58 protein-coding genes (1 of these 58 cut by a window edge) are annotated in these 55,737 nt (G+C 37.5%); 31 read left to right on the forward strand and 27 right to left on the reverse strand.

What is annotated here, in order from left to right; all coding sequences use genetic code 11:
• The 8 genes in view from lysA to dxs are tightly spaced (at most 22 nt apart) and all read left to right on the forward strand, a layout consistent with a single transcriptional unit that may run on beyond the window.
• Positions 1–381, forward strand: partial view of a diaminopimelate decarboxylase gene (gene lysA / locus ES948_RS05575; protein WP_188109456.1) — the 3' end only. Its footprint begins 831 nt before the window's first position; 381 of the gene's 1,212 nt are visible here — the last part of the coding sequence; its start codon lies beyond the left edge, outside the window; its stop codon occupies positions 379–381.
• Between the two features lies 1 nt (position 382).
• Complete coding sequence (locus ES948_RS05580) at positions 383–1,174, forward strand: HAD-IIA family hydrolase (RefSeq protein WP_152183961.1); 792 nt, start codon at positions 383–385, stop codon at positions 1,172–1,174.
• Complete coding sequence (gene pheA, locus ES948_RS05585) at positions 1,171–2,253, forward strand: prephenate dehydratase (RefSeq protein WP_152183962.1); 1,083 nt, start codon at positions 1,171–1,173, stop codon at positions 2,251–2,253. The genes ES948_RS05580 and pheA overlap by 4 nt, the downstream gene beginning before the upstream one ends.
• Positions 2,250–3,344, forward strand: coding sequence for a histidinol-phosphate transaminase (gene hisC / locus ES948_RS05590; protein ID WP_152183963.1), 1,095 nt, complete (start codon positions 2,250–2,252; stop codon positions 3,342–3,344). The genes pheA and hisC overlap by 4 nt, the downstream gene beginning before the upstream one ends.
• 22 nt (positions 3,345–3,366) lie before the next feature.
• Complete coding sequence (fliF, locus tag ES948_RS05595) at positions 3,367–5,076, forward strand: flagellar basal-body MS-ring/collar protein FliF (protein ID WP_152183964.1); 1,710 nt, start codon at positions 3,367–3,369, stop codon at positions 5,074–5,076.
• Positions 5,077–5,079: 3 nt separating this feature from the next.
• Positions 5,080–6,108 carry a flagellar motor switch protein FliG gene (fliG, locus tag ES948_RS05600; protein WP_152183965.1) on the forward strand — a complete coding sequence of 343 codons (1,029 nt, stop codon included), beginning with the start codon at positions 5,080–5,082 and terminating at the stop codon, positions 6,106–6,108.
• A 4-nt stretch (positions 6,109–6,112) separates the two neighbouring features.
• Entirely contained in the window at positions 6,113–6,898 is a 786-nt protein-coding gene (gene fliH, locus ES948_RS05605; protein WP_152183966.1) for a flagellar assembly protein FliH, read from the forward strand.
• Between the two features lies 1 nt (position 6,899).
• Positions 6,900–8,720: a 1-deoxy-D-xylulose-5-phosphate synthase gene (gene dxs / locus ES948_RS05610; RefSeq protein WP_152184017.1), complete on the forward strand. Its 1,821-nt coding sequence runs from the start codon at positions 6,900–6,902 to the stop codon at positions 8,718–8,720.
• A gap of 69 nt (positions 8,721–8,789) precedes the next feature.
• On the opposite strand, the gene ES948_RS05615 is transcribed toward dxs, so the two are convergent.
• Both ES948_RS05615 and pgeF read right to left on the reverse strand, forming a co-directional pair.
• Positions 8,790–9,239, reverse strand: a complete 450-nt coding sequence (locus tag ES948_RS05615; RefSeq protein ID WP_152183967.1) for a hemerythrin domain-containing protein — start codon at positions 9,237–9,239, stop codon at positions 8,790–8,792.
• A 56-nt stretch (positions 9,240–9,295) separates the two neighbouring features.
• Entirely contained in the window at positions 9,296–10,021 is a 726-nt protein-coding gene (gene pgeF, locus ES948_RS05620; RefSeq protein ID WP_152183968.1) for a peptidoglycan editing factor PgeF, read from the reverse strand.
• Positions 10,022–10,182: 161 nt separating this feature from the next.
• Here pgeF and ovoA point away from each other — a divergent pair, with 161 nt between their 5' ends.
• The 6 genes from ovoA (at position 10,183) to ES948_RS05655 (ending at position 15,576) form a co-directional block, all read left to right on the forward strand.
• Complete coding sequence (ovoA, locus tag ES948_RS05625; RefSeq protein WP_152183969.1) at positions 10,183–12,279, forward strand: 5-histidylcysteine sulfoxide synthase; 2,097 nt, start codon at positions 10,183–10,185, stop codon at positions 12,277–12,279.
• On the forward strand, positions 12,279–13,460 hold the full coding sequence (locus tag ES948_RS05630; protein WP_246153827.1) for a PatB family C-S lyase: 1,182 nt from the start codon (positions 12,279–12,281) through the stop codon (positions 13,458–13,460). The genes ovoA and ES948_RS05630 overlap by 1 nt, the downstream gene beginning before the upstream one ends.
• A complete protein-coding gene (locus ES948_RS05635; protein ID WP_152183971.1) occupies positions 13,447–13,668 on the forward strand; it encodes a hypothetical protein in 222 nt (73 codons plus the stop codon). Before ES948_RS05630 ends, ES948_RS05635 begins: the two co-directional genes overlap by 14 nt.
• Positions 13,668–14,093, forward strand: coding sequence for a PNPOx family protein (locus ES948_RS05640; protein WP_152183972.1), 426 nt, complete (start codon positions 13,668–13,670; stop codon positions 14,091–14,093). The genes ES948_RS05635 and ES948_RS05640 overlap by 1 nt, the downstream gene beginning before the upstream one ends.
• A gap of 211 nt (positions 14,094–14,304) precedes the next feature.
• Positions 14,305–15,006: a dUTP diphosphatase gene (locus ES948_RS05650; RefSeq protein ID WP_152183974.1), complete on the forward strand. Its 702-nt coding sequence runs from the start codon at positions 14,305–14,307 to the stop codon at positions 15,004–15,006.
• On the forward strand, positions 15,007–15,576 hold the full coding sequence (locus ES948_RS05655) for an ATP-binding cassette domain-containing protein (RefSeq protein ID WP_152183975.1): 570 nt from the start codon (positions 15,007–15,009) through the stop codon (positions 15,574–15,576).
• On the opposite strand, the gene crcB is transcribed toward ES948_RS05655, so the two are convergent.
• The 8 genes from crcB to ES948_RS05695 form a co-directional block, all read right to left on the reverse strand.
• Positions 15,566–15,955 (reverse strand): fluoride efflux transporter CrcB, encoded by a 390-nt coding sequence (crcB, locus tag ES948_RS05660; RefSeq protein WP_152184018.1) that lies wholly within the window; start codon positions 15,953–15,955, stop codon positions 15,566–15,568. The two genes, ES948_RS05655 and crcB, sit on opposite strands and share 11 nt — an antisense overlap.
• Complete coding sequence (locus tag ES948_RS05665) at positions 15,924–16,622, reverse strand: lysophospholipid acyltransferase family protein (RefSeq protein ID WP_152183976.1); 699 nt, start codon at positions 16,620–16,622, stop codon at positions 15,924–15,926. Before ES948_RS05665 ends, crcB begins: the two co-directional genes overlap by 32 nt.
• Positions 16,600–17,646, reverse strand: a complete 1,047-nt coding sequence (locus ES948_RS05670; RefSeq protein WP_152183977.1) for a hypothetical protein — start codon at positions 17,644–17,646, stop codon at positions 16,600–16,602. Before ES948_RS05670 ends, ES948_RS05665 begins: the two co-directional genes overlap by 23 nt.
• Positions 17,643–18,317: a phosphoribosylformylglycinamidine synthase I gene (purQ, locus tag ES948_RS05675; protein WP_152183978.1), complete on the reverse strand. Its 675-nt coding sequence runs from the start codon at positions 18,315–18,317 to the stop codon at positions 17,643–17,645. The genes ES948_RS05670 and purQ overlap by 4 nt, the downstream gene beginning before the upstream one ends.
• Complete coding sequence (gene purS / locus ES948_RS05680) at positions 18,317–18,556, reverse strand: phosphoribosylformylglycinamidine synthase subunit PurS (protein WP_188109457.1); 240 nt, start codon at positions 18,554–18,556, stop codon at positions 18,317–18,319. Before purS ends, purQ begins: the two co-directional genes overlap by 1 nt.
• Before the next feature lie 17 nt (positions 18,557–18,573).
• On the reverse strand, positions 18,574–19,287 hold the full coding sequence (purC, locus tag ES948_RS05685) for a phosphoribosylaminoimidazolesuccinocarboxamide synthase (RefSeq protein ID WP_152183980.1): 714 nt from the start codon (positions 19,285–19,287) through the stop codon (positions 18,574–18,576).
• A gap of 7 nt (positions 19,288–19,294) precedes the next feature.
• Positions 19,295–20,614, reverse strand: coding sequence for a S41 family peptidase (locus tag ES948_RS05690; protein WP_152183981.1), 1,320 nt, complete (start codon positions 20,612–20,614; stop codon positions 19,295–19,297).
• A 79-nt stretch (positions 20,615–20,693) separates the two neighbouring features.
• Positions 20,694–21,536 (reverse strand): DUF6166 domain-containing protein, encoded by an 843-nt coding sequence (locus tag ES948_RS05695; RefSeq protein WP_152183982.1) that lies wholly within the window; start codon positions 21,534–21,536, stop codon positions 20,694–20,696.
• Positions 21,537–21,672: 136 nt separating this feature from the next.
• On the opposite strand from ES948_RS05695, the gene ES948_RS05700 reads away from it, so the two are divergent.
• The 10 genes from ES948_RS05700 to ES948_RS05745 all read left to right on the forward strand — a co-directional run bounded on the left by ES948_RS05700 (position 21,673) and on the right by ES948_RS05745 (position 31,953).
• Entirely contained in the window at positions 21,673–22,113 is a 441-nt protein-coding gene (locus ES948_RS05700) for a hemerythrin domain-containing protein (RefSeq protein WP_152183983.1), read from the forward strand.
• A 9-nt stretch (positions 22,114–22,122) separates the two neighbouring features.
• Positions 22,123–23,412 carry a hypothetical protein gene (locus tag ES948_RS05705; RefSeq protein WP_152183984.1) on the forward strand — a complete coding sequence of 430 codons (1,290 nt, stop codon included), beginning with the start codon at positions 22,123–22,125 and terminating at the stop codon, positions 23,410–23,412.
• A gap of 10 nt (positions 23,413–23,422) precedes the next feature.
• Positions 23,423–23,938, forward strand: coding sequence for a shikimate kinase (locus ES948_RS05710; RefSeq protein ID WP_152183985.1), 516 nt, complete (start codon positions 23,423–23,425; stop codon positions 23,936–23,938).
• Entirely contained in the window at positions 23,931–24,362 is a 432-nt protein-coding gene (locus ES948_RS05715; RefSeq protein ID WP_152183986.1) for a thioredoxin family protein, read from the forward strand. Before ES948_RS05710 ends, ES948_RS05715 begins: the two co-directional genes overlap by 8 nt.
• On the forward strand, positions 24,362–25,651 hold the full coding sequence (hisD, locus tag ES948_RS05720; RefSeq protein WP_152183987.1) for a histidinol dehydrogenase: 1,290 nt from the start codon (positions 24,362–24,364) through the stop codon (positions 25,649–25,651). Before ES948_RS05715 ends, hisD begins: the two co-directional genes overlap by 1 nt.
• Positions 25,652–25,907: 256 nt before the next feature.
• Positions 25,908–26,543 (forward strand): 4Fe-4S dicluster domain-containing protein, encoded by a 636-nt coding sequence (locus ES948_RS05725; RefSeq protein ID WP_152183988.1) that lies wholly within the window; start codon positions 25,908–25,910, stop codon positions 26,541–26,543.
• Positions 26,543–27,445, forward strand: a complete 903-nt coding sequence (gene nrfD / locus ES948_RS05730) for an NrfD/PsrC family molybdoenzyme membrane anchor subunit (RefSeq protein WP_152183989.1) — start codon at positions 26,543–26,545, stop codon at positions 27,443–27,445. Before ES948_RS05725 ends, nrfD begins: the two co-directional genes overlap by 1 nt.
• 13 nt (positions 27,446–27,458) lie before the next feature.
• Entirely contained in the window at positions 27,459–30,746 is a 3,288-nt protein-coding gene (locus tag ES948_RS05735; RefSeq protein WP_152183990.1) for a molybdopterin-dependent oxidoreductase, read from the forward strand.
• Between the two features lie 80 nt (positions 30,747–30,826).
• The gene (locus ES948_RS05740) at positions 30,827–31,492 is read left to right on the forward strand and encodes a TorD/DmsD family molecular chaperone (RefSeq protein ID WP_188109458.1); all 666 of its coding nucleotides are present in this window, start codon (positions 30,827–30,829) and stop codon (positions 31,490–31,492) included.
• Positions 31,492–31,953, forward strand: coding sequence for a hypothetical protein (locus tag ES948_RS05745; protein ID WP_152183991.1), 462 nt, complete (start codon positions 31,492–31,494; stop codon positions 31,951–31,953). Before ES948_RS05740 ends, ES948_RS05745 begins: the two co-directional genes overlap by 1 nt.
• Here ES948_RS05745 and ES948_RS05750 read toward each other — a convergent pair.
• The 5 genes from ES948_RS05750 to ES948_RS05770 are packed head-to-tail and all read right to left on the reverse strand — an operon-like array spanning position 31,950 to position 36,422.
• Positions 31,950–32,303, reverse strand: a complete 354-nt coding sequence (locus ES948_RS05750; RefSeq protein WP_152183992.1) for a c-type cytochrome — start codon at positions 32,301–32,303, stop codon at positions 31,950–31,952. The two genes, ES948_RS05745 and ES948_RS05750, sit on opposite strands and share 4 nt — an antisense overlap.
• Positions 32,303–33,448 (reverse strand): BatD family protein, encoded by a 1,146-nt coding sequence (locus ES948_RS05755; RefSeq protein WP_188109459.1) that lies wholly within the window; start codon positions 33,446–33,448, stop codon positions 32,303–32,305. Before ES948_RS05755 ends, ES948_RS05750 begins: the two co-directional genes overlap by 1 nt.
• Positions 33,429–35,003: a VWA domain-containing protein gene (locus ES948_RS05760; protein ID WP_152183994.1), complete on the reverse strand. Its 1,575-nt coding sequence runs from the start codon at positions 35,001–35,003 to the stop codon at positions 33,429–33,431. Before ES948_RS05760 ends, ES948_RS05755 begins: the two co-directional genes overlap by 20 nt.
• Positions 35,000–35,911 carry a vWA domain-containing protein gene (locus ES948_RS05765; RefSeq protein WP_152183995.1) on the reverse strand — a complete coding sequence of 304 codons (912 nt, stop codon included), beginning with the start codon at positions 35,909–35,911 and terminating at the stop codon, positions 35,000–35,002. Before ES948_RS05765 ends, ES948_RS05760 begins: the two co-directional genes overlap by 4 nt.
• Positions 35,912–35,915: 4 nt before the next feature.
• Positions 35,916–36,422 (reverse strand): protein disulfide oxidoreductase, encoded by a 507-nt coding sequence (locus ES948_RS05770; RefSeq protein WP_152183996.1) that lies wholly within the window; start codon positions 36,420–36,422, stop codon positions 35,916–35,918.
• A 103-nt stretch (positions 36,423–36,525) separates the two neighbouring features.
• On the opposite strand from ES948_RS05770, the gene ES948_RS05775 reads away from it, so the two are divergent.
• Positions 36,526–37,098, forward strand: coding sequence for a nitrous oxide reductase accessory protein NosL (locus tag ES948_RS05775; RefSeq protein ID WP_152183997.1), 573 nt, complete (start codon positions 36,526–36,528; stop codon positions 37,096–37,098).
• 68 nt (positions 37,099–37,166) lie between these two features.
• On the opposite strand, the gene dnaK is transcribed toward ES948_RS05775, so the two are convergent.
• Together dnaK and grpE are read right to left on the reverse strand one after the other, a co-directional pair.
• Complete coding sequence (dnaK, locus tag ES948_RS05780; protein ID WP_152183998.1) at positions 37,167–39,053, reverse strand: molecular chaperone DnaK; 1,887 nt, start codon at positions 39,051–39,053, stop codon at positions 37,167–37,169.
• A 283-nt stretch (positions 39,054–39,336) separates the two neighbouring features.
• On the reverse strand, positions 39,337–39,882 hold the full coding sequence (gene grpE / locus ES948_RS05785) for a nucleotide exchange factor GrpE (RefSeq protein WP_152183999.1): 546 nt from the start codon (positions 39,880–39,882) through the stop codon (positions 39,337–39,339).
• Positions 39,883–40,073: 191 nt separating this feature from the next.
• Here grpE and ES948_RS05790 point away from each other — a divergent pair, with 191 nt between their 5' ends.
• A complete protein-coding gene (locus tag ES948_RS05790) occupies positions 40,074–42,095 on the forward strand; it encodes a hypothetical protein (protein ID WP_152184000.1) in 2,022 nt (673 codons plus the stop codon).
• Positions 42,096–42,098: 3 nt separating this feature from the next.
• Here the strand turns inward: ES948_RS05790 and ES948_RS05795 are convergent, their stop codons facing one another.
• The 7 genes from ES948_RS05795 to ES948_RS05825 all read right to left on the reverse strand — a co-directional run bounded on the left by ES948_RS05795 (position 42,099) and on the right by ES948_RS05825 (position 49,667).
• The gene (locus ES948_RS05795) at positions 42,099–42,677 is read right to left on the reverse strand and encodes a ComF family protein (protein ID WP_152184001.1); all 579 of its coding nucleotides are present in this window, start codon (positions 42,675–42,677) and stop codon (positions 42,099–42,101) included.
• A gap of 8 nt (positions 42,678–42,685) precedes the next feature.
• Complete coding sequence (lepA, locus tag ES948_RS05800; protein WP_152184002.1) at positions 42,686–44,476, reverse strand: translation elongation factor 4; 1,791 nt, start codon at positions 44,474–44,476, stop codon at positions 42,686–42,688.
• 13 nt (positions 44,477–44,489) lie between these two features.
• On the reverse strand, positions 44,490–45,416 hold the full coding sequence (locus ES948_RS05805; protein ID WP_152184003.1) for a ribose-phosphate pyrophosphokinase: 927 nt from the start codon (positions 45,414–45,416) through the stop codon (positions 44,490–44,492).
• A 78-nt stretch (positions 45,417–45,494) separates the two neighbouring features.
• Positions 45,495–45,896: a Fur family transcriptional regulator gene (locus ES948_RS05810; protein WP_152184004.1), complete on the reverse strand. Its 402-nt coding sequence runs from the start codon at positions 45,894–45,896 to the stop codon at positions 45,495–45,497.
• Between the two features lie 61 nt (positions 45,897–45,957).
• A complete protein-coding gene (holA, locus tag ES948_RS05815) occupies positions 45,958–46,926 on the reverse strand; it encodes a DNA polymerase III subunit delta (RefSeq protein ID WP_152184005.1) in 969 nt (322 codons plus the stop codon).
• Positions 46,919–48,865, reverse strand: coding sequence for an RNB domain-containing ribonuclease (locus ES948_RS05820; RefSeq protein WP_246153828.1), 1,947 nt, complete (start codon positions 48,863–48,865; stop codon positions 46,919–46,921). Before ES948_RS05820 ends, holA begins: the two co-directional genes overlap by 8 nt.
• Position 48,866: 1 nt before the next feature.
• The gene (locus ES948_RS05825) at positions 48,867–49,667 is read right to left on the reverse strand and encodes an HDOD domain-containing protein (protein WP_152184006.1); all 801 of its coding nucleotides are present in this window, start codon (positions 49,665–49,667) and stop codon (positions 48,867–48,869) included.
• 148 nt (positions 49,668–49,815) lie between these two features.
• Between ES948_RS05825 and ES948_RS05830 the strand changes: the two genes are divergently transcribed.
• The 5 genes from ES948_RS05830 to ES948_RS05850 all read left to right on the forward strand — a co-directional run bounded on the left by ES948_RS05830 (position 49,816) and on the right by ES948_RS05850 (position 54,193).
• Positions 49,816–50,142 (forward strand): hypothetical protein, encoded by a 327-nt coding sequence (locus ES948_RS05830; RefSeq protein WP_152184007.1) that lies wholly within the window; start codon positions 49,816–49,818, stop codon positions 50,140–50,142.
• 8 nt (positions 50,143–50,150) lie between these two features.
• Positions 50,151–50,675: a transcription elongation factor GreA gene (gene greA / locus ES948_RS05835; protein ID WP_152184008.1), complete on the forward strand. Its 525-nt coding sequence runs from the start codon at positions 50,151–50,153 to the stop codon at positions 50,673–50,675.
• 18 nt (positions 50,676–50,693) lie between these two features.
• On the forward strand, positions 50,694–51,140 hold the full coding sequence (locus ES948_RS05840; RefSeq protein WP_188109460.1) for a DsrE family protein: 447 nt from the start codon (positions 50,694–50,696) through the stop codon (positions 51,138–51,140).
• Positions 51,141–51,208: 68 nt separating this feature from the next.
• Complete coding sequence (gene purL / locus ES948_RS05845; protein ID WP_152184009.1) at positions 51,209–53,422, forward strand: phosphoribosylformylglycinamidine synthase subunit PurL; 2,214 nt, start codon at positions 51,209–51,211, stop codon at positions 53,420–53,422.
• Positions 53,423–53,605: 183 nt separating this feature from the next.
• A complete protein-coding gene (locus tag ES948_RS05850; protein WP_152184010.1) occupies positions 53,606–54,193 on the forward strand; it encodes a DUF302 domain-containing protein in 588 nt (195 codons plus the stop codon).
• On the opposite strand, the gene ES948_RS05855 is transcribed toward ES948_RS05850, so the two are convergent.
• From ES948_RS05855 to ES948_RS05865, 3 genes are all read right to left on the reverse strand, one after another.
• Positions 54,190–54,501, reverse strand: coding sequence for a YqfO family protein (locus tag ES948_RS05855; protein WP_152184011.1), 312 nt, complete (start codon positions 54,499–54,501; stop codon positions 54,190–54,192). The genes ES948_RS05850 and ES948_RS05855 overlap by 4 nt on opposite strands.
• Positions 54,494–55,462, reverse strand: a complete 969-nt coding sequence (locus ES948_RS05860) for a 6-phosphofructokinase (RefSeq protein WP_152184012.1) — start codon at positions 55,460–55,462, stop codon at positions 54,494–54,496. The genes ES948_RS05855 and ES948_RS05860 overlap by 8 nt, the downstream gene beginning before the upstream one ends.
• Positions 55,463–55,520: 58 nt before the next feature.
• A partial coding sequence (locus tag ES948_RS05865) for a hypothetical protein (RefSeq protein ID WP_223176041.1) occupies positions 55,521–55,737 on the reverse strand: 217 nt, incomplete at its 5' end.

The raw sequence follows: 55,737 nt of genomic DNA on the forward strand, positions 1-55,737 counted from the left end.
GAAAAACAAAATGGTGAGAAAAGATTTGTAGTCGTTGATGGTGCGATGAATGACTTGCTGCGTCCATCACTTTACAATGCCTATCATGAGATAGAGGTCCTTACAGAGAGTAAAGCTGAGAAGCGCGCAGTTGATATCGTCGGACCGGTATGTGAAAGCGGTGACTTTTTTGCAAAGGATTATCCTTTGCCACCACTAGAGCATAATGACCTGCTTGTTATTAAGAGTGCAGGAGCTTATGGCTTTGGTATGGGAAGTAACTATAATACGCGTGGAAGAAGTGCTGAAGTTGCTGTTGAAAACGGTAAAGCAAGACTCATTCGCAAACGTGAAAGTTTTGAAGATTTGATTGCATTAGAGCAAGAATTTTTAGAGGATTAAGATGTACTTCATAGATGTTCAGGGTACGCTTATCAGTGATGCAGATAAATCTCCTATCAGAGGTTCACGAGAGTTTATAGAGTATTTAAACAGTGAGAATCTCCCATATATGGTGATTACGAACAATACAAAAAAAGCATCATCTGATTTTTATAACTACCTGACATCTATCGGTTTTGAATTCTCTTTTGAGAAATATTTAGATCCTTTAATGCTTTTAGAGTCTCGTGTAAGTAAAGATGCTGTAGCAGCCTATGGAGCAGAGGAGTTTTTAAATACTTTGCAAAATATGGGTTATACGCTTGATTATAAAACTCCAAAAACTGTTTTGATTGCCATCAAAGAAGATTTTAGTGCAGATGAATATGCACAGATGATTGACTTTTTACTCTCGGGTGCAAAACTTGTTGGTATGCATGAAACATCCATCTATGCAAAAAACAACAAACGCTATCCTGGTGTGGGAGCTATTCTAAAAATGTTACAGTTTGCAACAAGTACGTCGTATGAGGTTGTTGGCAAACCAAGCAGTGCTTTTTATGATGAGGCTTTGCAAAGATTGCAAGCTCAAGATAAAAGTGCAAGTTTTGATCAGGTGACAATTATCAGTGATGATGTAAAAGGGGACCTTGGTGGTGCAAAAGAGCTTGGAATGCATACAGTTTTTGTGACAAGCGGAAAGTACAAATCAGCCCAGGAGATAGTACCATTTTTAGAAGAGCATCTAAAGCCGAACAGCATCAAAAAGGATATGCAAGAGGTGTTAGAGAGTGTAAAGGGAGAGGGATTATGAAAACATTAGATGAGTGCAGGGTTGCGATTGACAGTATAGATAATGAGATATTGACCCTTCTGAACAAACGAATGAAAGTAGTTGAGAGAGTTGGAGAGATTAAGCAAAACACAGGTGGTGCAATCTACCGTCCTGAACGTGAAAAAGCAATTATTGAGAGACTCTCCAAATTCAATGAAGAACAAGATGGACTTTTAAATAAAAGTGCCATTGAAGCTATCTTTTTAGAGATATTTGCAGTCTCACGCAATCTTGAACTCCCTGAAAAAATCGCCTATCTCGGACCGGAAGGCACCTTTACGCACCAAGCTGCAGAAAGCCGTTTTGGTGCTATGAGTAACTACCTTTCACTCAACTCCATTGAGTCTGTCTTTAAAGAGCTTGAAGCAAAGCGTGCGAAGTTTGGTGTTGTGCCGATTGAGAACTCACGTGACGGTGTTGTCGGTGAGACACTTGACCTGCTTTCAAAGAGCTCTGTAAAGATTGTAGCAGAACTTTATATGCCGATTCATATTTCTTTTGCAACGAAGGCTGATTCACTGAAAAAGATAAAAAAAATATACTCAAAAGACAAAGGTTTTGGCGAGTGCCGTGAATTTTTAAATGAGTATGATTTAAGCAATGTTGAACATATTCCTGTAGAATCAACTGCAAAGGCAGCAATTCTTGCAAGTGAAGATGAAGAATCGGCTGCAATCTGTTCGCACATTGCAGCAAAACTTTATGGAGTACCTGTAATGTTTGAGAACATTGAAGATGTTCATGACAATGCAACACGCTTTGTAATACTCAGTGATTTTAAAAACGCTATAAGCGGTGATGATAAGACAAGTATCTTGGCGAAATTAAAAGATGCAAATGAAGCTGGTTCTTTGGTACATTTCTTAAGTGATTTTGATGAAGCTAAGATCAATCTCTCTAAAATCGAGTCCCGTCCATCAAAAGAGAGTGGTGGTTTTGGATACTGGTTCTACATCGACTTTTATGGACACATTGATGAAGAGCGTGTACAAAAGGTTATTGAAAAACACAAAGATGAAGTAACGTGGCTTGGAAGTTATGTAAAGGGTGAAGATTGAAATTTAATAAAAAACTAGAAAATATCTCTACTTATGAGGCGGGAAAACCAATAGAATTGGTTGTGCGTGAGTTTGGTATTGAGCCAAAAGATATTGTGAAGTTGGCATCGAATGAGAATCCTTACGGATGTTCTATCAATGTGCAGCATGCAGTAAATGAAATTTTGCCACATATGGCAATGTATCCTGATGATTCAATGATGAAACTCAAAAATGGACTGATAAAGCGATTTGACATTGCAGAGGAAAATGTGATTATCGGAAGTGGAAGTGACCAGATAATTGAGTTTTTGATGCATGCAAAAGCAGATGAAAACTCTAAAATTCTCATAAACTCTGTAACATTTGCAATGTATGAGATCTATGCAAAACATGTAGGTGCAGAGATTATCAGAACAAGTTCACAAGAACATGATTTGGATGAATTCTATCAACTCTATAAAGAACAAAATCCAGATATTATTTTTCTCTGTACACCAAACAATCCAACAGGTGATGCTATTGATACAAAAGAAATAATGAAGTTTATTGCACGTATTGACAGTGAAACCTTAGTCGTTGTTGATGGTGCGTATATGGAGTATGCACAGTTTAAAGATGCAAGTAAAAAAGTAACCCCAAAAGAGTTAATCGAGAGGTTTGAAAATGTAATTTATCTTGGTACATTTTCAAAAGCATATGGACTTGGTGGTATGCGTGTTGGATATGGAATCTCACATGCAGATATCATCAAAGAACTTTACAAATTAAGACCACCTTTTAATATCACAACACTTTCACTTGAAGCTGCTTCTGTAGCACTTGAAGATGCAGAATTTGTGAATGAATGTATCGCTTTGAATTTTGAGGAGATGAAACGCTACGAAGAGTTTGCAAAAGAGAAAAAAATCGATATAATAGAGAGTTATACAAACTTTGTTACTTTATGCTTTGACGGCAACAGAAATTCAACAGAGATTTCCGATGCATTACTGCGACGTGGAATGATTGTAAGAAACTTGAGTGGGTACGGGATGAACGCTATTCGTGTAACAGTTGGAACAAAAGAACAAAACGATCGTTTTTTTGAACTAATATCTGAGCTATTATAAAAATTTTTAAGATGAGAGATTAATGGATTTTAAGGCGCTTTTTTCGCAGTTGTCAGTTTTGTATGCAAAGCTGAATAAAGAACAAAAAATGATTATCGCAGCAGCGGTTGTAGGGATTGTTGCATTTTTAATTTTTCTTGTTGTCTATACTGCAAACAAAAGTGCAAAAGAGTCCTATGTCGTTCTTTTTGAAACACTCAGTGACAGTGATGCAGCAAAAGTTATCACACAGCTTGATAAAGATGGTATCAAGTATGAGATAGAAGCAAATAATGTCATAAAAGTACCTCGTGATGTTGTTTACAAAGAGAGAATTGCCATTGCCGCACAGGGAATTCCAAAAAACAGTGGTGTTGGGTTTGAACTTTTTGACAAGCAGGAGTTTGGAGCAACGAACTTTGACCAGCAAATCAAACATCTCCGTGCACTTGAAGGTGAACTTTCTCGAACGATTACAGCACTCTCTCCGGTTGAGAGAGCAACTGTGAGTCTTGCACTTCCAAAAGAGACACTTTTTGTCTCCAAACAGGTGGACCCGACAGCTTCAGTGATGGTCGAGCTTGTTGAAGGACGTGCGCTTTCATCAAAACAGATCCGAGGTATTAAAAACCTTGTAGCTGCTGCAGTACCGCGTTTGAAACCTTCAAATGTAATGCTAGTAAGTAGTGACGGTGTTACTCTTGGAGATGATGAAGAGGGTGCACAGATGAGTGAACTCTCACTTGTGCAACAGCGCTATAAACTTAAAGAAGAGAGAAAGCTCCAAAATAAAATCGTAGATGTGATCGCTCCTTTTGTTGGTGGTGATGATAAAGTTGTCGCACAGGTTAGCGTTGAGTTTGATTTTTCCCAAAAGAGTTCAACTTCTGAAGTGTATAATCCTGAAAATGTTGTACGAAGTGAACAGGTGAGTGAAGAGAAACGTGAAGGCGTAGCACCTGAACAGGTTGGTGGTGTTCCGGGAACTGTAAGCAATATCGGTCCGGTAAAAGGGCTTAAATCTCAAAAAACAGTTGAGAAGTATACAAAAAACACAGGAACAACCAACTATGAAGTTGGTAAGACTGTCAGTACGACAAAGAGTCAGTTCGCACGTATCAAAAGAATTACTGCCGCTGTTGTCGTCGATGGAAAGTATAAGCACAAGCTCGATAAAGATGGTAATCCTACGGATGAGTTGGAGTATGTAGCTTTAGATGCAGCGGATCTGAATGCATTAACATCACTTGCTAGTCGTTCTATTGGTATTGACAATGCAAGAGGTGATCAGATAAGTGTACAGAATTTACAGTTTGAAAGAGCTGTAAGCAATGGTCCTGATGGTGTAAGCCAAGCTCTGACATTTACACAGACATATATTGTACCATTTGCAGACTTGTTTAAGTATATTTTTGTACTTATTCTTTTACTTATTCTGTACAAAAAAGTTATTGCGCCGTTTGCAGGAAAAATGCTTGAAGTCTCACGTGAGGATGAGGAGCTCGAAGCTCCTAAACTTGAACTCGAAGATGATGAGGGCGAAGATTTGGTAGAAAAAGTACAGCAGATGCGTAAAAAAGTTGAAGAGCAGCTTGGAATGACTAGTAACTTCAATGAAGATGAACTCAAATATGAGGTAATACTAGAAAAAGTACGTACAATGGCAGATGATGCCCCTGAGGAAGTTGCATCACTCCTTCAAGCTCTGCTTTCTGAAGAGGCCGAGATGCCAAAACAACAAGAGAAAGGGTAAAATATGTCAAATATGACACAACAGCAACAAGCCGTTTTTGATGAAATGAGTATGGCTGAAAAGATTGCTATTTTACTACTGCAACTTGGTGAAGATGCAACGGCTGAAATATTTTCTAATATGAATGTTGAGGCGATAACTGAAATATCAAAATATATTGCAACAAACACGACAATAGACAGAGCGATCGCAACAGCAGTTCTTGAAGAGTTCCATGCCATTTTCCAGTCAGGTCAGTATCTTACTTCGGGTGGTATGGAGTACGCAAGAGAACTTCTTTATAGAACACTTGGACCGGAAGAGGCAAAAAAAGTTCTTGACAAGCTCTCCAAAAGTATGCAAAATACACAGAATTTTGCCTATCTCTCAAAAATCAAACCACAGCAGCTATCAGACTTTATTATCAATGAACATCCACAGACAATTGCCCTGATTTTAGCACATATGGATCCAACGGAAGCAGCAGATACATTGCAGTTCTTTCCAGATGACCTACGTAGTGAAGTCGCAATGCGTATGGCAAAACTAGGAGATATCTCACCTTCAGTTATCAAGCGAGTATCTGCTGTGTTAGAGTCTAAACTTGAATCACTTGCATCTTACAAAGTAGAGGTGGGTGGAACACGCGCTGTGGCAGACATCTTTAATCGTCTTGGTGCAAAAAGTGCTAAAGCAACACTTTCTACTATTGAACAGGTTGATGAGGAGTTGGCTACACGCATTAAAGAGATGATGTTTACTTTCGAAGATATGGTAACATTAGATAAAATGGCAATTACAGAAGTACTTAAAGCTGTAGACAAGGCAGAGCTGATGCTTGCACTGAAATCTTCACCAGAAGAGCTTAAAGAGAAGTTCTTTTCGGCAATGAGTGAGAGAGCCCGTGAAGCATTCGAAGAAGAAATGCAGTTCCTTGGTGCCGTTAAGATGAAAGATGTTGAAGCGGCACAAAGAAAAATTGTCGAGGTTGTAAATCAGTTGGCTGAAGCCGGAACAATTCAGATGGGCTCATCTGAAGAGATGGTAGAGTAGGGTAATGGCAACAGTAATATCAAGTGATAGTATTGAAAAACATCATGTAGATAAGTACAATTTTAAAGTTATAGCTTTTGGTGGAAGTTCTTCAAACAATGAAGAGGCACAAGAGCATAAGAGTAGTCTTGAAGAGACACCTCTACAACAGGCAAAAGAGATAGATTCAAGCGCCTTAGATACAAAATCCAAAGAGTCACTCATAGAGTCTTTGATGAAAAAAACAGATGAGATGAGTTCAAACTTCATTAAACTGCAGATGAAGCTTGAAGCAAAAGAAGAGGAGTTCAAAGAGGGACTCCAAAAGGCAAAAGAGGAGGCTTTTGCTGAGGGTATGAAAGCCGGCAAGGCACAGGCTCTTGAAGAGATAGATAAAGAGATCAATGAAAAACTCTCCCTTTTTACAAGTTCGATTGCAAAGTTAGAGTCAAGTGCAGCAGAGTTTGAGCACTCTTTAGAGAGCTTAAAAAATGAGCTTGTAAATGCCGCACTTGATATTGCACAAGAAGTTATTAAGATAGAATTAGATACTAATTCATCAAAAGTTGCAAAGGTTTTGGCAGATGAGTTGATAAATGACCTCCAGGGTGCATCGAAAGTGACACTCAAAGTAAATCCAAATAACCATACAGCAATCAGTGAACATTTAGGTCAATTAGACCATATAACAGTTTTAGCAGACAGTGCAGTAAATGAAGGTGGTGTTATCGTGATAAGTGATGCCGGAAATATAGATGCACAGATATCAAAAAGATTTGAGAGAGTAAAGAAAGCAGCCTTAAGTGAGTAAAATGGATTTGCAAAATAAAAGCATTGCAGAGTTAGAGACACTCTGCAGTGATATACGAAAAAGAATTTTAGAAGTAGTAAGTAAGAATGGTGGGCATTTAAGTTCAACACTTGGTGCAACAGAGCTGATTGTCGCTATGCATAAAGTTTTTGACTCAAGTAAAGATCCTTTTATCTTTGATGTGAGTCATCAATCGTATGCGCACAAACTCTTAACTGGTAGATGGGAAGCATTTGATACTTTACGCCAATTTGGTGGAATTTGTGGTTATACCAAGCCGAGTGAGAGTGCAGATGACTACTTTGTTGCAGGACACAGTTCAACCTCCATCTCTTTGGGAGTAGGTGTTGCAAAAGCCATTGCACTCAAAGGAGAACAGGATGAGCGTATTCCGGTTGTGATGATCGGGGATGGTTCTATGACTGCCGGGATGGTATATGAAGCACTCAACGAGCTAGGTGATAGAAAATATCCGATGGTTATCATCTTAAATGATAATGAGATGAGTATTGCAAAGCCAATAGGTGCCATCAGCCGTATGCTCTCATCTGCCATGGCTTCACCATTTTATCAGCGTTTTAAAAAGACAACAGAGAATTTTGTTGATAATTTTGGCGAGGGCGCACGCTACATCGCTAAAAGAATGGAAGAGTCTTTAAAACTTGTAACACCGGGAATTTTATTTGAAGAGATGGGAATAGATTATATCGGTCCGGTTGACGGACATAATCTCTCCCAGCTCATTGAGATATTTGAGACAGCAAAAAAGCTCAAAAAACCTGTCATTATTCATGCACAAACGCTCAAAGGCAAGGGCTATGAGATAGCAGAAGGCAAAGAGGAGAAATGGCACGGAGTTGGACCGTTTGACATCAGTAGTGGTTCTTCTTCGAAAAAATCTTCGGCAAAGAGTGCAACGCAGATTTATACAGAATCACTCCTGCATCTTTGTAAGAACAATGACAAGATTGTAGGTGCAACAGCAGCGATGCCTAGCGGCACTGGTTTAAGTGAGCTCATGGAGAAATATCCTGATAGGTTTTGGGATGTTGCCATTGCTGAGCAGCATGCTGTGACTTCTATGGCTGCTTTGGCAAAAGAGGGGTTCAAACCTTTTTGTACGATTTATTCAACCTTTTTACAACGTGCTTATGATCAGGTGATTCATGATACCTGCTTGATGGACCTGCCTGTGGTTTTTGCACTTGACCGTGCAGGAATTGTTGGAGAAGATGGAGAAACACATCAGGGTGTATTTGATATTAGTTTTTTACGAACTATCCCAAATATGACACTTTTCGCTCCACGTGATGAAAAGAGCTTTCATCAGGCCATGGCATTTGCAGCAAATTATGAACATCCATGTTCTTTGCGTTATCCACGAGGTGCTTTTATCGATACAGAAGCGCTTCCTGCATCACAGCCTTTTGAATTGGCAAAATCACAGTTACTTGAATCAGCAGAGAGTGACATACTTTTTATCGGATATGGAAATGGAGTAGGGCGTGCTTATCAGACTTCAAAACTTTTGGATGAAGATGTCAGTATACTTGATTTGCGCTTTGTAAAACCATTAGATGAAGAGATGTTGCGTGAGATGGCAAAAAAACATAAAAAATGGTTTGTCTTTTCTGATACATCAAAGATGGGCGGTGTCGGTTCGGCACTCTTGGAGTTTTTGGCTAAAGAGAAGATAGAAGATGTAGTGCTAGAGAGTTTTGAGTATGAGGATGCATTTATCACACATGGCAATACAAAAGTTGTAGAAGAGTCACTCGGAATTTTACCTGAGCAGTTAGCATCTAAAATTCAACGTAGTTGAGGGAGTGAGACAAGAACGTATAGAGTTTGAAGAGACACATCTTTATGCGACTCTTCTCGTAAGCTAGTATTATTTTATATAAAGTGTATAAAGGTTGTTTTCTTCTGTCTTGATCCTTGTTCCAAGTTCATCGACAATAGCATAGAACTTTGTTTCAAAAGCTTTATCTAAAGGTTTGTTTTCTTGTGTATAGGTATCAAGGAATTTAATGACATCTTTTTGAATTGTTTTTATTGACCCTTCGAACTGTTGTACAAGCTCCATTGTTTCAGAAGAGTTTGTATAATATTTTTTCAAGTATCTGTAAAGTTTTATATCTTCTTCCATAAAATGTCCAAGAATCTCAGTTTTGAATTGTTTTAAAAAGGTTTTTGCTTTTTTCTCTTCATTTTTTTCAAGAGCTTTTGAAATTTTAGTGATGGCTTTTATAAGTTTTTCATGGTCTTTATGAAATTTTTTTATCAGTTTATTATCATAATTGAGAGCTCTTGGATCTTTTTTTGAAAGAAAGTTAAACATATCTTTTCACCTTTAAGTTTATTAGTTGAAATAATAAATCAAATAAGCTTAAAAAATTAATATTTTTGGTATAAAAGGCCGCAAAATCGCCCACAATGTGTATTTTGGCGATATGAGTAGTAGTTTTTATTACATTGTGAGCATATTTGTGAAATTTCGATATTTTTATCTAAAATATTGGTTTCTTTAAGTTGTTGGTGTAAAATTTTTCGTATATTAAGATAGAATTTGTCACTCTTTTTTTCAAAGGCATAAGTAAGGTCTAAATTTTTTGCTTCTTCATAAATCTCACTGCCTACTTCATAACAGTTTTGACATATTGCAGGACCGATAATGCAGATAATATCATCTGCTTTAGAGTTGAAGTGATTTTTAAAAATCTTTATAACATTATGAATGATGTTGTTGAAGGCTCCTGCCCGACCTGCGTGAGCTACAGCGATGACTTCTTGTTTTGGATCATAAAAGAGAATGGGAGAACAATCAGCGATCATTACCATAAGAGGAATGTTTTTTTTATTTGTGATAAGTGCATCACAGGTAGGTGGATTTGTAAAGTTGTCGTTTTCTTCTACAATTTTTACAAGGTTAGAGTGAATCTGTTTCATATGAACAAGCGTTTCTATTTTATAGTTACACTTTTTTGCTAAGATTTCATGGTTTTTTTCTACATTCTCTTTTTTGTCACCGACATGAAAAGCGATGTTGCCATCTTCTTTAGTAGTAAAGGTGTAAAAAATATTTGGATAATTGTTTAATAATTTACTTTGAAAAATTTGCATATAATGATTATAGCATATCAACTTCTGATAAAAGTATTACGTCTTTTTATAAACATTACTCCGAGGACAAATCCTCCTGATGGTCTGAGCCTCTGCGTAATATTTATAAAAAGACTTTCGTCAGGACGATATACTGTAAAATTAGAGATGGAGCGTGTTGTGTGAGTAGAATAAGTATGTATCCAATTACACTAGATGGTAAAAGTGTTGAAGAAAAAAGAGCAGAGATAAAAACTTATTTTAACAATACTTTTGATTTGTTCGAAAAGGTCTTTGAACTTCTGCGTGAGGATAGCGTCTTTTATAAAAAAAGTGAGCCCACACGCCATCCTATGATATTTTATTTTGGTCATACGGCTACTTTCTTTATCAACAAGCTAATCAATATGAAAATCATACAAGAGAGAATCAATCCTCATTTTGAGTCGGTTTTTGCCGTAGGCGTTGATGAGATGGACTGGGATGATATAGAGGAGTCGCGTTATACGTGGCCTGCTGTTGATGAGGTACGCAGTTACAGAAACAGAGTGCGTGAGCTTGTCAATGGTCTTATCGATACATTGGAGTTCTCTCTACCTATACGGGATGATTCAGCTATGTGGATAATTTTGATGGGTATCGAGCATGAACGTATTCACATTGAGACTTCTCTTGTACTGCATCGCCAAATGCCTATAGAAGATGTAAAAGTAGTAGATGATTTTGTACTTTGTTCTCACGCAGGTAGAGCTTCTGAGAATGAGATGATAGCAGTTAAAGGTGGAGAAATTCTTCTTGGGAAAAGTAAAGAGCATCATCTTTATGGCTGGGATAATGAGTATGGAGAGTACAGAGAGACGATAGCAGATTTTCAAGCTTCGAAGTATCTTGTCAGTAATGGTGAGTTTATGGAGTTTGTCAAAGATGGTGGTTATGAGAGAAAAGAGTTTTGGGATGAAGAGGGCTTGGAATTTTTAGAGAGAAGCGGGGCTAAGTATCCACATTTTTGGCTAAAAGATGGCAATGGTTTCAAATATCGAGCACTCTATAAAATCATAGATATACCATTAAACTGGCCTGTTGATGTCAATGCTCTTGAAGCTGAAGCATATTGTCGTTACAAGAGCGCAAAAGAGGGCAAGGAGTATAGACTGCCAAGTGAAGCAGAGTATGCGGCAATCTATAAACAGTCTGGTTTGCGAGATATTCCAGAATTACATGAGAGCCGTGCAAATATCAACTTCTACCATTATGCTTCATCATGTCCTGTGGATGAGTTTGGATTTAACGGTATTTATGATGTCATCGGTAATGTCTGGCAGTGGAGCAGGACACCGATTCGCGGATTTAAGGGTTTTGAAGTGCATCCTGCTTATGATGACTTCTCAACACCGACTTTTGATGATAAACATGCACTTATCTTAGGAGCTTCATGGGCAAGTAACGGTAATCTTATTATGCAGCACTCTCGTTATGCATTCCGTCGTCACTTCTTTCAAAATGCAGGTTTTCGCTATGTTCTCTCAAAAAATGAAGATTCCAGTGAAGATATTTATGAGAGTGATGCTCTGGTTTCTCAATATTGTGAATTTCAGTATGGTGATGAGTATTTTGGTGTGGAGAACTTTGCCATTAAGTGTGTTCGAACTGCTAGCTCATTTGTAACAAACAAAACAAAAGCACTTGATTTAGGTTGTGCAACGGGACGTGCCACATTTCAGCTTGCCAAAGAGTTTGACAAAGTGGAAGGTATTGACTTCTCCGTACGCTTTGTCGGTGTTGGCTCAAAGTTGAAGAATGAAGGTTATGTTGCTTTTCATGTCAAAGAAGAGGGTGTTATAACAGAGGAGAAAAAAGTTACACTACATGAACTTGGGTATGAAGACATAAAAGAAAAAGTGCAGTTTTGGCAGGGTGATGCCTGTAACTTAAAACCGAATTTCAAAGGCTATGATCTGGTTATGGCAACAAATCTCATTGACAGACTCTATAATCCATATCTTTTTTTAGAAACTATACACGAACGTATAAATGATGCAGGTATCTTGGTTCTTACTTCTCCATATACATGGCAGGAAGAGTCAACTCCAAAAGAGCTCTGGGTTGGTGGCTATTATGATGAAAATGGTCAAGAAATCCGAACTTTTGAGCGTCTCAAAGAGATACTTGAAAAACATTTCGAGTTTGTTCATAGAGAAGATGTGGAGTTTGTTATCAAAGAGACAGCAAGAAAGTATCAGCATACACTCTCAGAGCTGAGTGTCTGGAGAAAAAGATAGTGTTTGATTTTAGTGCTGCAGCCTCACGTGAGCATATGAATGCAGAAAAATATACTTTGCGAAAAGAGCTTTTTGGCACAGAAGATCTGCTGCCTGCATGGGTGGCAGATATGGATATAAATACACCACCGTTTGTTCTCGATGCAGTAAAAAAGCGGCTTGAACATCCGATAGTCGGTTATGAAGAGGTACCTGAGTCTGTATATTTGGCACAAATCGCATGGATGAAAGAGCAGCATAATGTTGCATTCTCTTTAGAAGATATGTTTTACTCGCACTCTGTTGTTGCTTCCATGGCAGTGGCAATAGAAGCTTTTACACAAGAGGGTGAGGGAGTCATTGTGCAAACACCTGTCTATCCGCCTTTTTTTCATACAGTGCAAAAACTTGGTCGAAAGTTAGTGAAAAACCCACTTGCTCTGCGTGAGGATGGGGCATATGGTTTTGATTTTGAAGATCTCAAAAGTAAAATCACCAAAGATACAAAACTGCTGCTGCTTTGTTCCCCGCATAATCCAGTTGGGCGTGTTTGGAGGCGTGAAGAGTTAGAAGAGATAGCTCAAATATGTTATGAGAATGGTGTAGTGGTTTTTGCTGATGAGATTCATTGTGATTTGGTATATACGCCAAACAGGCATATACCTTTTGCTTCATTGAACGCTCATGCTAGAGATATCTCCTTGACCGCCATCGGTGTCGGTAAAACATTTAATATGGCAGGTTTTGCGATGAGTAGTGTAGCTGTACCGAATAAAACGTTGCGTGAGCAGTTTTATAAAGCCTATGAAAAGGTACATTTTGCACAAGGATCAGTGCTGAGTCATGTCGCTTTTGAATCTGCTTACACAGAAGGTAAGGAGTGGCTGCGTGAGCTAAAAGGTCATCTCTATAGAAATTATCAAGAGTTAGAGAAAATGTTACAACAGTATGAAGGTCTGATAAAAATCACTCCTATTGAAGGTACTTATCTTGCCTGGCTAGATTGTCATGGTATGTGGCTTCGAGACAAAGAGCTACGTGAGTGGTTTATACAAGAGGCTAAGTTAGGTTTAAATGCGGGTCTTGGTTTTGGACGTGAGGGAAGTGGTTTTATGCGCTTGAATTTTGCCGTACCATCTGATACAATGCAAGAGATAATTACAAGATTACAAAAGGCTTTAGAGAGATATGATAAAGATTAACTGGGATGAGTATAAAGAGCATAAAAAGTACAGTGTACGCAAAGATAACTTTGAGATACTTCTGGAGTTTATGAAGAGCTTTTACAATATGAACTCACCTATTGATATGTTTGATATATTTGTAGAAGATGATATTGCATCGATGATGTTAGAAAAACGTAATATCAAAGATGCCGAAGATTTGGAAAACTTTCTCTTTAAACTCTGATGAATGAAAATTTAGAAAAAATCACCGCTTTCATAGAAGAACATCATGTCCTCACACTTGCAACGGCAGTGGAGAATGAGGTGAGTGCCTGTTCTCTTTTTTACGCTTTCGATGCCAAAAGCAACTCTTTTATAGTGGCAAGTAGTGAAGATACACTCCACATAGAGCACATTCATCAAAATTCAAAAGTAGCCGGAAATATTTTGCTTGAGACCAAAGAGGTTGGCAAGATCCAAGGCTTGCAGTTTCGTGGAGTTTTCACTGTTTTGGAAGATGCAAAACTAAAAGCGCTCTATTTTAAAACATTTCCATATGCTTTGGCACTGGCTCCTAAGTTATGGCAAATCAAGGTAGATTTTTTTAAACTGACAGACAATCGGCTTGGATTTGGAAAAAAGCTTATTTACAAGAGTGCTTCTGTTTAAATAAAGAGCACTCTATCCCACTGCTTTTAAAAACTACCATTGAGGGAATCTGCGTGGATTTAAATCCATATGCCTTGCAACCATGAGGCTGTCTGGGCTCCCAAGTGACATAGTAATACTCACAACGTCTACAGTTAATTCGTTTTTTCATAGCTGAAGTTTATCATATTTAGATAAAATACAAATATATAAGAAGAAAAGGTAGCAAAGAATGAATAGTAAAGTTTTACTTATGTTACAACTGCAAAATCAACTCAATGATGCAACAAATGGCGAAGAGTGGGTAAAGGGTATAACAAAAAATAAAAAAGTCATCAATTGGAGACGCTGTATCTATATGGAGTGTGCGGAGATGATAGACTCATTCCCATGGAAGCATTGGAAAAACATAGAAGTTGAGCCTGATTGGAATAATCTGCAGATAGAAGTTGTTGATGTATGGCACTTTATTATGAGTTTGGCTATTGAAAACTATTCACAAACACTTCGTGGTGTTGTTGAAGATGTGGCAAATGACATTTCAGAATTGGCATCATTTGCTCAAATTGAGACACTTGCTACAGAGTTTGCAGATCAAAACAGTGTGATAGAAAAAGTAGAAAATATCATGCGTATTGCTCTTGCAAAAGAGAAGCTTGATTTAGAAGGGCTTGTTTCAGAGTTTTTTGACCTTGTTGTGATGAGTGGGCTTAATCTTGATACACTCTATCGCCTTTATGTCGGTAAAAACATTTTAAATCAATTCCGTCAAGACCATGGGTATAAAGATGGTTCGTACATCAAAGTATGGGACGGAGAAGAGGATAATGTCGTTATGAAACGTATCTGGGAAGAAGGTGGAGAACTTACACCCGAAAAACTCTATCATGAACTTACAAAACAGTATCTGGCATTGACAAAAAAGAGTGAGTAGTTGCAAGAAGTTTTAAAGATAAAAGATCTTACTTTTGGCTATTCAAAAGAAAAAGTGCTTTTTAAAGATCTCTCCTTATCATTAAAAAAAAGGGAGTTAAAAGCGATAGTTGGAGAGAGTGGAGCAGGGAAGAGTACAATTTTTGAGCTTATTCTTGGTAATCTCAAACCACAGCATGGCAGTATAAAAGCTATGCGTGCTTCAGAGGTTTTTCAAGACCCTTACAGCTCTTTTCATCCAAGCTATACACTTATTAATCAAATATCAGATGTTGCTTCTTTGGATGAACTTAAAATCTATCTTCAAAACATAGACCTTGAAGAAGATCTACTTCATAAGCTTCCACATGAACTCTCTGGAGGACAGCTGCAACGTGCTTCAATTCTGCGTGCAATGTTAATGAAACCAGAACTGCTTTTACTTGATGAACCGACTTCCGCACTTGACAATGTGACTCAGTTGGATGTTATGAAGATGTTAATGGGACATTTGGAGAATATGGGGATGCTACTCATCACCCATGATATGGACTTGGCAGAGTGGTGTGCTGATGAGGTTATCAGGATCTAAAGAGAGTGTTAACCAGGTAGTAACCACCCCCAGCCATGATAACCGTACCAAAAACATTCAGAGACATATTGAGAAGGGCAAGTCCGATACTGCCACCTTCAAAGAGTAAAAAACTCTCAATAGCAAACGTAGAATAGGTCGTCAGTGCTCCAAGGATTCCTGTGGATAAAAAAGATTTCATATGGACAGAGAAGAGGGTTGAGTACATAAAGTAGGCAACCAAACAGCCCATAATAAAGCTACCGATTAAGTTGACGCCCAATGTTCCAAATGGCAGCTCATGAGGGACTCTGTGAGAGATAAGTCCGTTGAGATAAGCCCGAGATACTGCTCCTATAAAACCGCCACTACCGATGGCTAGAATCGTTTGCCAACTCATCATCGTAAACCTTTTGCATTTTTTTTCTTAACTCATTTAGCCAATTAGGATCATCTTTATCTGCGATAAAACTCTCCATAAATATCACTGTAATAGTACCCGGAGAGTAATAAAATCGTTTAATGTCATAATATTTTGCTGTTTGTATCAAAACAACAGGCTGGACGCGCAGTTGAAACTTGTCTGCAACAACCTTTGCACCACTTTTAAAAGGAAGCATTCTGCCATCACGTGAACGCGTACCCTCAGGGAACATAGTAATAACACGACCCTTATTGAGTCTGTCCTTTGCATTTTTTAAAAGTTTTACAAGTGAGGTCTTACTTTGTCTCTCTATGGGAATATCTTCGGGCATACTCATGGCAAGTCCAAAAAAAGGAACATCAAAGAGCTCCTTTTTCGCTACCCATGCCAAATCTTTTTTTGATACTGTCTCCATAACACCAATGTCCAAATCACTTTGATGGTTGATAAGAAACATCTGTGTTGCAGGGTCCTCTTTTCCTTTGACATTTGTAGAGAAAAAGGTTGTTAAACGCACATACCACGCAGCAATTTTTCGTGCATAGGGACGAGGAAGAATAGGATAGAGAATTATCATCAATATCAATGATAAGAAGATATTAACAGTGGCAAAAAACCAGTTAATATGAGCAAGTATCTTCATTCTTTACCCATCCTATCTTGTCATTTTGAAGTTTTACTTTTGTGAAGTTTGTTACACTTCCTTCTTTTGGTAGATGATACTCTCGAGGCGTTGTCTCGAATATTGTGCCATTTTCAACCGGTAAAAGGTATATATTTGAGCCTTTTTTTATACAAACCTCTTTTTGTGGCATACTCAAATAGAGCGTATATCCAAGTGGCAAGACGATAAAAATCAAGTAGATATACTTCTGTTTAAAGAAAATGATAATAAGTCCAATGATTGATATCGTAAGGGCAATATACATTTTTATAGTATCATGAGACTGATCACGTGGTTTTAAATCACTCTGTGTCGCTACACTGTCATCATCAACAATAATAGGTACACTTACTAATTCATAACTGTTCTTTAAAAGATTAAAATATGAAAATGTAAAGTATTCCAAGTGTTTATCTATGACAACATAATAGGTTATTCTTGAAGTTTCATAAGAGTTTTCAACGGATTCCATTCCCTGTTTGTAAACATTCTCAAAATGCATCGCTTCTATATCTGCATTTGTTGCTGTAGCTACAAAAACAACAATATTATGATTTGTATCATAGCTTGTTGTTTTATACTCTTGTAATTCAAATGAGTTCGCGATGATGTTTGAGAAGTCTTTTTTAGGATTGAGTGTAATAACATTGAGCTCTGGACCATTGACAAGGGTGGAGTTATACTCCTGTGCAGCAATGAGTGTTGTATTGACATCAGGAAGTTTTGCTCTATCAGCAGTAACAAGCATATGAAAAGTATCATAAAAGAACTTTCCTTTATGCTCTCTACTTGGAGTTGTATCTAAGATTTTTAAACCAGAATGATTGGAAAAGTCATATTCGACATCATCAAAATCTCTTACTGTGGAGAGTGTTTTTAATGTTACTGTAAATATCTCACCTTTAATTACTCTTTTTGGTACCTCGTCATAGTTGACATAGAGTACCTTATTCGCAAAAAGCGATGTTATAAAAATAAAAGTAAGAAAAAGTAGTTTTATCACGACTCTAAAAATCCTTTTAGCATCGCAATACCATCAGCACTACCTAAAACAGCTTCCATCGCACGCTCAGGGTGTGGCATAAGTCCAAATACGTTTTTTTCTTTGTTACAAACACCTGCAATTGACTCTACAGAACCATTAGGGTTTTTGATGTTCCCGTCTTCATCTGTATAGCGAAGAAGAATCTGACCATTTGCCTCAAGCTCTTTGAGCCCCTCTTCGTTAATGTAATAGTTACCATCATGATGGGCTATCGGGATATTGACAACATCACCATTGTTTAATTTTTTCAAAAAGATATTGTCATTGTTTTCTACACGAAGGTGATGGTGTTTTGAGATAAAGTGAAGTCCTTCGTTGCGTTTGAGCGCACCCGGTAAGAGTCTTGCTTCCGTTAAAACCTGAAAACCGTTACAGATTCCTAGAACCTTTCCACCACTCTTTGCATACTCTGCTACTGCTTTCATAACAGGTGAGAATTTTGCAATAGCACCGCTTCTAAGGTAGTCTCCGTAAGAAAATCCTCCCGCTACGACTAAAAGATCGGTATCAGACGGAAGTGACTCTGCTTTATGCCATACTATTTCAGTATTACATCCAAGCTTTTCAAATGCATACTGCGTGTCAAACTCACAGTTTGTACCTGGAAATTGAAGAATTGAGACTTTCATTATACTAGCTCTATATTGTAATCTTCAATAACCGTGTTTGCTAAAAGCTCTTCACACATTTTTGTTACATCAGCCATTGCTTTTTCTTTGTCATTCTCATCAAGCTGTAGTACAATCTGCTTACCAACACGAACATCTTTTACCCCGTCAAAATGAAGAGAATCAAGAGCATGATGAACGGCTTTTCCTTGCGAATCCAAAACACCCGCTTTTAAAAATACATTTACGATAGCTTTCATTATAATTTGTCCTTTATCTATTTGTTTAAAATACGTTCTAAAACTTGTTCATAAGCCACTTTGAGTCCACCAAGTCCTTGACGGAATCTGTCTTTATCCATCTTCTCTCCACTTTCAATATCCCAAAAACGACAGTTGTCAGGAGAGATTTCATCGATAAGGATGATATTTCCCTCTTTATCTTTTCCAAACTCAAGTTTAAAGTCAACAAGGTTTAAACCCTTTTCTGCAAAGTAAGGTTTTAAGATGTCATTTATCTGGCGAGCCATTCTGCGAAGTTTGTCTAACTCATCTTGAAAATCAACAAGACCTAAGATAAGTGCATGCTGGTCGTTGAGTTTTGGGTCGCCCAAGTCATCATTTTTATAGTCAAACTCAACAAGTGTGAATGGAAGCACTTTTCCATCTTCGATACCTAAGTTGCGAGATAGTGAACCTGTAGCGATATTTCTCACAATTACTTCAATAAGAATAACGTCTGCTTTTTTATGGAGCATATGATTGTCATCAAGCATCTCTACAAAGTGTGTAGGAATACCATTTTCATCCAGTAGTTTAAACAGCTCTGTAGAGATTTTATTGTTTAGTGCACCTTTTCCTGCTTCAGAAGATTTCTTCTCACCGTTAAATGCAGTTAAATCATCTTTAAACTCTGAGATTACTAAGTTTTCATCATCCGTTGACCAAATCTTTTTTGCCTTACCTTCGTAGAGTAACTCTCTTTTTTCCATTGATTTTCTATCCTTTTGTAATGATAAGTGCTTTGATGATATCAGCACCCTCTTTCAGTTGCAAATCTTTTTCCAACATTTTTGGCGTAATTATATCTTTTTTATCTTTTTTATCTTCTTTAGTCTGCGATTTTTTTCCATCAACTTTTTCAAGTTCTTTTTCAAGGTGCTTTTTAAGGTCAGCTTCTTTAATAGCAAACTCATTTTTAAATGTTTTTAGTTCACCTGGAAGTACTTCAATATCCGGTGTTACACCAAGTGCCTGAATTGTTCTTCCACTTGGCAGGTAATAACGTGCAATCGTCAGTTTAATTGCTTCTGTTTCTGTAATTGGCAGAACAACCTGAACACTTCCTTTTCCAAAAGTCTTCTCTCCAATGAGTACTGCGCGTTTGTGGTCTTGAAGAGCTCCACTTACGATTTCGCTCGCACTTGCACTTCCTCCGTTGATAAGAACAACAACAGGAACATCTGTGATAGTGTTGCCTATATGCGCAGAGTACTCTTTCGTCTCGATTTTTCTTCTTCCTTTTTGTGAAACGATTACACCACTGTCTACAAAAAGATCAACAAGTCCTACTGCCTGATCAAGTAGACCACCCGGATTGTTTCTAAGGTCTAAGATAATACCTTTTGTTACAGATTTTTTCTTCTTGACAGCTTTTGTTACATCATCTACTACTTTTTTATCAAAGCTCGAAACACGAATGTAGAGAATATCTTTACCAATCATTTTGGCATGTACAGACTCTATTTTGATGATATCACGAACGATGTGAATCGAGAGCGGTTTGCTTTCACCCTCACGTACAATAGTCAAATCAATCGGGTCTCCGACTTTTCCACGCATCAGTGAAACAGCCTCGTCAATTGTCATGCCAAGTGTTGATTTATTATCAATTTTTAAGATAATATCGCCTGATTTGAGTCCCGCTTTGTCTGCAGGAGTATCATCAATAGGTGAGATGACAGTAAGTGCTCCATCTTTCATACCTACGGTAATACCAAGGCCGCCAAACTCTCCGTTTGTCTGTACCTGTAGACGTTTATAATCTTTTTGTGTAAGATAGTTAGAATGTGCATCAAGATTTTCCATCAAACCTTTGAGTGCTTTGTCTATCAGTTCTTCGATGGTTATCTGATCAACATCATACTCTTCGACAATGCTAATTACCTTTGTGAATTTTGAAAGTGCTTCAAGTCTTGAAGCTTCAGTACTCTCTTTTTTCGCTGTTGTCTCTTTTGCAAAGAGTGTAGAGCTTAGAATAAAACTCAGAGATAATGCTACTGAGACGAATCCCAACGTAATGAATTTTTTGTTTTTCATGGAGTAAACCTGTATATTGAAATGATTGTATATTTAAAGAAAGAATTATACCTTTTGTTATTAAATGCTTCTATATATTTTAGAGCTCTTTGAATTTTTTATAGAGAGCAGGTATGTCTAAAGCATTGATAAATTTTCTGTAACGGTTCAGTTTAGCTTCTGCCAAATCGATTTCTGTCTGTTTTTGCAGGAGTTGCTCTTGAAATTTTTTTAATTCGATTTTTAGTTTAGAGTTTTTCTCTTTAAAAGTAACACCGGCTTTATAAAACTCTATAGCTTTGCGTGCGAGTTTTGGCATTTCATTTTCTAAACGCCAGTTGTTTATAGTATCCATAGGAACATCCAAAATCTTTGCCAAAGTTTCGCGTTTTATCTCAAGTTCACCACAAAGAGTGTCAACAACATTGTTGATTGCGATTTCTACGTTTTGTTTTTTCTGCGCTTCATTTTTTGAACGTTTTTTGAGCTTCTCTTGTATCTGTTTTTGGAACTCTTCTTCTCGTTTGATTCTTCTTTTTTCTTTCTCTATCTCTTCTTGTTTTCGTTTTGCCTCTTCCTCTTCGGCTTTTTTTTCACTCTCTTCATCGAGTTCTATTGTATAGTCAGTATTGTTGTTTATCCATCGTGCTACCTCGATTGCTTCCATCTTCCACTCATCTTCTCTGAGGTTTTGGATAACATTTTGGGTGTACTTATTTGCATAAACTCTGGCAACTGTAGGAGAGGCTATAGTGTTTAAAATGGCTGAAGCTAAGAGGTTTGCACCCTTTTTTGTGTTTCCCCAGTCAAAACTGGTAACCGGGTTTGCATAATCGTGATTATATTTTGTAACTTCGATTTCTATATTTTGATATTTTACTGAGTTGGTGCCATAAAAACCGCGTGAACCAACAAAATATTTTCCTTTGAGATTTTCAGCCATGGCTAACTCCATTTCAGTCGTTTATATTATAAAATTGTAACATTTCTACATTAACAGCTATGAAATGACTATTCTCAATAATGCTTTTACTTTATTGTAATATAATGCTGAAAATTTTTTATTTTAGGATGTAATTTTGAGTAGTATAAAAGAGTATTTGACAAATGACCACAGACGATGTGATGATGTTTTTGCAAAGATGGAAGAACAAGCACATAATTCTCTTCTAGATGCCAAAGAACTCACGCAGGAGTTTGTTGCCGATATGGAAAGACACTTTCAGATGGAAGAGCGTGTTATGTTTCCGGAGTTTGAAACAAAAACGGGTATGACAATGGGACCAACAGAGATGATGCGTCAAGAACATTCCCAAATGAGAAATCTTATGAGTCAACTGCTTGAAGCAATTGAGAATGATGACAAAGATAAATTTTTTGGTCTCTCTGAAACGTTGATGATTTTACTGCAACAACATAATATGAAAGAGGAGCAGATGCTCTATACAATGGCGCAACAGCATTTAAGTGCAGAAGCTGATCGTATCGTAGAGATGATGGACTCTCTTATCGTAGAGTAGGGAAAAGCTTTGGATTTTAATGGCTTATCTATAGATCAAGCACCTCCCATTTTAGCACCACTTCGTTTTTTTATAACGGCACCTATTTTTGGTATCTTAGCAGGTGTTTTACTACTTTTTAGTGATTCTGCTACCTTAATGAGCCGTTACTCTATTGATGCTATTGTAGTTGCGCATCTTATAACTATAGGTGTTTTTGGTTCCATTATGCTAGGGGCACTCACGCAGATGCTACCGGTCCTTGCAAGTGCCAATATCCCAAAAGTAAAAACAGTTGCTACCTTTTCACATGCAGCATTACTGTTGGGACTTTTCAGTATGGCATTTGGTTTAGAGATGAGTAACACGCTTTTATTGTGGCTTGCATCTCTTCTTCTTGGGAGTGGATTTCTTGTGATCATTGGGAGTATGCTTTATGCCATCAAAGGTGTCCAGCATTTTACTGCAAGTATCAAAGGGATGCTGGTCAGTCTTATATTTGCGTTTATGATTGTTCTGATGGGTGTTTATCTACTTTATGGATATGGTGAGAACGATGTGACAGAGTTGCATTATATCGTGGCAAATATCCACAGTGTCTGGGCTGTTTTTGGTTTTGCCGGTATTTTAATAATCGGTGTGGCCTTTCAAGTACTGCCGATGTTTTATGTAGCTCCGCGTTTTAAGCAGTTTTGTAAAAGAAGAGTCGTTTTACTTATCTCTACGGGGCTTTTGATATGGATGGTGCTGAGTATTTTCGCAGAAGAGTACGCTCTGTATGCAAAACTCTGGATAGCTACATTTTTTTGGGCATTTGCAACAACGGTGTGGATAAAGTTCAACAAAAGAAAGAGACCGGTCTCAGATGTAACGGTATGGTACTGGAGAGCTGCGAGTCTCTTTTTGACACTTGGTTCGTTTCTCTGGATATATGACGAGTTTTTCAAACATGAGTATATTGTAATGGTAGGGATTCTTATCGGTGGCGGGTTTATTCTCTCCATTATGCTTGGGATGCTCTATAAGATTGTGCCGTTTTTGGTCTGGTTCCATCTGAATGCTCTTGGATATATGACGATTCCGACAATGAATGAGATGATAAACAAAAATCTCTCACGTCTGCAGTTTGTTCTCTTTATACTCTCTCTTGTAGGTTTTGTCTTCTCTTTTTATATGCCAGGATTTCTTATGCCGTCATCACTCTCTTTTATCGTGAGTATGGCAATACTAGAGTATAATATCTTAGCACCGGTTTGGATATATCGTGCAACAAGAAAGAAAAAACCAGATTTTGATATGAGTGCTTTTAGCATGACATAAAGTGAGAAAGATGAAAAATATAGTACTGATTGGATTTATGGGAGTTGGTAAAGGAAGTGTTGCCCGTGAGGTTGTCAAACATTCTGATTATATTGCAATTGACACAGATGATTTGATAGAGAGCATGGAAAACAGAAAAATAAAAACCATTTTTGAAGAGGAAGGTGAAAAATATTTCCGAAAGTTAGAGAACAATATAGCGAAATGGTTGGAGTCAAGTGTGAAAAATACGCTCATTTCAACGGGTGGTGGATTCTATAAACAAGAAAATTTAAAAAAAATAGGTACAATTGTACTTCTAGATTCTCCATTTGATGCTATCATCAAAAGAATAAAAGAACATCCAAATGCAGCTAAAAAACTGAAAAAAAGACCACTGCTTTCTGATCTTAAGGCTGCACAAAAGCTGTATGAACAGAGACGACCAGAATATTTAAAACTAGCAGACATAGTTATAGATGTGACAGACAAGAGTGCAAAAGAGTGCTCAAAAGAACTTTTAAAAAAGGTAAAAAAAGATGTTTAAAAAGATTATATTAGGCGTACTTCTCAGTGCTACTCTTTTTGGAGCAGAAGTAGATTGGTCCAAAGATTATCAAAGTGGTATCGCAGCTGCAGTAAAGCAAAACAGACCGGTTTTGTTTATTATCTCACGTGATACATGTAAATATTGTATCTTATTGGATAATACAACACTTAAAGATGCGAAAGTCGTCAAAGAGTTAAATAAAAACTTTATAGCAATCCGTTCGTGGACAAATGAGGGAGATTATATCCCAATGGATATTCGTCAAAGCACACCGGGGTTACCGGGAATCTGGTTTCTTTACTCTGATGGAACACCGATGTATCAGCCACTGCTTGGATACATCAAAAAAGATGCTTTTTTAGAAGCACTCTATATTGTAAAAGAAGAGTTTGATAAAAATAAAAAGAGAGTACAAAAATAATGATATTTGTAAAATCAACAGATAATGATTTTGATAAAAAGTTTGAAGAACTTCTTGGACGTGGGAAAATGGACATCGCCCATGTTTCAGGAATAGTCGGCGGTATTATCGATGAGATAAAAAAAGATAAGAACAGAGCACTTTTCTCTCACATAGCAAAGTTTGATAACTGGACTCCGCAAAGTGATGAAGATTTGAAAATTTCTCAGGAATCTATGAGCAAAGCATATGATAACTTGGATGAAAAATTAAAAGCATCGTTGCATCTTGCCTATGACAGAATCAAAGTCTATCATGAAAAACAAAAACCACAATCATGGTTTGACACTGAAGCAAATGGAACAATCCTTGGACAAAAAGTAACTCCGGTTGATTCTGCAGGACTTTACATCCCTGGTGGAAAAGCTGCATATCCATCATCGCTTTTGATGAATGTTATCCCTGCGCAGGTTGCAGGTGTGGAAAATATCGTTGTATGTACACCGACACCGGATAATGAACCTAATGAGCTTCTTTTAGCAGCATGCCACCTCTGTGGAGTTGAGCAGGTCTATAAAGTAGGTGGTGCATCAGCAATCGCTGCCATGGCATACGGAACAGAGAGTATTCCTAAAGTTGATGTCATTACCGGCCCTGGAAATATCTTTGTAGCAACTGCGAAGAAGATGGTTTTTGGGGATGTAAATATCGATATGATTGCAGGTCCAAGTGAGATAGGGATCTTAGCAGATGAGAGCGCAAACCCGAATCATATGGCAATTGATATGCTCTCTCAGGCGGAGCATGATGAGATGGCAAGTTCGATTTTAATTACTCCATCACAGACATTGGCTGATGCAGTTCAAGTGGAGATTGAAAACTGGCTGCAAAAACTTCCACGTGAGGATATAGCTAGAAAGTCGATAGAGGAGCGTGGAGCAATCATAGTAACACAAGATATGGATGAAGCTGTTAAACTGATGAATGAGATAGCACCGGAGCACCTAGAAGTTGCAACGCAGAGTCCGTTTGAACTGCTTCCATACATTAAGCATGCTGGAGCCATTTTCTTAGGACATAATACTCCAGAAGCGATAGGTGATTATATTGCAGGACCAAATCATACACTCCCAACAGGTGGGACTGCAAAATTCTATTCACCGCTTAGTGTAGAAGACTTTATGAAGAAAAGCTCGATTATCTCATTTAGTTCAAAGGCCATCAATGAGATAGGTGAAGAGTGTGCCCTCATTGCAAATACAGAAGGTCTTACTGCACATGAACAGTCTGTCAGAGTACGATTAAAATAGCTTTTTAAACTCTTATACTAGTTACAAAACTTAAGTTTATAACTAGTATAAACCTCTCAAATATTACTTTTCTAAATATACCCATCCGAAAAATTCTATTACAAAATTATCACGAATTTATAACTTCTTTAAGCTTTGTTCGTTAATATAGACATAGTAAAAAAAGCTCGAAATGTCGCGCATAAGGGCTTCTTTTAATGTAAATAAGTCGTAGTTATAAATCTTAAATAAGCCCTAATGGGCCAAAGGAGAATATATGCAATTAGGTTTCCTAGTTGATTTACATCTATGTATGGGATGTAAAGGTTGTGAGATCGCATGTAAAGTGGAAAATGAAGTTCCACTTAGTACATGGAGACTTCGTGTTAAATATGTAGACGTGGGTACATACCCAGAGACTAAGAGAACATTTACACCGCTTAGATGTAATCACTGTGAGAATGCTCCATGTGAGAGAATCTGTCCGGTATCTGCTCTTCACTATATTGAAAATGGAATTGTAAATATTGATAAAGAGAGATGTATTGGTTGTGCTGGTTGTGTAATGGCATGTCCATATGGTGCTATCTATATTGACCCTGAAACACAAACAGCTGATAAGTGTACATACTGTGCACACCGTATTGCTTCTTCTATGATGCCTGCGTGTGTTGTTGCATGTCCAGTTGAAGCAAATATTTTTGGTGACTTAGATGATCCAACTTCAAATATTTCTAGATATATTCAAGATAACAGAGATGTGCAAGTTCGTAAACCGGAAAAAGGTACGAATCCTCATCACTATTATGTTGGAGCAAGCCAAGTTAATCTGAACCCTCTTGCATCAGAAAGAGAAGAAGGTTATAACTTATTTAACAATATAACAAAACTTCCACTAGGAGGGCATCACTAATGGTACATGAAACTTTAGCTGCAACAAATGCAGTGGTTACTTTAGATGTGGCGATACCAGACGTATTTTGGGGTTGGTATGTTACAATGAATATGTGGGCGAAGAGTATCGGTACTGGTTTAGTATTTATGCTTTTCTTGTTACTAAGACGTAATCCTGAAGAGATGAAGGGTTTAAGACTTTCTGCAATGATTGTTTCATTCATTATGATGAACATTTTCCTTTTATTTACACTTGCAGACTTACACCAACCATTTAGAATGTGGCATATATTCTTCTATCCTCACTGGACTTCTGCTATTACAGTAGGTGCATGGATGGCTTCAATATTTGTTGCTTTAGAATCTTTAATGATTGTTGTTATGCTTTTCAAAAAAGACACTGTTACTTATGACAAACTGCTTTTTTGGACAACAATTTTAGCAATCCCTGTAACACTTTATACTGCAGGAATCATGGCTGAGGCTACTGCTCGTGAGCTATGGCAAATGCCAACAGAAGCGGCGCAGATGATTTTAGCAGCGACTCTTTCAGGTTCTGCAGCTATTATTTTACTTGGTGGAAGCAAACTGAGTGATGATACAAAAGATTTCTTTGGTACTATTTTAGGTTTATCTGCTTTGATGGCGTTTATTATCTATATGTCAGAGTATATTTTTGGTGCTATGAAAGCAGAAGAAGTTGCAGCAATTTTACATTATGTAAAAGGTGACGGTGAATATGCTACGATGTTCTGGATTGGACAGTGGGTTGCATATATCTTACCAATGTTACTTGTAGCACTTGCACGTGTTAGTAAAAGTAGCGCTATTTTAAATCTTGCGGCTATTTTAGCAATCGTAGGTCTGTGGGTAGTTAAACATGTTTGGCTAATAATTCCACAGTTATTACCACTTAGTTAAGGAGAAAATATAAATGTATTTACAAAGTAGAAGAACATTTTTAAAAGGTGCTGCATTTAGTGTTGCTGGTGTAGCGATAGCTAAGGGTGTATTTGCAACTGATGCAGTTGCTGAATCAGTTACAAACTCAAAGTTTACAAACACACCTGATTCGATCTCATTTTACCCGGATCAAGCTGAGTGGGATAGCTTTAAAGAGTTAGACGGAACTGACTGGAAACGTGGTGGTATTGAGCGCCATGGTGTAAGAAGTGCTGAAAACCCAGATGGTATCCAAGTAAATGATTATACAATCGTTCCAACAGTTTGTTCAAACTGTGAAGCTGGTTGTGGTCTTACTGCATGGGTAGATAAAGAGACTATGACTGTAAGAAAGTATATGGGTAACCCATTGCATACTGGTTCTCGTGGTAGAAACTGTGCAAAAGGTTATGCAGTACTTTCTCAAATGTACGATCCAGATCGTATCCCATTTCCACTCAAGCGTGCACCAGGTTCTAAACGTGGTGAAGGTAAGTGGATCCGTACAACTTGGGATGAAGCGATGGCAGAGATCGGTAAGAAGATGCATGACACACTTAAAGTGGGTGATGAGATCTCTAAAAAATCAATTATGTACCACGTTGGTCGTCCTAATGAGAATGGTTTCGGTCACCGTGTACCACATACTATGGGTCTTGATGGATATGATTCACATACAAATATCTGTTCTGCAGGTGCACGTCAAGGTACTATTCAATGGGCAAATGATGATAGAAACTCTCCGGATTGGGCAAATGCAAAATTGATCTTTTTACAATCATCTCACGCAGCAGATGCTGGTCACTACTTCCAACAGTCAGCTGGTCTGATTGCAGATGCACGTAAACGTGGTGCAAAAATGGTTGTAATCGATCCTAGAATGAGTAACTCTGCAGGTATGGCTGACTTATGGATTCCTGCATGGCCAGGAACAGAAACTGCACTTTACCTTTACTTGGCAAACCGTGTATTACATGAACAAGACTTAAATGGTGAAGATTTAGTAAACCATGAGTTCTTTAAAGAGTGGGTAAACTGGGATCGTCTAATGGCGAACAGAGAGTATATTGAAAAGCATATGCTTGGTAATGGATATATCTCTAAAATGCCAAAAGATGACAGTTATGAATCTTTCATTGAAATGATAAAAGAGCTTTATTCTCCATATACGAAAGAGTATGTAACTAAAGAGTGTAAACTTGAAGGTATGGAACATAAACTTGATGCTCTTTGGGAAATGTATATAGATGCAGGTGATAAGATTGCAACATATCTATGGCGTGCAGGTCCGATTGGACACCGTGGTGGTTGGATGATCACACGTGCAGGTTTCTTAACATTAGCACTTCGTGGAGCACTTCGTGGTGATATCGGTGGTACTTCTTTCCACCACTGGCATGAAATCTCTGTTGGTGGTAAAGGTGACAAAGCTACAGTTGCAGGTGAGAGACCTCCTAAAGTAGATGTTTGGAATGAGATTGCATGGCCGCCAGAATATCCAATTTCATCGTATGAGATGAGTCATATCATGCCTCACCTTCTAATGGATGAAGAGTGGCAACAAAAATGGATCAAAAAAGGTCTAAAAGTTCCTCAGAAACTTGCAGTTTGGATGCCACGTATGTATAACCCTGTATGGATTAATCCAGATGGTTTCAGATGGATCGAAGCACTTAAACGTGAAGATAAAATTGAGATGTCTTTTAACCTCTCTCCAACTTGGTCTGAGACAAACTGGTACTGTGACTATATATTACCGGTTGGTCTTGCAGGTGAGAGAAATGATCAGCAGTCTACACCATCGAAACCAGAGCAGCGTATTGAATTCCGTCAGGCAGTTCTTCGTGTTGCAGCTGAAAAAATGGGTTGGAAAGCAAAAGATCCTGCACGTGCGACACTTGAAGCACATATGAAGTATGGTCTTGGTGAGATTTGGGAAGAGTCAGAATTCTGGGCGAACATTATGGTTCACCATATTGATCCTGATGGAAGTTTAGGTATCAGAAAATATTGGGCTTCTAAGAAAGATCCATCACGTGCTGTTACAGTACCTGAGTATTTTGATGCGGCTATGAGTCTTCTTCCAAGATTGAAAGAGACTGCAACGAAAATGTATCCAACTGAAGAGTTCCCTGTATATGCTTACATGAGAGATCATGGTGCATGGACTGAGAAAACTAATGTGTACAAACCACAAGAGGAAGAACTTAAAGTTGATGCAAATTATGTTTATGCGCATGGTAAAAAATATCCTAAACATGAAGTGAAAAAAGATAAGTTTGGTGCTTTATGGGTTGAACATGATGGACGTGAACACTCTATCGGTCTTGTAAAAGATGATAAAATACTAGCAGGTTTCCACACAAGAAGTAAAAAACTTGAGTTCTTCTCTGAGTGGTTTGCTGAGTGGAAATGGCCGGAATATGCAATTCCTGTATATCCACGTAATGAAAAAGAGTTAAAGAAAATGGAGCATGTTGTAACACAGGTGCACCATACAATGATGAAAGGTGACAATGAGTTTGCTCTAAATACTGTATTTAGACTACCATACAACATTCACACACGTTCTGTAAACTCGAAACATCTTATGGAGATTTCACAAAACCATAACCCTGTTTGGATCTATACAAAAGATGCAGAGAAACTTGGAATCAAGCGTGGAGATGCTATCCGTGTTAATGTAACAGATACAGTATCTGGTCTTGATTCTGGTTACTTTGTAGGTATGGCTGTTCCAACAGAAGCAACACGTCCTGGTGTACTTGCTTGTTCACACCACGCTGGTCGTTGGAAACTTAAAGATGCTGTAAATATTCCTGGTTTTGAGCATGCTCTTGGAATCATGGGTGTTGGTGCTCCTCGTTATGATATGACAAATGACGGTAAAATTGGAACACTAAAACCAGCAGAGGGAATTCAAAAACGTCATGCAGGTCATAACCTATGGCAGTTCAAAGAGTTTAATAAAGACCTTGACAACATCTGGTGGGATGGTCTAAGTGGTGCATGGCAAAATGCTGTTGCTCCTTCTCATCCGGATCCAATTGCGGGTAACCATGCATGGCATTTAAAAGTTGTGATTGAAAAAGCACAACCAAGTGACAAAATTGGTGATATCTATGTAAACTATGAAAACAACTTCAAAGTTTACCAAGCATGGAGAGATCAACTTACTCGTCCACTTGATCATAATGATACAGAAAGACGTCCGTGGTTCATTAAACGTCCAGCGGTTCCTCTCTCTAAAAAAGCTTATGAGGTTCATATTAAAGCTTAATTTACTTATTAAAGCCCACTTCAAGTGTGGCTTTAATATACTTCTACAAAACAAATAATTATCCAAAGGTACATCCTATTATGCAAGAAGAGATCTTGACAGAACAATCAGCACGCGTAAATATATATGCCCTGATTTCCAGAATTTTAATGAATGAAATTGATGAAGAGTTATTAGAGTTAATACTAAAAGATGAAAATATACTCTCGTTCTTCCCAAACTTCCAAAAGTGGGATAAGCGTAAAAGTATGAGTAACAAAGACTTGATAGAGCGTTATCTTAATGTTGATTTTACTAATCTCTTTTTACTTCATTTAGTACCCTATGAGTCATTCTATATGAGAGAAGACCAAATGATGGAAACAGGTGGTGAAAACCCTGTTCAAAAACTTTATAATGATTTTGATTTTAGAGTTGAACTTGATCAGGCTCGTGTTATGGCGGGTGATCATATCGGTGTAGAGTTAGAGTTTATGTTCAAACTTTGTGAAGCTGAGTACAGAGCACTTGAAGATGGTGCCTATGAAGTTGCATCAGAGATAGCAGAGATAGAGTATAACTTTTTAAAAGAGCATCTTGTTGAGTGGGCACCAATGTTTTTACTCAATGTAAAAAGTGAAGCAGGTACGGCTCTTTATTTTGATGCAGCTGATTTGGCTTTAGAGTTTATTTTGAGTGATTTTGAGTATCTGAGCAAATTGAAAAAGAGTGATTTTAAGCACTTGGCAGTAGAGGAGTCTAAATAATGGATATCAAAGATTTAAATGATTTAAGAAGTGACTTTGAATCACTGCAAAGAGGTATACAGGATGAAAGCTGTATAGATGGATGTGTGACAGATGAGGAGAGTTATGAAGATTATCCTGATTATCTAGCAGCAATTTATACAGAGGTCATGCCACCGGTAAAAAGTGGTGTCTACTTTTCTCGTTGGGACCTGAAGGCGATGGCTGCAGAGCTTGATGAATCATTTTCGCTTGATGTGCGTGAGCGTATGTTTAAACGCTTTATGCAGTGGGTTGGAACACCTGATGATATGCAGAAGCTCGTTGCAGAGTTTAAGAGAAATATTGATATGAAATGCGATATGTACCGTGAGTACGCTGAAAAGTATCCATCAACAAAAGAGATATTTGATGCGAAGATAAAAAAAGCTGATGCAGCAAAAAAATATCTAGATAAAGTGTATGTGGAGTTCTTTACTTAATCCACACTCCCTAAGATATCATCACTGATTTCATATTTGTCGCTGGTATCTTTTTCAAATGTAGAGAGAAAGCTTGCAATAGCAGCAATCTCTTTCTCATTTAATCCTTTTGCAAAAGTGAACATTATCTCAGCCTTTTGTGATTTTGCCTCTCCTTTTTTAAATGCTTCGAGCTTTTCGATCAGATAACCCTCTTTTTTATTTGCAAGTCTAGGGTAATAACTGCTTCCTTCTGCCTCTGTACCATGACAGTTATTACATCCGTTTTGGTAATAAAGGTCCTTTCCTTGTTCATACACTGAGGCATTAAGCAAGTTGCATATAAGAATAAAAAGTAAACTAGCTTTCATTATTTCCTCTTTTTAATCGTTGTTAGTATCTCTTTTTTTATAGTAGAAAAACCTTTGGTTTGATTCTTATGATAAACCATATTCTCAAGCTCATTATAATAGCTCTCCAAATTATAAGCAGTGTAAGAGTGCATCAGTATGTAAAGTAACTCTTTTGCATTTTTTGCATTTTGTATATCCAAAAACTCTTCTTTGTTTTTTCTCATAAGAGGTATTTTTATCTTTGCTGTTATAAAACCGGCCAAGAAGATAATCAGGTAGATCAAGAATGTTTTTATCTCCTCTGTATAGTCTTCTTTTTTAGGATAATCAGTTGTATCGAGAAGTTCAGATTTCGGTAGCTCTTTTACAGTTATTTTATACTCTTTTGTTTTAAGAGAATAGTAGAGATTGTTCTTTGGAGAGTAGCAGTGTATCTCTTTGGAAGCAATTGTGAAACTTTTGGTACCAACAAGCGCATAGCTAAATTCTCTTTGTATTTTATAGCCATCTTTTGTTGCTTTGTTGTAGTGTTTTATGACATCTTTAAAGATATCTACATCTGCTATCTTCTCTATAGGCTCTATACTAAACTCATCAAAACCGATACCTTGAAGATAGTATTTGATATTGACACTTTCATATGCTTTGACAGAGGTTTTGTCGATTTTTGATGAGAGTTTAAAATCACCAACTAAAGCAACATCACGTTGAAGTTTTTTGACATTGAGTTCAAGTGGTTGCACTTTTACTTCAGTATTATCTGTTTCAATCCATTTTACATTGTCACGGCTTCCTTCATAAACCTGTGCAACAGCCTGATCACTTGCAACTTTTATGATGAAGTCAAAACCCACAGTGATTTTACCGCTTTTGAGTGGAAAGAGAAGATATCTGAACCTTGTTTTTTTCTCATGGTAAGCAAGTTCTTCTGCCTCTTTTTGTAAAAGTACTATCTTATAATCTTTTGACTTTTTTGGTGTAAGAAAAAAGAACATTACATCTATTTTGTCTTTTTGATGTGCTACAAAGCTGATCTCTACAGCCTCTTTTTCAAAAGGATTCTTTTTGTTTACAGTGAGTTTGAAATCTGCAAGCGGAGATGCAAAACTCTGCAGTGTTAGTACGAGCAGTAAAAGGGTTATCCTACCAAGGATGTTGTTCATTTGTGTATCCTTTATTGATAAGCTCATAGACTTTATAGCCTATTTTGTATTTTTCTTTATTTGTTTTTTTGCTGCTCTGCATAGCTTTACTCTTTTTTTTCTTTGACTTGTTCGCACCTGAGCCTGCACTTTTCTGTGAGGCCTTTTGATTTGCATTTGAGCTAGAAGAAGAACTTTTTGATCTCTTTTTTTTTACATTCTCTTTTTTGCTTGCAGCTGTTTTTTTCTTGACTTCATTTTTTGGGAGCATATCGGAGATATCTACACCCTCTTTGAGTTGGAGTTGATAGAGTCTGAAGAGATTGGCTCTCGCATCTTTATCTTCTCCGAGTCCAAGTGCTTTTTGATAGTAAATCTTTGCTCTGTCATATTTCTTTAATTTTACAGCACAATTACCTAGATTATAGTAAATTTTTTGTTTTATTTGAGGGTTTGTTGACTCTATTTTTGTAAAAAGTTCTATAGCCTTTTTATACTTTTTCGCTTTATAGTAAGCTACTGCTGCATTATAGTAACTTGCAACAGATGGTGTTGTTTTTAAAAAGGCATCTGCACTTTTGTCAAATTGCGCAGCCTTAAAACTTTGTTTAGCCTCTTTTAGGTAATAAAAATCAAAAAGTGTAGAAGCATGGGTCTGATGTGGCATAAAGAGCAGAGGAATAAACAGATAGAGCTGATGAATTTTTGTCACAGCCATGAAAAAGAGGATGAGTGCTATAAAAAGTGGGTAGATAAATAGCTCTGTATAGCTTAGTTCTTTTACTTTTGTCTCTTTCGTTTTAGTATCTGTTTTGATGTCTGCGATGAGGCTGCGTGAGATATCATCACTCGAACTCAGTTCATAATACTTTCCTCCACACTCAAGTGCCAAAGGTTTTAAGATAGGGTTTATTCTCGATATTACAAGATTGTCATTGTTGTCTTTTAAGGTTTTTCCATCTTTTTTCAGTACTGTCCCTTTTATTGAACCAATAGCAACGATATAGGGTATGATGGTATTCTTTTTACAGATTTTTATGAGAGATTCTAAATCATGATCTTCACCTCCGTCAGAAAATATAAGGAGCTTTTTCTTCTCAAAGGAGGTCTTTGCAATGGTCTCAAAAAGTGCTAAAAGGGATGTTCCCTTTGTAAGGATATACTTTGGTTCAAGAGAGTTCAGTGCCTGCATACTGATAGCTGTGTCCGTTGTTGGAGGAGAGATAAGCATCGCATTTGTTGTAAAAGCAAAGAGAGAAAAGCGGTCTCTATTTAAAGACTCTATGACTTTTTGGATATTTTGTTTGGCAACTGCGTAACGTGAGGGAGTAAGGTCATCAGCCTGCATTGAGTAAGAAGCATCAAGCGCTATGATAAAATCCTCTGCATCAAACTTTTGTTCATTAAAACCTTTGATGATAACAGGTCTGCTGAGTGCTAATAGAATAAAAAAAAGTGCGAGATAAAAGAGTCTTTTTTGGCGTTTTTTATAGCTTTCTTCAGCAGTGCTACTGTTCTTATAAAGCAAAAAGAGTGGTAAGAGAAAAAATAAAACCCAAGGATAGAGAAGTGTCATACTAACTCCTCTTTATATTTAAGGAGTAAAAAGGCAAGTAAAATTCCTGCTGCTGCCAAAGGATAGATATAGAGCAATTGCTTGTGCAGGTAGTGTTGTGAACGTATTTTACTTGGTTCCAATGTATCTATAGACTTATAAATATCACGAAGCATCTGTGCATCTGTAGCTGCAAACATTTTCCCCTTTGTGTTGTTGGCAATGAGAGAAAGCAGTTTCGCATCAAAAGAGTTTTTCTCTCCTATACCTATCGCATAGATTTTCACACCCATTTTTTTTGCACGCTCTACAGCTTCTTTTACAGAGATAGAACCACTGTTTTGATACCCGTCTGTTATTAAGATAATGACCTTCTCTTTTGCCTCTCCTTTTTGTAAGATTCTCAATCCACTTGCAAGACCTTCTCCGATGGCGGTAGAATCACCTGCTATACCGACATCAAAAAAATCCAGTAGGAACTTGATACTGTTCATATCATAAGTCAGTGGTATTGCAGCATAGGCATAGCTACCAAATATCGCTACACCGACATTATCATCATACCGTTTTGCAATGAATTCATTGAGCAGCTCTTTTAGAACTGTAAATTTCTTTTTTTGGCTCTCCTCTTTGTCAAAACCACTCTCTGCCATGGAACCGCTGGTATCAAGTACAAAAGCAAGGTCACGGCCTTTGCGTTTGTTGGAACTTTTTTGATCGTAACTAAGAGGAGAGGCAAGGGCCGTCACGAGCAGTGTCAAGATGAGAGAATAGAGCAGCTTGTCTCTGCTTATAAACGCTGTTTTTTTACTAAAAAGCTCAGTATGTGGAAAGATTATCTCTTTGATGCTTTGCGGACATTTGTAGATACAGATAATTAACAAAAGCAGAACAAAGGCATAAGGATACTCAAACTCAAAGTTATGCATAGAACTAGAGACCTGCCCATAAAAGACGTAACCAAAGTCCAAATGTTGATGTATAACCAACTTCACTAAAACGGAGTTGCTGCTTTGTATCGTAAATAAATGTTGTTGGATAAGCGGCTATTTTAAACTTACGTGAGAGTGAACCATCTTTGTCATTGACAACTTTAAAATGGTAATCGTGCTTATCAAGATACTTTTTTATCTCATAATCACTTCCTGATTTTACAGCAATAGTAATAATCTGATAGTACCTATTTAAAAAGTTGATATTTGCAGCTTCGAGTTTACAGGTTGGACACCAAGTCGCCCAAAAATGTATGAGTATTGGTTTTTTACTGTCTAATGAGTAGGTACTATTATCAATCAGTTTAAAAGAACGCATCTCTAATGGTGCACTACTGAGAGATTGTGAACGGTAGAGACTCATAGCATTTGCCACAATCGTAATGGTAATAATAAAATAGAGTATCTCTTTTAAATAATGTTTGATTTTTTCTGTAGTTATATTCATAGAGATAGCTTAACACTAATGTAATAATAATTTGATAAAATTATAAGAAATTAAGGGCACATCTAAGAACTAAAGTTCTTAGATGTGCCCTAAAGGATGTTTGATGTTAAAAATATTTCTTTTTTCATTATCAGTTCTGATAATGAGCGGCTGTCAAAATATTACGCCCTATGTAAAAACCGATAAAAAACCTGAAGCTGCAAAACAAGAAAAAACTCAAGAAGTAGCATTGAAAAAAGATGCCAAAAAGCCAAAAATGCAAAAGATGTTTCAAACAGTCGATGCAAAAGATGCTATTCTCGTGCAAAAAGGTGAGAAAAAAGAGCACTGTGCTGTTTGTGGAATGAACTTAACCAAGTTTTATAAAACAAGTCATGCTGCCAAATTAGAGGGTAAAAATATCCAATACTGCTCAATCCATTGTCTTACAGCACATATCAATGAGGGGGCAGAGCTTGAAAATCCTATGGTTGTTGATGTGACAACATTAAAATTCATTCCGGTTACTGAAGCTTTTTATGTAGTGGGAAGTGATGTGCCGGGTACTATGAGCTCTGTGAGTAAGTATGCTTTTAAATCTTTGGATGCTGCAAAAGCATTTCAAAAAAAACATGGTGGGAAAATTTTAGATTTTTATTCTGCGTGGCAGGAAGCTAAAAAAGACTTTCAAAAATAGTCTTTACATAAAAAAAGCCCTTTGATTCAAAAGAACCAAAGGGCTTTGTGATTAAAAAGAGAGAGTGCTTACTCTATCTCTGCATCGATAACGTCATCGTCATCTTTTTTAGCATTTTGGTTTGCAGCTCCTGCTTCACCGCCTTGCTCTTTTTTATACATCTGCTCAGCCATTTTGTGACTTGCTTCAGTAAGTGCTTTTACTTTCTCTTCAATTTGCTCTTTTGTTGCATTTTCATCTTTAAGAACCTCTTGAAGATCTTTGATAGCCGCTTCAATTTTCTCTTTTTCACCAGCATCAAGGTTATCACCCATCTCTGTCATAGATTTCTCAGTTTGAGCGATCAGTGCATCTGCTTGGTTTTTAAGCTCAACTAATGCTTTTCTAGCTTCATCTTCAGCTTTATGAGCTTCTGCGTCAGCTACCATTCTGTTGATCTCTTCTTCACTAAGTCCAGAGCTTCCGCTGATTGTGATTTTTTGCTCTTTACCAGTTCCTTTATCCATTGCAGATACCGTTAAGATACCATTTGCATCGATATCGAATGTTACCTCAATTTGTGGCACACCACGTGGTGCGGCTGGAATGTCAGTAAGCTCAAAGAGACCTAACGATTTGTTGTCTTTAGCGAACTCACGCTCACCTTGTACTACATTGATAGAAACCGCTGGTTGGTTATCTTCTGCAGTTGAGAAAATTTGCGATTTTTTCACAGGAATCGTAGTACCTTTTTCAATTACTTTTGTTGCAACGCCACCAAGTGTCTCAATACCAAGTGATAATGGTGTAACATCAAGTAAAAGAACATCTTTTACATCTCCACGTAAAACACCACCTTGGATAGCAGCTCCTGCAGCTACAACTTCATCTGGGTTTACAGATTTGTTAAGGTCTTTACCATCGAAGTAGTCTGAGACTTTTTTCTGTACTAATGGTACACGAGTTGAACCACCAACCATGATGATCTCTTTGATGTCAGATTTGCTTAAATCTGCATCTTTCATTGCTACTTGGATGTGATCCATAGTCTCATCTACAAGCTCTTCGATCATACCTTCGAACTTAGCACGAGTAAGTTTTATAACTAAGTGTTGTGGTCCTGCTTCTGTCATAGTGATAAATGGCAGGTTAATCTCAGTCTCAGTCGCACTTGAGAGCTCTTTTTTCGCAGCTTCAGCTGCATCTTTTAGACGTTGTAGAGCCATTTTGTCATTTTTAAGATCAATTCCGTGACTTGCTTTAAACTCACCATTTAAGAAATCAACGATTTTGTTATCGAAGTCATCACCACCTAAGAATGCATTACCATCTGTTGAGAGTACCTCAAATGTACCGTCTGAAATCTCTAGTGTAGTAACATCGAATGTACCACCACCAAGGTCATATACAAGTACATCTTCATCAGACTTACTGTCTAGTCCGTAAGCAAGTGCTGATGCAGTTGGCTCATTGATAATTCTTAGTACGTTAAGACCTGCAATCGTACCAGCATCTTTCGTTGCTTTTCTCTGAGAGTCATTGAAGTATGCCGGAACTGTAATTACAGCGTCAGTTACTTTTTCTCCAAGATACGCTTCTGCATCCTCTTTTAGTTTTGTAAGGATTTTTGCTGAAATCTCTTGAGGTGTATATACTTTACCTGCAACATCAACAGCAGCCATACCGTCTTTGTCAACGATTTTGTATGTTACTTTATCTTGAGCGAGTTTAGCATTCTCCTCGTTCATCATAAGACCCATAATTCTCTTAACAGAAGAGATAGTTTTTTCAGGGTTTGTAATCGCTTGACGTTTTGCAGGATCACCTACTAAAACCTCACCTTTATCTGTAAATGCTACGACGGAAGGCGTTGTATTTTTACCTTCTGCATTTGGGATGATTTTTGCTTCACCACCTTCATACACTGCTACACAAGAGTTTGTTGTTCCTAAATCTATTCCTATTACTTTACTCATCTTCTTATCCTTTAATTTTATTTTATAAAATTTAAGGGAACCTTTTCATTCCCTTTGGTCACAGAATCGGGAGTAATCCCGCTTCTTACGCTAATACCCCAAGGGCACTTCCTTTAGGGCGCGCTTGGTTTCACCCCGAGGGCACTTACGCCTTCGGCAGGAAGCCCACGACGCTTGGCGTCTTTGCCTCCAATGGAGGCGGAAAACTTATTTATTTTTATTACGATGTAATTGTATTAAGTTTTCAAAATATCTTTTGCAACTTAGGTTGCATTGCTGCGAATTAGTTCGCAACAACTACCATTGCCTCACGCAACGGTCTCTCTTTATATTTGTATCCAGTTTGGAAAGTCTCAACGATCTGTCCGCTTTCAACTTCAGGATGGTCAACGCTTTGAACAGCATTGTGAATGTTTGGATCGAATGGTTCGTCATGACTTACCATTTTTACACCATGTTTTTCAAGTGCCGTCATAAACTGCTTGAGTGTAAGTTCGATTCCCTCTTTGAGTTTTTCGATTAACTCCTCAGGCGCTGCATCTGTTTCTGCAGATTTGAGTGCCATTTGAAGTGAATCTACAACTGGAATCATATCTTTTGCAAATTTTTCGTTTGCATATTCAACTGCTGTATACTTTTCACGCTCTAATCTCTTTTTGATATTGTCAAAATCTGCGTGAACACGTGCATATTTATCTTTTAATTCTTTTAGTTCATTTTGTAAAAGATCAAACTCATTCTCTACTGCTTCCGCTTCTGCCTCAGCTTCGGAGATGTTTTCATCATTTTCAATTATGTTTTCATTCTCTTTATTATTTTCATTCGCCATAATAATTGTTAACTCCTTTTTTAAAAAGATACTGTAATTATATATATTGAGCGTAATAATGTCAAGTATAAGTTTAATTTTATTATTTAATAAAGTTGAGTCAAGTTATATCAAGTATGATTTTTTGTTTAAAAAAACTCTGTTATATATAATTAGGTATCATTAGAGAATAAAATTATGGAGCAGTTATTATGAAAATTATTGGATGGCTATTTGGCATTGTAGTATTACTTGTTGGTGTTGTTTATACACTGCTTTTTACCTCTTTGGGAAATGGCATAATCAAGCCAATGATTGAGACAGAGATACAAAAACAGATACACCTACCAAGTAAGTTAAAGCGCTTCTCAATGGGGATGAGCGAGCTTGATATCTTGCTTGAGATTAATCCTAACAATACGATAATACTAAAAGGTACCTACTCACTTTTTTCACAATCATTTGATATCAATTATGATGTTGCACTGCGTGAGCTTTCTAGCTTGGAAGCTTTGATGAAGAAAAAATTAAATGACTCTTTTTTTACTGATGGCACAGTGAAAGGAGATATGAAATTTTTCACTGTTAATGGAAAAAGTGATGTTGCAAAAAGTAACACTAACTATAATATAGAGTTACGAGATTTTAATCCTACTTCTATCATTGCCAATATCAAGAATTTGGACTTATCATCTTTACTTCATATGCTTGGAGAGAAAAAGTATGCTGACGGGGCAGTTGATCTAAAGGTGAACTTTAAAAATATCACACCACACAAGCTCGATGGTGATATCTTACTACTTACAAAAGAGGGCATCTTAAACTCAAGTGTTATGAAAAAAGATTTTGGCATTACTATTCCAAAAACGCGTTTTGCAATGAATCTAGATGCAAAACTCAAAGGTGATGATGTAGATTACCGATACCTGCTAAAATCAAATCTTGCAAAGATATCATCAAGTGGAAAAGTAAAACCAGAGCCTCTGAGTGTTGCTATAAAATATGGTGTAGATGTAGAGGAGCTTGCAGTACTTAAACCCATTACCGGTGCAGATATTCGAGGAAATTTACGTCTAAGTGGAAAAGTGAATGGTTCAAAAGAGAAAATGCTCATTGATGGGCGCAGTGATATAGCAGATTCAAAAACAACATTTGCAGCAGTGCTGAAAGATTTTCAGCCAAAGAGTGTAAGGGCAAATATAAAAGACCTTAAACTGCAAAAACTGCTCTATATGATAAAACAGCCACACTATGCAGATGCACTGTTTGATTTAGATGTAGCCATTAGTAATGCAGATGTGAAAAACCTACAAGGGACAGTCAAGAGCCGTATAAAAAATGGTCTGCTTGACAGTAGATATTTCACAAAGGCATATAAGTTTAAATCACCAATGCCAAAGACTACTTTTCATGCAACAACGACAACAACACTTAATAAGGACAACATAGATACAAAAGTAGATATCTTCTCAACGCTTGCAGACCTGTATGTAAAAAAAGCACACTTTGATATGAAAGATGCTGCACTCAAAAGTGATTATAAAGTAAAGGTACATAATCTTGAGAAGCTCTACTTTGTAACTGAGCGACATCTCAAAGGCAATTTTATCGCTAACGGAGAGTTGAAAAAAGCAAAAGATCTGGATTTTACGATGCATAGTAACATCGCAGGCGGAAAAGTGGATGCAAAACTACATAATGATGATTTTCATGCAGATATCAACAAACTCTGTACTCTTGATATCTTAGATATGCTGATCTATCCAAAGATTTTCAAATCAAATATCGATGCAAAACTTGACTATAATCTCTCAGCACAAAAAGGTACATTTAAAGGACTTCTCTCAAACGGTACATTCACAAGAAATCAAGCTCTTGACCTTACGAAACAGTATGCGCACATTGACCTCTACAAACAGATCTTTAAAGGTGATGTGAGTGCAAATATCAATAAAGAGAATATCTTGGCATCACTTGATCTCAAATCAAATACATCTTCGATTACGACAAAAGATACCTATCTCAACTCAAAAACAAAACGTATCAAGTCAGTTATCGACATTAACGCTAACGGCAATCCTCTTGTTGTAAAACTAAGCGGCAGCGTAGAGCGACCAAAAGTGCAAGTTGATGCGAGTAAAATACTCAAAAAAGAGGCGACTAAAGCTGTTACAAAAGAGCTGGAGAAACATCTAGGTAAAGATGTAAGAAATCTTTTAAAAGGGCTTTTCTAAGCGCTATTTTTTACTGACATCCGTTAAGGTCAGACAAAAAAGAACTTCTTTTCCCTCCTGCGTGAGCTTATCTGTAGCTTCACGCAGGGTAGCTCCTGTTGTAATGATGTCATCAACTAAAATCACTTCTCTTTCTTTAAAGTTTTTGAGTTGAAAATCTCTAGGATTTGCCTCTCGAAATACTTTTGATTTTCCAGAGTAGGAGATGGAGTTTTGTGCTCGTAGTCTGTTAAAGAGTGGTTTGATATTTTGACTTGTCAGGGCTTTATTGAGAATCGCAGTATGTGAATAGCCACTTTTGATATTATCATCGATGGCGATGGAGGTAACTCTACTTTTCCACTCAAATTCTCGTGCGAATTTTGTAAAACTAAGTCTGGCTAAAAGTTTGTAGATATGAAATCCAATATCAGTATGTTTTGTAAAAAGAAGAGATTTGATATCTTCATATCTGTAAAATGAGAGTACTTCGATATCATTGTTAAGTTTTCTTTTGTAGAGTGATGGCTGTAAAAACTGCTCTTGACAGTTTTTACAGATATGCTGCGTGAGAGAGTAGTTCTCACACAACAGACATTTCATAACAGTTTTTAGTCCATCTTGAGTACGGACATAAAAGCCTCTTGTGGAAGTTGAACCTTTCCGATAGCTTTCATACGTTTTTTACCTGCTTTTTGTTTCTCTAGGAGTTTACGTTTACGGGTAATATCTCCACCGTAACATTTTGCAGTTACATTTTTCCCCATCGATTTTACAGTCTCACGGGCAATGACCTGATTACCAAGAGATGCCTGAACAGCTACTTCAAAGAGCTGACGAGGAATAATCTCTTTCATATTTTTAACAAGTGCACGACCACGGCTTACTGCTGAAGTTCGTGGTACGATAATGCTGAGTGCATCAACGACTTCACCTGCAACTCTTACATCAAGTTTTACAAGGTCACCCTCTTTAAACTCACTTGGCTCATAGTCAAAAGAAGCGTAGCCTTTAGAGATAGATTTGAGTTTATCATAAAAGTCTACTACTATCTCATTCATAGGAAGTTCATACTCAAGCATAACACGCTCTTCATTTAAGTAGGTCATCTTGCTTTGAATACCACGTTTTGAGACAAGCAGGTTCATAATATTTCCAAGGTATTCACTAGGAGTGATGACCGTTGCTTTTACATAAGGCTCTTCGATTCTATCTATCTTTTGCACTTCCGGAAGTTCACTAGGGTTTTGTACTTCAACCTTTGTGCCATCTGTAAGATATACATGATAAACAACTGATGGTGCAGTAGCGATGAGGTCAAGTCCAAACTCACGCTCAAGTCGCTCTTTAACAACTTCCATATGCAGCATTCCAAGAAAACCGACACGAAAACCAAAGCCAAGAGCTACAGAGGTCTCCGGCTCATATGAAAGTGCAGAGTCATTAAGCTTGAGTTTATCAAGTGCATCACGCAGGTCTTCAAACTTGTCTGTATCTATCGGGTAGAGTCCTGCAAAAACAAATGGTTTTGCAGGTTCATACTCACCGACAGGCTCGGTGCAAGGATTTTTCGCATCGGTAATCGTATCACCGACACTGACAACACTCACCTCTTTAAGACCTAAAACAACGATGCCTATCTCTCCACTTTTTATCGCAGGAGTTTTTATCTTCTTGATAGGGTGCGGGTACATCAAGTCAAGGACCTGATGCTCTTCACCATTGCTCATTAGTTTAATCACTTGATTTTTCTTGATCTCACCGTCAAATACACGAACAAGTGCCAGTGCTCCAAGATACTGATCAAACCATGAATCATAAATGATGGCCTTTGTCGGTCCCTCAGGATCACCCTGTGGCTCAGGAACTCTCTCTACGATAGCATCAATGAGCTCACGAATCCCAACACCGGTTTTTGCACTCACGAGTACCGCATCTGTAGCATCGATGCCGATGGAAGTTTCAATCTCTTCTGCCACACGTTCCGGCTCGGCTGCCGGGAGGTCTATTTTGTTGATTACCGGGATGAGTTCAAGATCATTATCAAGTGCCAAGTAGACATTTGCAATCGTTTGAGCTTCAACACCTTGAGCTGCATCTACAATGAGCAGAGCTCCATCAGATGAAGCCAAAGATTTACTTACCTCATAAGAGAAATCAACATGGCCCGGAGTGTCAATGAGATTAAGGATGTAGTGCTCGCCATCTTTTACATAATCAAGTCGAACCGATTGTGCTTTGATGGTGATGCCACGCTCTTGTTCGATATCCATCGTATCCATCATTTGAGAGCTTAGCTCTCTCTCGCTCACAGCACCACACTCTTGGATGATACGGTCAGCTAGTGTAGATTTTCCATGATCAATATGGGCAATGATAGAAAAGTTTCGTATATTTTTCAACTCTGTCCTCTACTTATGCAAAAAGTGAATTAACACTCTCATTATGATAAACTCTGCGGATTACCTCTGCAAAGAGTGGTGCTACAGTAAGCACTTTGATTTTTTTATGAGCTTTTGATTCAAGTGTGTTTGTGATGATAAGTTCATCAAGTTCACCATGTTCAAGATTATCATAGGCTTTTCCACTGAGTACTCCATGTGTTGCACATGCCATAACAGATGTTGCACCTTTGTTCTTTAAAGCAGTCGCGGCTTTTACCATAGTACCTGCAGTATCTACCATATCATCAATCATAATGACATCTTTACCTTCGACATCACCGATGATATTCATTACTTCACTCTCATTCGCTTTTTCACGGCGTTTATCAACGATAACCATCTCAAGTCCCATTCTTTTTGCAAAGTAACGAGCACGAGCAACACCGCCAATGTCTGGAGATGCAATAATAGGATTTTTAAGATTTTTGCTTTTGATGTATTGCTCAAAAGTGATAGAACCGTAAAGATTGTCAACCGGAATATCAAAGAAACCTTGAATCTGTCCAGCATGCAGGTCAATCGTTACAACTCTATCAATACCTGCAGTTTGGAACATATCTGCTACGAGTTTTGCAGTGATTGGAACACGAGGAGCTGCTTTTCTGTCCTGACGTGCATAACCATAGTAAGGAACAACAGCAGTAATACTTTGAGCAGATGAACGCTTGAGTGCATCTGTCATGATTAAAAGCTCCATTAGGTTGTCATTTGACGGTGCACCTGTTGATTGGATGATAAAAACATCACGACCACGAACACTCTCAGAAATCTGAACAGAGATCTCTCCATCACTAAACTTCTTAACATCAGCTTTTGCTAAAGGAACATCTAAAATTGAGCAAACTTCATTTGCAAAATCAACACTAGCAGAGCCAGCAAAAATCTTATAACCACGCATTGGTATTTCCTTCTAGGAGTAAATTAATGCGCGATTATACACTAAATGTGCTGAGGATAGTTTGAAGAGTCAAGTGCCTTACTGGCAGTTTTTACAAAGACCGGAGAAAACGAGGTCTGCTTTTTTTATTTGAAAGTTTGTTGAGTGTGCAGCAAGCTCACTAATACTGCTAAGGTCGAGCGTAATATCTTCTACCATACCACATTTGTCACATACAAGGTGTGAATGTGCCTCTTTTGTCAGCTCATATACGGATTTTTGATTTGGGATTTTTACCTCTTGGATAAAGGCATTTTCTATCATGATATTTATATTTTTATAAATTGTAGCAAGTGAAATCGAATTAAATTTCTTGAGCATTATCTCATAGAGGTCTTCTATGTTTACATGCCCATACTTGTACAATGTATTTGCAATCTCCAATCTTTGAGGAGTCGCTTTTAAATGGTGTGCTCTTAAACTGTCTGTAAAATTATTCATGGCGCCATTATACAGAAAAAAAGTTTAAAGTATAATAGTTATTGATATTGGTTAAGTATTTTTAAAGTATCTTTTGCAGCTTTATAAGTGTTGAGAAAAGTATAGCACTCTTATCTATATGAGAGCTCTTCATCTTTAGCTCACTTTCAAGCAGGAGTTCATGGAGTCTATAGAAAGTGCCAAGTTTGATTTTTATAGCAAATGATGCTTTTTGTTCTACGACAAACTTTGGAGCAGGGTAGCCTAAAATTTCCAAGGCATTGGGTGCTCCGTTTACTCGAATGTAAATGTTAAACATATAAAGCTGCGTGAGGTATGATGTGAGTGCTGTAAGTATACGTATCTCATCTTCGCCATGTTCTAAAATATTTTGCAGATCTTCTTTAAAATCTTTTTTCTCTAAGAGTTTTTTCATAAAATCATCAAGGTTAATCTCTCCGAGCCCATAAACCAATGCATCAACATCTTTGGTACTTATCTCTCTGTCAAAAACACGAAACTTTTCTATCTCATTGGCTGCAAGTGCTACATCCCCGTTGTGAATTTTGAGAAGATGTGAGAGGGTGTACTTATCAATAGTCACCTCTTTTTCCTGAGCAATTTGGAGCAGGATATTTTGTGCTTCAAACTCTTTTGGATGAAAGAAGCGAACACTCATCGTCTTCGTTTTGGCAAAGCTCTTTGCGTTGTTGTAAGATTTGTGATCGCTTCCATAGTATGCGTAGATAAAAATATTGTCCGGATTTTTACTTGCAAGCTCTAAAAGAGTATCAAGCTCTTTTTTTGGAACTTTTTTCTCACTTTTTATAATGAGGATGTTTCGATCACCAAAGAGTGAACCTTGTGAGAGGTGCGCTTTTGCCGAGTTAAAGTCATACTCATCATGGTAGTAGTTTAAGATGTTTGCATCTTCTACATTGCTGAGCATTTTTGTGTACATATCTATGAGGAAATGACTCTCCCCGAAAAAGACAAAAGAGTTTGAAATCGTCTTGTTTCGAATATGGTTGTCAAATTCATTTTTATACATCGCTTGCTTTTCCTACTACAGCACCATAGATTCGAGCACGGGCAATATCCACTTTGTCAATACGCACAATGACATTTTCAAAGAGGACGATATCGCTAGCTGTTGTAATATTGATACGTGCACCGATTATCTCATCATGCAGATCAGCTTTGAATTCAGGGTCTGTAGCTACAACTCTGGCTTTGAACTCGCGACCAAGATTGTTTTTTGCCCAGCGTGCATATTTTCGTGCTTTGTATTCTACCTCGACGGTACTTGCCTCTCGCTCTTTTTCACTTACCATCATGGCCAAGGTTTCGATGTTTCTAAGAACATAAGAGCCCTCTTTTGTATCACCTTTTTTGATGGCTTTAATGAGTCTGTGTACAATGAGGTCTGAGTAACGTCGAATAGGTGAAGTAAAGTGTGTATATTCTTCAAATCCAAGCCCAAAGTGTCCAGAGTTCAGCGGTGCATAGCGTGCCTGCATCTGTGAGCGTATAATAAGGGTGTCGACATCTGCTTCTATGCCCATCTCACGTGCCTGTTTTTGAATCGTTTCAATGGTTTCTTTGACTGTACTTTTAATCTCGATGTTCATCCCAATAGCAGAGAGCTCTTGATAGAGTGTTTGGAGTTTTGTTTGACTTGGCGGTTCATGAATCCTAAAGATTCCTCTCTCATACATCTTGGCAGCTTCTTTGTTCGCTAGCAGCATACAGTCTTCTATAAGTGCGTGAGAAGGTGTCTCTTCGGACTCTTTTGTAGATAAAAGATTTGTCTCTTCATCGAGCTCCATGGAGATTTCAACAGAGTGAAAGTCAAAACCGATTTTAAGACGTTTTTCTTTGAGTCTGTCCGTAATAGTACGTAGTTTTGTTAGAGCTGCAAAGATGGTCTCTTCTTCTTGTGTTTTTGCCTTTAGTTTTCCATCAAAAAAATTATCAATCTCTTCATAGTTAAAACGTCTGTCTGAGTGAATAATTGCTTCATAAACATCAGAATTAACAACTTCAAGAGTCTCTTTGTCTAGTTTTATCTCAAAAACATAAGCAAGACGGTCAATATGCGGTTGGAGTGAACAGAGAGTCTCACTCAGCTGACGTGGAAGCATTGGAATAGAACGGTGCGGTAGATAGATAGAAAAACCTCTGTACATTGCCTCATTGTCAAGTGCTCCAAAAGGTTTGACATATTCACTCACATCAGCGATAGCAACATAAAGAGTGGAATTTGCATCATCCCAGTAGATAGCATCATCGAAATCTTTTGCAGTCACGGGGTCAATAGTACAAAAAGGAAGCTCACGCAGGTCTTTTCTTTTTGGATATTTCCTTGCATCAACAGGTGGAAATGAACGGGCTATCTTTAAGACCTCTTCATCAAACTCGTCATGTTTGTTGTACTGAGCAAGAACGATTTTTTCATCGACTTTTGGATCATCCATATGACCAAGCTTTTCCATTACTCTGTGCTCTTGATGGTCAATTTTAAAGACATCTCCAAGCTGATAGTTTTCTAACTCTTCTGGCGTAAGCTCAGCTCCTACAGGATGGTCTGTTTTAATGTCAACTAAAGATTTATGCCCATACTTTTCTATAATGTAGGCAACTCCATAGCTCTCTTGGCGCCCGACAACTTCAGTTATCTTGGCACTCGCCCCTCCACGTTTACCAAGAATTCTCTTTGCAATGATGAGGTCACCTTCTGTTGCACTGCCGAGCTCATCGATGTAGAGGTCTTTGACATTATCACCAATGACATGAAGATAGGCTGTTCCTTTTTGCACGAGTCCCAAAACACCGGCACGGTATTTTGAGTTAAATTTATAGGTATTGTTTTTAAAAGTGAGATATTTTTTTGCAAGCCACTCTTTAACAAGTGATAATTCATCTTCAGAGGTGTCTTGCTCGCTCACACCGTGTGTGAGTTTAATAAGGAGAGATTTTAATTCGTGCAATTTATTTAAAAGCCTCTATAGCGTTATCGAAGCTTTCCATATCAAGCTCATACTCTTCGATAAGCTCTTTTGCTTTGTTGATGCTATCTTCTGTTAGAACACCATTGATTGGTACTGCTACACGGACAACATTTAAAATTTGTGCTGCACGTCTGTCTTCTTCTTCCGCTTTTTCAGGGTTCTGGCAGTTTCTTATAACATCAACAAGACCCTCTTCGAACTTCCATTGTTCAAAGATTGTAGCACTTACTTCTGGCGTATCTGCACCTACTACTTCTCTCTCTGCTGCTTCAACATCTTGCAGTTCTAAGAGGGCATCACGGAACTCTTCTTCTTTTTTGTCTGCAATAACCTGCTGAGCGATCAATACTTTTCCAATTTCAACAAGAAATGCTGCAGGAGAGAGAACACCAAGCAGTCTGTTCTCTTTTCGTAAACACCATGAAGTCATCAGTGCATGCTGTTTTTTAGAAAGTGCTGAGAACATCTCATTTGTTATACCATATGGTGAGAGGTCAAGTGTAAAGCTTTTTTTCACAATACTCGCTAACGCAAAACCACGAACTGTTCCCATTCCAAAAAGTCCTACTGCCTGAGAGATTGCATTGATCTCACGGCTAAATCCATAAAGCGGAGAGTTTGCCGCTTTGAGAATGTCCGCTGTAAGAAGAGGATCTTTTTCTAAAATTTTTACCATGTCGTTAAAAGTAGAATCCGGATCTTGGTAAACCGCCTCAATCTGCATTGCAGATTCTGGAAGAGGTGGGAGTTGTTTGATTTTCTTAAGTATTTCTTCTGTCATATTGGTTACTCACTTTTTAATGAATGTGTATAAACATCGTATTGTGTTTATAATTATAGTATCAATAGATAAATTCATACTGAATATTTACAAAAAACTGATATTATTTTTAAGACTAACAAAAAAAAGTAAAAGAAGGAAAAGATAGATGGAAGCAGAAGCGATTTTAACTCAATTGGGCTATACGCCAAATGATGCACTGACAAAACAGTTAAAAGATATACAGGAAAATACACCAGGGTATGAAAAAATTGAGAAACATATCATGGATTTAAATGAGCATTTAAAAGTTAATAACGCTTATGTAGCCCTCTCAAATACGAAAAATTATTTAAAAATCAAAGTAGATTCACCGACACCGGAACTAGCACAGGAAGCACATGAAAAGATAGAGCATTTTAGTGAAAAATATAAAGTAGATATTGAAAAGCTTCCAAATAAAGAGACTTACTATATTATTGGTTTTCACCATTAGGAAAAACATTGCGTGAGCCTATGAGCCTTGAAGGGTATGATACTTTGGTCGAAGAGTTTAAATACCTGCTAGAAGTTGAAAAACCTAAAACGGCGCAGGAAAAGCTCGTTGCAGCTGCACTTGGTGATAGAAGTGAAAATGCAGACTATCAAGCAGCAAAAGAGAAACTCCGATTTATCGATAAGCGCCTTTTTTATTTGAATAAAATGATACAAAATGCACAGGTAATTGATCCCTCTTTACACAATCATGAACGTGTCTCTTTTGGAAGCAGTGTAACTTTAATTGATCTCGATACAGATGAAGAGAAGGTATTTACTATCTGTGGTGTTTTAGAGAGTGAACCGGAAAACGGGCTTATTTCTGTACACTCTCCATTGGCAAAAGCGATGCTTGGAAAAGAGGTTGGAGATGATTTTAAGATTAAACTTCCTAACGGTATGAAAGAGTATGAGATAGAAGCGATTGCATATAAAAACATCTACTCTTTAAAGCAAAATATCCGCACGAAAAGTGATTATGCTTTTCATTAAAAAATCAAAGGAAAACGGATGAGAATTTTCACACTTTTTTTACTGTTATTTGTTACTTTTGCAGAAGCAAAAGAGTATAAAGTTGTTTTTGACTGCAGCTCAAATGATGCCAACTATCTGAAGAGTCGTATGTGGCTTGTCGGAAAAACGATAGATATGATAGAAGAACAGGGTGATAGCATAAAAGCTGCATTGACCATTCATGGAAAATGTGCACTGATCGCTTCTGAGAATTATGATATGTTAGTAGAAGGTGAAGCGGTGAATGCTATGAAGCAGGCACAAGAGTATCTTATTGAACTCTCAAAAAGAAAAAATATTGAGCTTGTCGTTTGTGCGATGTCATTAAATGCGAATTCTATTGATAAAGAGGATGTACTCCCATTTTTAAAGATTTCAAAAAACAGTTATATTGACACGATTGCGTACCAAAATGATGGTTATGCATTGATGACTTTTAAATAATTAAAATAATTTTTACCCACATTTAGATATAATCCGCTTTTAAAAACCAATTTTTAGGACAACACCAAATGAGCCAACAATTACCAGATATAGATACACAGTTAGCTAATCATAAATTATCGCAGGAAGACTATACACATATCAAGCAGATTTTGGGTCGTGAGCCAAATCTCGTAGAACTTGGAATCTTCTCCGCAATGTGGTCTGAGCACTGTTCATATAAATCTTCAAAAGTACACTTAAAAGGTTTCCCAACATCAGCACCGTGGGTCATTCAAGGTCCGGGTGAAAATGCCGGTGTTATTGACATCGGTGATGGTATGGCAGCCGTATTTAAGATGGAGAGTCACAATCACCCATCTTTCATTGAACCATATCAAGGTGCAGCAACTGGTGTTGGTGGGATTATGCGTGATGTCTTTACAATGGGTGCACGCCCTGTAGCAAACCTCAATGCACTTCGTTTTGGTAATGTTTTAAATGACGATAAAACTTCAAAACATCAGAGGTATCTTGTTCGTGGTGTAACTGAAGGAATCGGTGGTTATGGTAACTGTATGGGAGTTCCAACAATTGGTGGTGAGACAAGTTTTGATGAGTGTTATAATGGAAACATTCTGGTAAATGCATTTACACTCGGTCTTGCAAAAAGTGATGAGATATTCTATGGGAAAGCAGAAGGTATAGGAAATCCGGTTCTTTATGTTGGTGCAAAAACCGGTCGTGATGGTCTTGGTGGGGCTGTTATGAGTTCAGACTCTTTTACAGAAGAGTCAAAATCACTTCGTCCAACTGTTCAAGTTGGGGATCCTTTCACTGAAAAACTTCTTTTAGAAGCATGTTTGGAGCTTTTCAAAACTGATTATGTTATCGGTATCCAAGATATGGGTGCAGCTGGGCTTACATCTTCATCATTTGAGATGGCAGGACGTTCAGGAAGCGGGATGATTATGCATCTTGATAAAGTTCCTGCTCGTGAAGAGAATATGACTCCTTATGACTTTATGCTCTCTGAGTCTCAAGAGCGTATGCTTCTTTGTGCGAAAAAAGGAAGTGAAGAAGAGATCATTAAAATTTTTGAGAAGTGGGACCTTGATGCTGCAGTTATCGGTGAAGTGACAGATACAGGGAATATGGAACTTTTCTGGCATGGTGAGAAAGTTGCAGAGGTTCCTGTTGATCCGGTTTCTGAAGAGGCACCAGAGCTGAACCGTCCAATGAAAAGACCAGAGTATCTTGATCTGATTAAAGATACAACTATTAATGACTTTCCAAAAGTTGAGAACCAAGAAGCATTTGAAAAGCTGACAAAATCTATGGAAGTTGTAGATAAATCATGGATCTATACACAGTATGATTCTATGGTTCAGACAAATACGGTTAAAAAAGGCGGAGAGCTTGATGCTTCAGTTATTCGTGTAAAAGAGAATGGAAAAGCTCTGGCAATGTCAGCGGACTGTAATGTACGTTACTGTTACATCGACCCTAAAGGCGGTGGAGCTGCTGCTGTTGTTGAATCAGGTCGTAATGTCGCTATGAGTGGAGCACGTCCACTGGCTATTACAGATTGTTTGAACTACGGTAATCCTGAGAATCCTGAAGTTATGTGGCAGTTTGCAGAGGGATGTTTAGGTATTAAAGAAGCCTGTGCTGAGCTAACGACTCCGGTAATCGGTGGAAATGTTTCACTTTATAATGAAACAAACGGTGTTTCCGTTTTCCCAACACCGTCTATCGCAACAGTTGGGGTTAATGATGACCAAAACAATGTCCTAATGTCAACATTTCAAGAGGCAGGTAATCAGCTCTATCTTGTAGGAGAGAGCAAAAGTGAGTTTGGTGGCTCTTTATATATGAAAGAGATTTGTGGTGTTGTTGCAGGAAAACTTCCTGAGATAGATTATGCAAAAGAGCTTGCTCTTTGGGATCTGGTCATTGAAGCAAATAAGAAGCATCTTCTAGAGTGTGCTAAAGATGCAAGTAGTGGTGGTGTGGCAATCGCACTTGCTAAGATGGCGGCAACAAGTGGACTTGGATGTGACGTGAGTATGAGTGTAGAAGATGAGAGAGATATTTTCGCTGAATCCCAAAGCCGTGCAATAGTGGAAGTTAAACCTGAAAATGCTGAAGCTTTTGAAGCAATGCTGGATGGTTTGGCATGTGAAAAGATAGGTGTTGTTGGTGGTGATACAGTGAAAATAAATAATGTTACTATGAGCATGGAAACATTACAAGATAACTACTTCAATACATTCAAACGTGTGATAGAACAAGATCTATAAAAAACGATAATCAGAATTTCAAAATGTGCACAAAAAAAGGTGATTTCTAATCACCTCACGCACAATGCCTCTTTACTTATAATAATTAATTATATTTTCTATGTAAAAATATAATTTGAAAAATCAATTTACTTTTATATTAATCATTGTATAATCTCACAGAATTTAGATAAAGGAAATTAAATGAGAAGAAGTTTATTAACTGCATTATTAGCAGTCAGTTTTGCATTTTTTGCAAGTGGATGTTCTACAATGCATATGGGTTGGACAGCAGTAACTGGTCAGCATAAACTAGATAATCGTGCAATGGATGCATACGATGCTATGTTTACAAAAGTTGTTGAGTATGGTGATCCTGCTCGTGCTATGATGAAAGAGTGGAAAGTTGATGAAGGTATAAGTGGAGATGATGTAAAAGAATCAATCGAGGCACTTACAGAAGAGTATAATATGCGTCTTACTGGTTATGTAAAAATGTATACGAAAGAAGATGCAAAACCAGATGAAGTTAAAGAAGCAAGAATTTGGTCTTTATGTAATCTGACAACAGCTAAAATATTCTTGAACTATTCAAGATACTATGGTGGTTTTATGCCATGTAGAATCATGTATGTTCAATATGGAAATGGTGATGCTTATCTTATCAGTATGGATATGACTCTTGCAATATATGGTGGATACCCATTACCGCCAAAAATGCTAGAAGCTGCTGAGAAAGTTAAAGTAGCAATGGAAGGGATTCCTGAGCGTGCAGCAAAAGGTGATTTCTAGATATCTTCTAGTTTGATTACCTCATAAGCCACCTCTTCATAGGGGTGTGCTTTTTTTAATATCTCTACAGCTTTTTTTATCAACGTATCAGAACAAATCATCTCTATTTTATACTCTGTAACATATTCAATTCTGTCTTTTGCACCGATATATGGATTTGCCTCGCCAATAGGTTTAAACTGTCCTCTGCCCAAACTCTCAAAAGAGCAGTTCTCATAATTGTTAAACTTCCCCGCACCAATCTCAAAAAGAGCATTTTTTGTCTTCTCTTTAGCTTCTTTGGGTACATAATAACTGAGTTTATACATTTTGCATATCCTTTAAATAGTTAAGAAGCTCATAATCGAGTTCATACTTCTCAAAAGCTACTTCATTGATACTTTTATATGAAAATCCCCCATCATTAAAACAGATGACTGCATCATCTTTATCCTGTAACAGTCCATCTATCGCGTGAGATACGAATTTGTAAGCCATTAGTCTGTCATACACTGTCGGATTGCCACCACGCTGAATATGCCCAAGTACTGTGACTCTTGTCTCCATGCCAACACTTTTTTCAAACCACGCTGCAATCTCTTTTGACTCTTGTGCGATGCCTTCTGAGACGATAGCAATAAAGTAATTTCTTCCATTTTTCATCTGCTCTTTAAAGTTTTTTTCATAACTTTTCAAATCATAAGGAACTTCCGGGATTAAACAAAGCTCAGCACCTGAAGTCAAAGCAGATACAAGTGTGAGATAACCACACTCTCTTCCCATTGTCTCGATGACAAAGGCACGACTGAATGAAGAAGCAGTATCGCGAATGGCATCAAGAGCATTACGTATGATATTTAAAGCTGTATCAACTCCTAAACAGTAAGATGTGCCGGCTATATCATTATCAATCGTAGAAGGAATACCACAAAATGCCACACCATGTTCTTTGTAAAAAACCTCCATACCCCGAAATGAACCATCTCCTCCAAGAACAACAAGCATAGTAATTCCATGTTTTTCAAGATTGGCTTTGGCTTGCTTCCTATACTCTTGTTGCATAAATCTTTGGCTGCGTGATGAGCCTATCTTGGTACCGCCTTTGTTAATGATACCAGCTACATCACAGTAAGAAGCCTCTTTGATTTTGTTATCAATAAGTCCCTCAAAACCGTTGTAGATAAAGTAAGGGGTTAAACCTTTTTGAATACTATACTCAACAAAATGTTTTAAAGCCGGATTCATTCCTGAAACATCACCGCCTGAACATAAAATTGCTATCTTTTTCATTTTATTAATCCCAAAAAAATTTATATCATAAATGATACAGTTTTATGGGACTATTCTATTAAAAGTTTGTTGAAATATCAAGTCCTATCTGATTTCTTTTATAGGTATACATAGCAATATTGGAACTGTTGTTTGTTCTTGAAAGCTTTAATGAGAGGGCACTGTTCATCGGTTTGATAAAATATGATAGAGTTCCGCTTAATGTTCTTGAAATATCATTGCGACTTTGGTTATATGTCAAACGAATCCTAAAATTTTGCACTAAAAAGTAAAAA

Origin of the sequence: Sulfurimonas indica, assembly GCF_009192995.1 — a bacterium.
In the GTDB taxonomy this organism is placed as follows: Bacteria; Campylobacterota; Campylobacteria; order Campylobacterales; family Sulfurimonadaceae; genus Sulfurimonas; species Sulfurimonas indica.

What these genes read in the sequence shown, in the direction of transcription:
- ES948_RS05740 (WP_188109458.1), top strand. Translation starts at nt 30,827, where the DNA reads ATGCAAGAAGAGATCTTGACAGAACAATCAGCACGCGTAAATATATAT.
- dxs (WP_152184017.1), top strand. Translation starts at nt 6,900, where the DNA reads ATGGATTTGCAAAATAAAAGCATTGCAGAGTTAGAGACACTCTGCAGT.
- fliH (WP_152183966.1), top strand. Translation starts at nt 6,113, where the DNA reads ATGGCAACAGTAATATCAAGTGATAGTATTGAAAAACATCATGTAGAT.
- ES948_RS05805 (WP_152184003.1), bottom strand. Translation starts at nt 45,416, where the DNA reads ATGCGTGGTTATAAGATTTTTGCTGGCTCTGCTAGTGTTGATTTTGCA.
- ES948_RS05765 (WP_152183995.1), bottom strand. Translation starts at nt 35,911, where the DNA reads ATGCATAACTTTGAGTTTGAGTATCCTTATGCCTTTGTTCTGCTTTTG.
- grpE (WP_152183999.1), bottom strand. Translation starts at nt 39,882, where the DNA reads ATGGCGAATGAAAATAATAAAGAGAATGAAAACATAATTGAAAATGAT.
- ES948_RS05695 (WP_152183982.1), bottom strand. Translation starts at nt 21,536, where the DNA reads ATGGCTGAAAATCTCAAAGGAAAATATTTTGTTGGTTCACGCGGTTTT.
- ES948_RS05830 (WP_152184007.1), top strand. Translation starts at nt 49,816, where the DNA reads ATGGAAGCAGAAGCGATTTTAACTCAATTGGGCTATACGCCAAATGAT.
- ES948_RS05710 (WP_152183985.1), top strand. Translation starts at nt 23,423, where the DNA reads ATGAAAAATATAGTACTGATTGGATTTATGGGAGTTGGTAAAGGAAGT.
- ES948_RS05640 (WP_152183972.1), top strand. Translation starts at nt 13,668, where the DNA reads ATGAATGAAAATTTAGAAAAAATCACCGCTTTCATAGAAGAACATCAT.
- ES948_RS05725 (WP_152183988.1), top strand. Translation starts at nt 25,908, where the DNA reads ATGCAATTAGGTTTCCTAGTTGATTTACATCTATGTATGGGATGTAAA.
- ES948_RS05735 (WP_152183990.1), top strand. Translation starts at nt 27,459, where the DNA reads ATGTATTTACAAAGTAGAAGAACATTTTTAAAAGGTGCTGCATTTAGT.
- ES948_RS05665 (WP_152183976.1), bottom strand. Translation starts at nt 16,622, where the DNA reads ATGAAGATACTTGCTCATATTAACTGGTTTTTTGCCACTGTTAATATC.
- ES948_RS05860 (WP_152184012.1), bottom strand. Translation starts at nt 55,462, where the DNA reads ATGAAAAAGATAGCAATTTTATGTTCAGGCGGTGATGTTTCAGGAATG.
- crcB (WP_152184018.1), bottom strand. Translation starts at nt 15,955, where the DNA reads ATGAGTTGGCAAACGATTCTAGCCATCGGTAGTGGCGGTTTTATAGGA.
- ES948_RS05790 (WP_152184000.1), top strand. Translation starts at nt 40,074, where the DNA reads ATGAAAATTATTGGATGGCTATTTGGCATTGTAGTATTACTTGTTGGT.
- ES948_RS05635 (WP_152183971.1), top strand. Translation starts at nt 13,447, where the DNA reads ATGATAAAGATTAACTGGGATGAGTATAAAGAGCATAAAAAGTACAGT.
- hisD (WP_152183987.1), top strand. Translation starts at nt 24,362, where the DNA reads ATGATATTTGTAAAATCAACAGATAATGATTTTGATAAAAAGTTTGAA.
- ES948_RS05755 (WP_188109459.1), bottom strand. Translation starts at nt 33,448, where the DNA reads ATGAACAACATCCTTGGTAGGATAACCCTTTTACTGCTCGTACTAACA.
- ES948_RS05795 (WP_152184001.1), bottom strand. Translation starts at nt 42,677, where the DNA reads ATGAAATGTCTGTTGTGTGAGAACTACTCTCTCACGCAGCATATCTGT.
- ES948_RS05825 (WP_152184006.1), bottom strand. Translation starts at nt 49,667, where the DNA reads ATGACAGAAGAAATACTTAAGAAAATCAAACAACTCCCACCTCTTCCA.
- holA (WP_152184005.1), bottom strand. Translation starts at nt 46,926, where the DNA reads ATGTATAAAAATGAATTTGACAACCATATTCGAAACAAGACGATTTCA.
- ES948_RS05750 (WP_152183992.1), bottom strand. Translation starts at nt 32,303, where the DNA reads ATGAAAGCTAGTTTACTTTTTATTCTTATATGCAACTTGCTTAATGCC.
- ES948_RS05615 (WP_152183967.1), bottom strand. Translation starts at nt 9,239, where the DNA reads ATGTTTAACTTTCTTTCAAAAAAAGATCCAAGAGCTCTCAATTATGAT.
- purQ (WP_152183978.1), bottom strand. Translation starts at nt 18,317, where the DNA reads ATGAAAGTCTCAATTCTTCAATTTCCAGGTACAAACTGTGAGTTTGAC.
- ES948_RS05690 (WP_152183981.1), bottom strand. Translation starts at nt 20,614, where the DNA reads ATGAAAAACAAAAAATTCATTACGTTGGGATTCGTCTCAGTAGCATTA.
- ES948_RS05855 (WP_152184011.1), bottom strand. Translation starts at nt 54,501, where the DNA reads ATGTATAAACTCAGTTATTATGTACCCAAAGAAGCTAAAGAGAAGACA.
- fliG (WP_152183965.1), top strand. Translation starts at nt 5,080, where the DNA reads ATGTCAAATATGACACAACAGCAACAAGCCGTTTTTGATGAAATGAGT.
- ES948_RS05770 (WP_152183996.1), bottom strand. Translation starts at nt 36,422, where the DNA reads ATGAATATAACTACAGAAAAAATCAAACATTATTTAAAAGAGATACTC.
- ES948_RS05810 (WP_152184004.1), bottom strand. Translation starts at nt 45,896, where the DNA reads ATGAATAATTTTACAGACAGTTTAAGAGCACACCATTTAAAAGCGACT.
- ES948_RS05760 (WP_152183994.1), bottom strand. Translation starts at nt 35,003, where the DNA reads ATGACACTTCTCTATCCTTGGGTTTTATTTTTTCTCTTACCACTCTTT.
- ES948_RS05650 (WP_152183974.1), top strand. Translation starts at nt 14,305, where the DNA reads ATGAATAGTAAAGTTTTACTTATGTTACAACTGCAAAATCAACTCAAT.
- ES948_RS05850 (WP_152184010.1), top strand. Translation starts at nt 53,606, where the DNA reads ATGAGAAGAAGTTTATTAACTGCATTATTAGCAGTCAGTTTTGCATTT.
- pgeF (WP_152183968.1), bottom strand. Translation starts at nt 10,021, where the DNA reads ATGCAAATTTTTCAAAGTAAATTATTAAACAATTATCCAAATATTTTT.
- fliF (WP_152183964.1), top strand. Translation starts at nt 3,367, where the DNA reads ATGGATTTTAAGGCGCTTTTTTCGCAGTTGTCAGTTTTGTATGCAAAG.
- ES948_RS05715 (WP_152183986.1), top strand. Translation starts at nt 23,931, where the DNA reads ATGTTTAAAAAGATTATATTAGGCGTACTTCTCAGTGCTACTCTTTTT.
- nrfD (WP_152183989.1), top strand. Translation starts at nt 26,543, where the DNA reads ATGGTACATGAAACTTTAGCTGCAACAAATGCAGTGGTTACTTTAGAT.
- purL (WP_152184009.1), top strand. Translation starts at nt 51,209, where the DNA reads ATGAGCCAACAATTACCAGATATAGATACACAGTTAGCTAATCATAAA.
- pheA (WP_152183962.1), top strand. Translation starts at nt 1,171, where the DNA reads ATGAAAACATTAGATGAGTGCAGGGTTGCGATTGACAGTATAGATAAT.
- ES948_RS05745 (WP_152183991.1), top strand. Translation starts at nt 31,492, where the DNA reads ATGGATATCAAAGATTTAAATGATTTAAGAAGTGACTTTGAATCACTG.
- dnaK (WP_152183998.1), bottom strand. Translation starts at nt 39,053, where the DNA reads ATGAGTAAAGTAATAGGAATAGATTTAGGAACAACAAACTCTTGTGTA.
- ES948_RS05775 (WP_152183997.1), top strand. Translation starts at nt 36,526, where the DNA reads ATGTTAAAAATATTTCTTTTTTCATTATCAGTTCTGATAATGAGCGGC.
- ES948_RS05840 (WP_188109460.1), top strand. Translation starts at nt 50,694, where the DNA reads ATGAGAATTTTCACACTTTTTTTACTGTTATTTGTTACTTTTGCAGAA.
- purC (WP_152183980.1), bottom strand. Translation starts at nt 19,287, where the DNA reads ATGGAAAAAAGAGAGTTACTCTACGAAGGTAAGGCAAAAAAGATTTGG.
- ES948_RS05580 (WP_152183961.1), top strand. Translation starts at nt 383, where the DNA reads ATGTACTTCATAGATGTTCAGGGTACGCTTATCAGTGATGCAGATAAA.
- purS (WP_188109457.1), bottom strand. Translation starts at nt 18,556, where the DNA reads ATGAAAGCTATCGTAAATGTATTTTTAAAAGCGGGTGTTTTGGATTCG.